A 57,671-nucleotide genomic window follows, 5' to 3' on the forward strand; every position below is an offset into this window, starting at 1 on the left:
GGAATGCTTGAGGAGAATTGCGATAGAACATGCCGAACAGGCGCAGTGCTTCCTGTCCGTCAGCATCATAGCCATAGGGGCGGTTCTGACTTCCGAAACGATAAGCAAGATTCACGGATACCTTGAAATCTTCAGTTAGGTTGATATCGATATTCGAACGAGTGGTGAGCCTACTGTACTTATATTCCGAATTATAACCTTCTTTGTATAAGCCTTTTGCTACATCGGGTGAGGCTGCTAAAAGAGCTTGTATTGTCTCATGTTCTTTAATTTTGTCTACGTCTGTCTCAAACATACCGGTTTGAGTGAAGTATCCAACGGAAACGAAGTAACGTACTGTTTTATTTCCGCCGGATAGGTTTACATTGTATTTCTGTTGGAGACCATTTTTCGTAAACATATCTACAAAGTCATTGTCCGGGTGTGTAAACGGGCTTTTCTGGGTACGATAGAGATAGTTGTCATATTCTGACAGGAAAAGACCGCGAGTATTACCTGTATCGGAAGGGTCAAAGCCATCATTGATAGCCCCCTCACGCATGAATCTTGAAACGGATTCTGCATTTAGGGTTTGAGATATACGATTGAAGGAAGTGACACCGAATTCAGATGAGAAGGATATTCGAGTCTCTCCTTCACGACCTCGGCGGGTAGTTACCAATATCACACCATTTGCTCCTCGTACACCGTATACGGCAGTTGCAGAAGCGTCTTTTAATACAGAAATGGTTTCAATATCATCAGGGTCGATTTGCGCCATAGGTCGTTCTACCCCGTCAATCAATACTAAAGGGCTAGAGTCGTTCAATGAAGCACGACCACGAACGAACATCGTAGCCTGATCACCGCCGGGACGTCCGCTCTCTTGTCGGGTTACTAGTCCCGGGATGCGGCCACCTAAAGCGTTTGTGACACTTGATACAGGCATGCTTTTCAAATCTTCGGTCCCGACATTAGAAATAGAACCGGTCAGAGATACTTTTTTCTGTGTTCCATATCCCACCACAACAACTTCATCTAATTGTGCAATGTCTTCTTCCAAAGTGATATTGATAAAAGGATGATTCTTTTTTATGGCAATAGATTGTTCTATAAAGCCGATCATTGAGATAAGAAGTGTTTGCTCTGCTTTGTTGGACAATGTAAGAGTAAATTTGCCATCCAAACCAGTCACTATTCCATTATTAGTCCCTTTCTGAAGGACAGTAGCGCCAATCATCTCCATTCCTTGGGCATCTTTAACAATTCCGCTAACTTTGGTTTGTGCACAGACATGCCAGATGGAGCTGGTTAAGCATATGAATAATATTATTATCTTTTTCATGTTTTCTATCTATTAAATAGTTTTGATGCCCGTTACCAACCTGGATTCTGTTGGATGGAAGGGCTTTCCTTGATTACTTTCAGAGGAATAGGATGATAATACATGTAATCTTTAAAATTGCGTGCTTCATCTACTGTAATGCGTGTATAATGAAGCCCGGAAGCATTTTCTTCTACTTTCATTCCGATAATAGGTTCTCTAAGTTGATTGCCATCCATCCAACGTCGTAAATCGAAGTAACGATGTTCTTCAAAACAGAGTTCGATACGGCGTTCTTGCTTCACTTTTTCCATAAAGTTGTTATCTGTCACCCCATTAAGAAATTTATCATTTGTTTCGAATCCGGCTCTGGTACGTATTTTTTGTACGGCTTCTATTGCTGTCAAACCATAGCCTTCTGGATCCACACTCATGCCGTAAGCGTGATGCATGGCTTCTGCGTAGGAAAGTAGGATGTCAGATAAGCGAATCATCGGGAATAAGTGGAAAACGGTACCCACATTGGCCTGTCCGAAGTTCAGTGTTTTGTCCAGGAATTTAGCTAAATAATATCCCGTATTGGTCGAACGGTTCTTCACTTGGTTGAGTCCGTCTATGGTTGTGTTATCACTAATTCGCGTATAAATGGTATTCTTTCCATAAACCGAACCGTCATATCCGATAATTGCTGCCAAACGCGGGTCTCTGTTAGTATACATGCTTGCACCGTCAGAAGAATGGGTATAATCGCTTCCATCTTTCATGGTAAATGCATCGATCAATTGCTGTGAAGGTACTGTACCTCCTCCCTGATCTTTTGAGATTGTAGGGGGATAATGTCTGTTTTCCAGAGCATTGTCCTTAGCAGCCGTATAGAATAGGATATATTCCGGATTAGGATTGGCATTGATAAAGATCTTGTCGTACGTTTTAGCAGCAGTAAGAGCTATCAGACTATATTTTTTACTTCCATTCGGAGATATTGTTCCGTCTGCATTTAGATTGATTACATCTGCACAAGCTTTGGCTGCAAGTTTCCAACGTTCCGTCACATCCGAGCCGTCAGTATAGCCTAGTAGTGGATCGTTATTATCTGTTCTGTTGTAGAGTGGGCTTGCGGCATAGAGTAATGTCTTGGCTTTAATAGCAAGTGCCATTCCTTTAGTCATACGGCCATAAGAACCATTCCCACCTTCCGGATCAACTTTTAATACAGCGGCAGCACTCTCACATAACTGTACGATGTGATTGACGCAGTCTTTGAAAGAGTCTCTTGCCTTTGTCTGCAGTTCAGGATCGTCGACTTCGTAAATACGATCGACAATAGGAAAGCCTCCGTAGTGTCTTAACAGGTTAAACTCAAATAAGGCTTGTAAACATTCAGTTTCCGCACAATAGGTATCTTTAAATGCCTGGATGTCTTCTTCTGTCTTATTTTGTAACACCAAGTCAGCCTCACGCAAATATTTGCGGGCAAAAATGGCCTGTTGAATTCCATTGTATGACTTATTCCAACATTCTTCAATCGGATTTGAAGAAGTGACATACCCACGAGACAACTTATGAATATCCGAGTCTATGATTGTACTTATTCCATCATTGGTGGCTGCATCTAAAAAGGCATTTCCTACGTGGTTGAAGCCTTCGGGAATATATGCATACACCTGATTAATCGGTTTCAGATAGTTCTGTTCATTCGTAAAAATATCATCAGGTTGTGCCCAGTCATAGGGCATGTCATCCAGATAATCACAACCGAAAAATGTTAGTGTTGCGCTTATTGCCAAATAAATTATCGATTTTTTCATGCTATCAGAATTTTAAGGAACAACCTATACTCATGTTTCTCGTCAAAGGAGCTGCCAGTGAAGGAGCTTCAGGATCAACCCATTTATATTTTGTCCAGGTAATCAGATTCGTTCCGCTAAGGAAAAGTCTCAATCCCTTAAGATGGATTTTCTGTATCATTTTTGTAGGAAAGTCATAGGCAACTTCCAGTGTTTTTAATCTTAAGAAATCAGCATCCTTTACATTTAATGTACTTATCTGCCTGTTATTAAGACTGGCATTGTCCAGTGTTGTTAAACGTGGGAATGTTGCATGCTGGTGTTCTGGTGTCCAGTAATCAAGTTGATGCTCAAATATGGTTCCGTTATCTGTGAAAGGATTCATCACAATGTCCGAATATTGACGAGAGACTTTTGCGGCTCCCTGAAATAATGCGGTGATCGAAAATCCTTTGTAGCCGACTCCTAAGTTAATACCATACATGATTCTGGGAATGTCTCCGTAACCGATAGGTACCATATCGTTTACATCAATCTGTCCGTCTTTGTTTATATCTTCATAACGTACATCACCTGGTTGGACATCAGAGAATGTTTGTACAGGAGAGGCTGCTATTTCTTCCCAAGAATTGAAAAAGCCTTTTGCAATGTATCCTCGATTTTCTCCTAAAGGCCGTCCCTGATTCTTCAACCATTCGTATGGCTGATCTACTTCACCGTTTGCAATCAGTTCATTCGTAGAATAAGAGAATGTACCACCTATGAAATAGCTCCAGTCTGCAATATTTGAATTCCACATGGCAGATAAGTCTACTCCATGGCTATTGATTTTGCCTATATTCTGCTTAAATTCCTTTACATTGCCGACAAGAGAACTGATTTTGTTATTTACTACATACATATCATGACGGTTGTCTTTAAAAAATTCTGCTGTAACAGATAACCGGTCTGAAAATAGTCGGGTATCTATTCCGATATTCAGAATTCTAGCTTTCTCCCAAGTCAATCCGGGATTTGGAAGTATATCCTGAATGTATCCTCCAAGCTTTGTTCCCATGTTTACCCCTGTAATATAGACTTCGTTTTGCGGCCACATACGTCCTCTGTAATAAAAGGCATCTACGCCGGATGAGTTGCTGACTTGTCCATAAGATGCTTTTAGCTTCAGGTAGGGCACTATTTTTTTTGCATCTTTCCAGAAAGATTCGTTAGAAACAGTCCATCCGGCAGATATTGTAGGGAAGAAACCGAATTTGTGTCCCGGACCAAATTTGTGAGATCCCTGATAAGCTCCGATAACATCGATGCCATATTTTTTATCATAATTATAGCCGAACCAACCATTTACGCTTTGGAATCGGGTTGGCAATACCATTTCATCATTGCTTTCATATTGTTCATAGAAAGCTAAAGCCGAAACTCCATGTTTTCCAAAGGTACGGTTATAATCTAATTGAGCCACGATACCGGTCCGGCGGAAAGAACTGGTATTATCTACCTTGTTTATCATTGAGTCATCTTCACGGGTCCGGCGGAGAACATTCTCATTCGTCGCATCCTTTTCGTAATATGCGAAAGTTATTGTACGTCTGATAGAAGAAATTGTACGTGAATCCATGGATAGAGCAACAGAAGCTTTTAATCCCTCTGTTATGAAGGAAAGATCCTGTGAGAGTTTTGTACGGAAAGAACCATACAATTGTTTGTCCTGGAAGTAGCCGGAGCGATTTAGCATTGCCCATGGATTTTCACGGAATGCATTTCCTGCTACAATTTTCCCATCTTCTGCATTGATAACATTGCCGTATTGATCTGTATATCCTTGGTCATTGTACCATTCTGGGAAGATTCCTTGCGGTAATGTGACTAGATTTTTATAGATATTTTCGGCTCCGCTGCCAGGGCCATTCTGACTTTGATACCAGCCATACAGATTTACATCCAGTTGGGTAGTGCGAGTTACGGCAAAATCGATATTGGAACGGATATTAAACCGTTCAGCAGAGTGATTGGTATTATAATCATGTGAATCATCTGTATTGAAGTAGCCATTGTTACGAGTATACATTGCATTCACGAAATATGTACTTTTTTCTGTTCCTCCTTGAATATTAAGATTATAGCGTTGACTCCATCGGATATCCTTTAAATATTTATCAGCCCAATCTACATTGGGATATAAAATGGAATTAGGATCATTCTTAGCATAATTCATTATATCATAGTTCGAATACAGGGGATCCATATTGTCATTATGACGGGCTATGTTGTGCTGTCTTGCATAATCGGCTGCGTTTAATGACTTTAACTCTTTAAGTGGTTGTTGAGCTATAATTTGAGCTGTCAATTCAACCTGCGGTTTTCCCTTTGCTCCCTTACGAGTTGTAACCAGAATAGCTCCACTGCCTGCACGCATTCCATATAAGGCTGTTGCTGCAGCATCTTTCAATACGGTAATTGATTCTACTTCGTGTGATGACAAAACAGCAAAATCCCGTTCCTGTCCATCAACCAGTACTAATACATCGGGCGAATTACTTCTTTGTCCTCTTATCCAGAATGAATTCTGTTCATTCACTAATCCACCACCTTGCACTTGTCGGGCAAAATAACCAGGTACCAGTCCGGCTAATACTGCCGAAAGATTTGTAACAGGTAGATTGCGTAACTGTTTACCCGAGATTGTGTAGGCTGAACCGTTATAATCTCCCATAGGGAGTACACGATATCCTAAATCCAAGGGTACATCTTCTTTGTTTTGGACATTTTGTGCCTGGCATATCAAATAGCCAGGAAGTAGCCCAACCAACAACATTTTCTTTAAGAACTTCATATGTACAATTTTTAAGTTAACGTCATAGTAATTTTATTGATTATTTTGAACTTTATCCATTAACACCTTCATCCAGTATCCTCCGATCACCGAACGTGCTCTAAAGCCTACCCATCGTCCACTGTCGGTGTGGTGCCAGTCACTGATAGGCACACGTGATACTGTTTCATTGATATATTTATAGACAGGATCAGAGAATTTCTGGAAGGTTTCCTTATCTGAAGACATAGCTGCCGTCCACATGATCCAGTCGGATTTTGTGTATTCTTTACGAGAGTCCAGAGGGAGCCCATAAGGATTCTGTTTTGTCAAATAATAGTTAATCTCTTTTCTGATAACATTATTAGGGAATAAATTCAGGTTCCACAACTTATCCCAAACCATGTTATATTTTTGACTCCAGGTATCTTTACGGTCAAAAGCCAGACGGTAATGATCTCCCTCATTCGCCATTTCTTCCCATTTCACCGCCATTTTCTTGGCTATAGCCGCATATTTGTCTGCTACATCATTCAATCCGAGCATCCGAGCCATCTCGCTGTATCCGGCCACTCCCATGATCGCTTTTACAGAAAGATTGGCATTGTGTGCCCAATGTCCGGCAAAATCATCCGTGCAAAGTTGGTTTTCCGGGTCCTGTCCAAACTAACAACATTACTGTATCTATTTGATAATCTGAATATTATAAATTAGCGTATTGTTACTGTGTTGTGCTTTACATCTTTTTCAAGTAAAATTAAAGTGATTTTTCTCTCAATAAAGTCACTTATTTTCATTATTTTATTATTCTATTTTCTTTCGGATGAACTCTAAAAATGGCGAAAACATCAATAATAAGTATTGCAAAATTGGTTGTTCTTAATTTATTTCATATTTTTGCAACGACGGTTGACTCAACAGCCGTTGAGAAAAACTTATTGATTATGAAGTTTTATAATAGAGAGAAAGAAATTGCAGAATTGAAGCGTGTACAAGAGCTTGCATTTGGTCAAAATTCCAGAATGATTGTGGTAACAGGCCGTAGGCGTATTGGAAAAACCAGTCTTATAAAACAAGCTCTGAAGGGAACACCTACTGTATATTTTTTCATTGGAAGAAAAGCAGAGAGTATATTAGTCGCAGATTTTATAAAAATAGTACGCGAGACATTATCTATTTTTATTCCGGATGGCATATCCAACTTTACTACTTTGATACAATATCTTTTCGAAATAGGAAAAACACGTTCTTTTAATATTGTTATTGATGAATTTCAGGAGTTTTATAATATCAGACCCGATGTTTTTAGTGATATGCAAAATCTTTGGGATGAATATCGGCAAGAAACTAAAATAAATCTTGTAATTAGCGGCTCTGTATATTCATTGATGCAAAAGATATTCACGGATCATGGAGAACCATTATTCGGACGTGCTGACAATATTTTATGTCTTCGGTCCTTCAATACAAAAGTGCTAAAACAAATTATGGAAGATTTTGCGCCCGGATATAGTAATGATGACCTATTAGCTTTGTATACACTGACTGGAGGAATCCCTAAATATGTAGAGTTATTCTGTGACAATCAAGCACTTTCTGTTGACCGGATATATGACTTCGTTTTTTCAGAAAATTCCTTGTTTATAGATGAAGGACGTAATTTGTTGATTACTGAATTTGGAAAAAATTATGGCATTTACTTTTCCATCTTATTAGAAATAGCAAATGGGCATTATACACAAGGGGAAATAGAGTCAGTACTAGGGGGGATATCTATCGGAGGTCATTTAAGTAAATTAGAAAATGTGTATAATTTGATAACTCGCGAACGGCCTATTTTTGCGAAACCAGGTACTAAGAAAAATGTACGATATATTATTGGAGATAATTTTCTAAATTTCTGGTTTAAATACATCGAACGGAATCGTTCATATATTGAACTACAGAATTTTGAAGACCTGCGTCAACTAGCAAAGGCTGATTATCAGACTTATTCAGGCAAAGTGTTAGAAAACTATTTTAAACAGAAATTAGCAGAAGAAGGTGGGTTTAAAGAAATTGGTTCCTGGTGGGAAACTAAAAGTTCTACAAACAAAGAACGATTAAACTCTTATGAAATTGATATTGTAGCTCTTAAATCAAGTGGAAAAAAAGCCCTTATAGCAGAAGTTAAACGGATGCCAGAGAATAATTATGTTCATTCAACGTTCATGGAAAAAGTGGAACATTTAAGGCACAAAGAGATGGCAAAATACGATATTGAAACACGAGTCTTAGGATTAGAAGACATGTAACTTTATGTAAATAAGATGACGCGATTATCCCTAAAAATCCCCAGTTACAGCAATTCAATTAGCTTGGATCCCAATACTCGTTCTATCGTCACTGTTTCTACTTTTTTGTTATTTGTAAATTTAATCTTAAAGAATGAATTAATAAGAGATACTCATTCTTCTTAACTTAAAGCCTTTTATTTATATCAAATTCTTTATTATCATATCCGCAGCATACTGTAAGCAATTTAAACAGCCTGTCATTGAACTCGATTTAGACAATGACAGGCTACTTAATTATTTATCTTATATTGAATATTAAATTATTGTCGTGGTTCAATCACGTAAGTCGTTTACTGAATCACGCCTAACTTATTCTCTTATTTTATGGTATTTATCTGCTAATCCATAAAATATAATTAGATTATCAGACTAGTTCTTAATTTTTCATTATTTACCATTCAATCTGCTGATCTTCGTCTGGAATCTGAGTATTGAGATTTCGTTCCAGTAGCATTGTTCCTTTAACTTTATAAAGAACTTCTTGATTTCGAGAAGTTACATCTTTAAAATCATATTCAATAGTAAATGAAACATAGCGATGTTTTAGATAAGGTCGTGTAGCATCCATAGTTTCCGTTACGCTGTAAGCAGGAGTACCGTATAGCTTAAATCCAATCTTTTCTTCGTCATCTGCCCACATACTCAATGATTTGTCTTCATTGAAGCGTATATATATTTTATAAAGTTCCCGTTCATCTCTTGATAAATCTTCGCTCATTAAACCGGCATAAAAGAAAATAGTATTATTATCTACCACATATGCTGTACGATTATTGGTTACCATCGGTTTATTATCAGTACTTCCATTTGCATTTCGAATATACACTTCCATTGTACTTGTACTATATGAACCGGAATAATCGTTAAAAGGAATTACACGCAATAATGCTTTTGCATAGTTTTTACGTGGATGACCTTGATAATTATAAGAAGCATCATCAACGATAGTTAGAGGCAACACCCATTTATCTGTCATATTGATTCCTCTCAAATCAAAATCAATATTTAGTTGTTCCACACATGTTCCTGCAGGAATATGAACTATTTCCGGGAATTCATATTTATCTTCCTCCAATAGCGTATACCATAAATCTGTACGCCCGCTGAAACGTTCTCTATTTAATATTTCCAAGGTATCCTCATATAGTGCTACATGGACATCTATATCTTGTTCGTTCGTAGTTGACCCACTAACTATAACCGGTAACTGATAGCGTACTTTTCCATCAGGGTTGTATCTCACATATATTGGAGTTACCCCATTATCTTTATCTTTTATAGGTGCTTTAAAAGAAATATATTGCCGATACTGCTCATCTTTCCACTCATCATTACAAGAAGTGATCAAGAGCAACATACATAATGCAAACCAACAATTATATATAATTTTCATACTTATATCATTTTAAAATTAATCATTGTATGTCCAACCCGGATTTTGTGTCAACAGCTTATTGCGTTTCAACTCCTCATGACTGATAGGCCAGAAATATAATTTGCGAGAAAAAGCAGTTGGAAGTTCATTGACTACAATTGGTGAATGAAACGCTGCTCTATTTTCTTCAGTCATAAGAGCATCACAACCATATATTTCCATTGACTCTTCAATCGGAGCGTCTTTCCATCTGCGGAGATCAAAATAACGATGTCCTTCTCCCATGAGCTCTATCTGTCGCTCATGCTTCAATTTCTTACGGAATACATTCCGGTCTTGATACTCTGGCAATGTATAATCGGGAACCCCTGCACGGCAACGAACAGGACGAATACCTTTTTTCATTTCATTTATGTCACGTTTGACAGAATAACTGGCAGAGCCATCCCAAGATGGAATGTCGTATGAAGAGCCATCTTCCAACTCATTCAAAGCTTCAGCGTAAATCAATAAGATTTCAGCAAAACGAATAGCAGGTTCCGTTTTTAGTTTGACATAGTCCTTATTACCTTTTGCCGCAGAGGTATCGTCCGGATGAACAAATTTCATGATTCCAATACCAGTGCGAAGCCAAAAATTGGAGTTAGTATATCCATTACCATTACCACGATAATAAAATACCTGTTGCTCTACGGGTTTAGGATCTTTAAGCGTTGAATTATTCAATAGAGGCCATACACAACCATTAAAAGCAACTGAAGCATAGAAGCGTGGTTCACGCCATGCATACTCTTTCCATACTCCTTTCTTTAAATAAGGATATGTTCCTGCCTTCCCTTCCTTTTCAGACACAAAACGGTTCTCAACTTGGCAAGTGTCCAAAAATGTCTGTCTGTTAAACTCAGAGCCATTATACATATAGTAAGCATCACACATCTTTTGTGTCATACCATGTGTATTCCAGCCATTGGCACTGGTAGGCAATTGATGTAATACCATATCTGCAAGATTGCGGTCACCCTGATTTTGTCCACGACTAAAAATAAGTTCAGGATTATCAAACATAGACAGGGCTCCATTAAAAACTTGTCGATAGGATTCAAAGGGGTCAATATCCCGATATCCATTTGGCCAATCAGCATTTTCAAAATCATTATCAGAATAAGGAGGAAGTGTCTTCGGATAACCTGCAGCGGCTTCATCTCTTTTCTTCACAGTGTGTAACACATAACGGTGTCCATAATTGCTTCCCGGGAGTTCCATAACGTCTCTTGCTGCTGCAGCGGCTTTGGCCCATTTGTATTCATTATATTCCTGTGCTAACAAACATCTTCCGTCATGATCTACCAAATCTGTAAATCTTTCGGTATCTTCAGGACGAGGGTTATTAATAGGACTTGCCGCGTATAATAGAACTTTTGCGCGTGCTGCTAATGCGGCCCCTCTAGTAGGACGAGAGGTATGATTCGCTCCCCTGTCCAAAGGTAAGTCCTTAGCCGCCAAGCGCATTTCTGATTCGATATATTCTACGCATTCATCATAGGAATTACGTTGACAAGCCAAATCATCATAGCTGGCTGTATAATCGAGTCCTTCCTCCGGCAATAAAGGAACAGGGCCATATTTACGGAGTAATAACCAATAATAGTAAGCGCGTACAAAACGGGCTTGTGCTTTCAGGTCAGCTCTTTCAGCTTCTGTAAACTCCATATTCATGTCGATATTTTGAATGAAAATGGATGCCTGACGAATGCCTTTATAACTGGCTCCCCATGATTGTCGGTCTCCTTCACTATAAGTCCCTGTTTTAAAGGTGTTATAAATATCACGGTCACCAAAATAAATATCATCGGCAAAACACCACAGTATATTATCTTTGGTTCCAACATCCATATTCTCTCCTTTAAGATAGGAATAAGCATGAGCTAACCATTCTTCCGAGTATTTTTCATTAGTAAATACATCTTCCAGCGTCATACGGTCTTTAAAATTTTTATCCGAATCCAGCTGGTCTACACACGAAACGGTGATTGTCCCTAACAGGGCACCTATACAAAACTTATATATCTTTTTCATTTCACACATATTGATTAGATATTAACAGTCAATCCTAAAGTCATTACCCTAGACAGTGGGTATTCCGCCCCTGTGGAACTTCCTAATTCCGGATCCCATTCTTTAAATTTAGCGAATGTCAATAAATTGGTACCAATAAAGAATACACGTATATTATTGAACTTAATCTTATTTACAATTGATTTAGGCAATGTATACCCTACTTCTAAAGTCTTCAAACGTAAATATGAACCATTTTTTAGCCAGAAAGTGGACTTTTGTTGATTATTATCATTTCCACCATAGCTAAGACGTGGATAAGAAGCATTCGGATCTTCATTAGCAGGAATTCCAAGTTTAGCTGCTGTGTCTGCATCAACCCAACGATTAGCTACTAAATTTCCCAAAACATTTCCCCACTGACTATCCTTGAAGGCAAATACCGTAGAACCATTAATGAAGAATGAAGACTTTCCTGCTCCTTGAAAATGGACATTGAAATCAAATCCTTTCCATTGTGCAGAGATACCAAATCCGTAAATCAGATTCGGTTTGGTAGTCGCACCGATAGCTACTTTGTCACCATCATTGATTACACCATCTCCATTAACATCTTTATATTTAATATCACCCGGTTGTACTTTTCCCCATGCTGTCTGTTGAGGACTGTTACGAATATCATCATAATCTTTAAAAAGACCTAATGCAATCAAACCTTTAGCTTGGTTTACACGGTAACCCGCTTCTGTCTGGTAAGGATAAACAGTATTTTCTTCATCCTTCTCCAATATCTCATTTTTACTATAAGTAAAATTACCACGAACCGTGAGGTTCACTCTGTTTATTTTCTGTTTATAGGCAAAATGGCCATCAAAACCTTGCGAACGTACACTACCCACATTTGCTTTAGGATTACTTCTCACAATTCCTACTATACCAGGTAGATATTTACGTTCCATATAAATACCATCGCGTTGTTCATGGAAATAGTCTACAGTGGCTGTAAACTTATCATTAAACAAAGAAAGGTCTACACCTATATCGTGCTTTGTTGCAATTTCCCAAGTAACGTTTTCAGAAGCTAATTGAGTATATGCCATACCATCATAAGAATTGCCATAACCATAATCACCCCAATTCCAACCAGGAAAGGTTACGTCCTTATCATTTTCTTTATATGACTTAGCAATTGTATATAGATAAGGAAAACGTTCACCCAATTTATCATTACCTACTTTACCATAAGAGTAACGCAGCTTGAACATATTCATCCATTCCAGATGTTTCTTAATGAATTTCTCTTCTGCAATGTTCCAAGCCAGAGAAAAAGCAGGGAAGAATCCGAATCGATGTCCATCGGCAAAGTTTTCTGATCCGTTATAACCGAAGTTAAAATCTATGAAGTAACGATAATTCCAGTTATAACTAGCACGTCCTGCCAAGCCCATATGACGTTTGGCAATGCCATTCTTTATATCTGTACCAATATCTACAGTAGTCCGATAAGCATCTTGGCTATATTTTAAAGTACCACCTACGTGATGCGCTTTGAATGCACGATTGTAGTGTAAAATTGCTTCTAAAAATTCAGTCCGGTTACCTGTTGAAATAGAGCTTTGAGTCATTTTTTCTTCGGTTCGCTGTTCTTTAAAAGTAATTTCCCCATCAGTATTTCGAAAACGTTCTGCGCGCCATGTTTGAGGCATTTTTTTACGGCTAATTTCGTTTGTGTTGTTAGTGTCGAAACCAAAACGACCTTCAAAACGCAATCCTTTAGTAATAAAATCCAGCTTCTGTTCTAAAGAAATATTAGTCTGAACCTTATTTTCCCAGATTTCAAAATATCCAGTTTGTGTTGCCAATACCCATGGATTGGAACGAGCATCTTCTTTTCCAAATGCTGGTACATAACCATTGGAATACATTACTGGAATACTAATCGGACTTTGATTTATTAACGATGCCCATACATTTCCACCTTGTCCAGGAGCATTACGTTTCTTTAAAGAACCGGAAACACCGACTTTCACAAGAGTTGTTTTTGTGATGTCAATATCGGTATTCAAACGATAATTCCATCGTTGACTACCGGGATTGGTATTATAATCTTTACGAACTGCTTCATCTGTCTTATACATACCTTCTTCACTAATATAGCTAAGCGAAACAAAATAACGTGCTGTACTACCACCACCGTTCATATTTACATTAGCACGATAAGTCATTGCTCCATCTTTCAATAATACATCTTTCCAGTCTACATTCGGATATAAATCCGGGTCAAGTCCTAAACGTAGAATTTCCAATTCGTCATTCTGATAGATCGGTTCTTGATTACGAGTAATACGTGCTTCATTCATCATTCTAGCATGAGTGTACCCATCTACAAATTCCGGTGTGATAGTCCGTGTGTTATAAGATGTTTCCACTTTAGCACTGATATTGATTTTACCAGCTTTACCATGTTTTGTTGTAATCAATACTACACCATTAGCACCACGAGGACCGTAAATTGCTGTAGTAGAAGCATCCTTTAAAACAGTAAACGATTCAACATCCTCAATATTAATTTCATCGAGACTACGCTCAAATCCATCTACTAACACTAAAGCCGAGTTATCAGCTCCGAAAGTAGAAATACCACGAATCCAGAATTCCGAAGTATTTTTTCCAGGCTGACCGGATGTCTGCATAGCTAGAACACCTGCCACATTACCAGCCAAAGCATTTGAAAGATTTGCTGTCGGATTTGCTTTCAGATCATTTACATTAACGGTAGTCACCGCTCCAGTCACAGTTAACTTCTTTTGTGCACCGGTTCCTGTAATAACGACTTCATCAAGCTCACTTGCTTCAGATTCCTTCATAATTACATTGACTACCTGCTGCCTTTTCACTAATACTTCCTGTTTATCAAAACCTATGTACGAGAATACTAGTCTTGAAAACTCTTCAATACTAATTTTATAACGTCCGTTAATATCCGTAATTGCTCCTAAGCCAGCCTGATCTTTTACTGTTACATTGACACCGACCAGTGGCTCTTTATTCGTATCCGTCACTACTCCCGTTACTTCAATTTTTTTCTGCGCAAAAGTGGCAACAGAAACCAGTAACAAACAAATGGTGATAAAATTCTTTATTTTCATGTGTTTTTTCTTTTATTCGGTTATTGTTCTCCCTCTTCCGGTTGACTCTCTTCCGGATGTTCTTCTGTCGCTTCAGGAATCTTTTCTAATGCTATCTTCCGGATACGATGATTGTTCACATCACCCACATAAAAAGTTTCTGTATCTTCATCATAAGCTAAAGCATAAGGATAATTAAAACGTGCTTCATCACGTAAATGGCCATCCACATATCCATTAGCATGTACATTCATTCCTGTGCTTCCTCTTCCAGCAAAAGTAGAGACTACTCCATCCGGAGTCAATTTACGTATACAGTGATTATTACGATCCGTAAAATAGAAGTCATAACAATCCTCTTTATTCGCATCCTCATACTCTTTGTTAAATACGAAGACTCCCTGTCCGGGTTTATTCAAGCGTGCTTTTGTTCCTGCCAAATCTTTATAATCTGCTTGTCCGGGTTGTCCACAAACGATATACGGAGTTGTAAGCCGCTTGTTAACTCTGTCATAATTTGAACGGAGAATATAGTGCTGATTCTGTACCATCATATAAACATAATCACCAGATGGATGAACGATAAAGTTAAATTCCCAGTTGGCATCCTGAATCGTAAACAGTTCTTCTGCATGAGCTTTATTATCATTTGCCCCCCATTGGTAAAAATCATATCTGAGCACAGCCCCTGAACCAAAGAAATTATAGTATAATTCACCATTTTCCGGGTGTATCATTGAGTTCTGACACCCTCTACTTGTGGTCAGACGTTTTACTACAGGATTCTGGAAATCTGTAACATCAACCATATCATTATCTTGGTTACGGATTAACATTATATTACTTGCGGCATTATCAGCTCCTTTTGAGCATGCTATAATCATAGTATCTTTACTTAAAGTCCATGACATGCTACGCAAGCGGTCGGCTCCTTCCGAACTACCGGTTATTCCAGTGTATATTCTTTCATTTTTCAAATCCAATATACGCATCGGCTTACCATTACCATTATTTTCTGCATCCTGAGTTAAATACAGGATATCGTGGTTTTTCGGGTCAAATTCGAACCATGCAGGAAAATCTATTTTACCACAGTCACTAAAAGGACCTTCCTTTATAATTTCTCCATTACCCTTCTCATCTACATATCCACATAAAGTTGATACGACCTTTTGTGGAACATATTTATATTTTGATGATACTATAACATCCTGTTCACCGACTTTTACTTCAATAGTTCCTTCGTAACATTGTTGCGGGGTAATACAGTACAAACTATTACCTTTCGCATTAATTACTTTTGCTTCTTTCCCGCCTATTTTTACAAAGACAATAGAGGAATCAGTACCGAAATTACTACCGTAAATAATCATTCGAGTGTTTGCTCCTCCTGCTTTGGGAGCAAAATCCGTCACAGTCACCGGTTGGCTGGGATCATAAGGTTCCGCAGACGCATCTTTATCATCTTTACAGCTACTGAAGCAAATCGTAAAGAGTAATAATAGAGCCATCCATTGAAATTCAATGATCTCATGTCTCATAGTTTTACATTTCATAATACACTAGATTTAAATTATTGATTATTCTGAACTTTATCCATTAATACCTTCATCCAGTATCCTCCGATTACTGAACGTGCTCTGAATCCTACCCATTTACCGCTGTCTGTATGATGCCAGTCACTGATAGGTACACGTGATACTGTTTCATTGATATATTTATAGACAGGATCAGAGAATTTCTGGAAGGTTTCCTTATCTGATGACATAGCTGCCGTCCACATGATCCAGTCGGATTTTGTGTATTCTTTACGAGAATCCAAAGGGAGTCCATAAGGATTCTGTTTTGTTAGATAATAATTGAGCTCTTTTCCAATTACATTATTAGGAAATAAATTCAGGTTCCACAATTTGTCCCAAACCATATTATACTTCTGGCTCCAGGTATTCTTACGGTCGAAAGCCAAGCGATAGTGGTCGCCCTCATTCGCCATTTCTTCCCATTTCACTGCCATTTTCTTGGCTATATCCGCATATTTGTCTGCTACATCATTCAATCCGAGCATACGAGCCATCTCGCTGTATCCGGCCACTCCCATGATAGCTTTTACAGAAAGATTGGCATTGTGTGCCCAATGTCCGGCGAAGTCATCTGTGCAAAGTTGGTTTTCCGGGTCCTGTCCAAACTCTACTAAATAATTGGTCCATGTCGTTAGAATGTCCCAATATTTCTTAGCATAATCTGCATTACCTTCAATTTTCGAAATAGCTGCAGTTAGAATCACCATATTACCACTTTCTTCAATCGGCATGTCACCACCATAAACTTGTCCATTAGCTATTGGATAAGTGCCAAGGTCATGTGCTGCGAAAGGTTTATCCCAGCGACCGCTAGCACTATATTCAAAGATACTAGTCATCATTGCCTTTTGTAAATCAGGATTATAGACCAAAAACAGGGGAGCAGACGGATAGGTCAGGTCGACTGTATTGATACAACCATTACTGTTATTCTCTTTAGAGAACCACATCAGATTGCCTTCTTTGTCTGTAAATAGTTTGTGAGCAGAAATAACTTGACGATAGGCTGCAGAACAGATTTCTGCATATTTTTTACCACCAGCTTTTTCTGCATCGCTATAAATAAGCTCATCAAGTGCACGACAACGCTCCATGATGGATTGATAGTTATCTCTTAGTTTTTCGAAAGCATCAAAAATCGTTACTTTACCATCATGCTTCCAATATCCCATACGTTTCTCATACATATATTCAATGGAATAAATGTCATCATAACCGATCATCAAGAAACCATCTTTACCATCTTTGGTAACAGTTCCAAAATTATGTACATAAGCCATTGCAGGAGTATTTTCTTCCCGACGAGTAATCCATTTGCTTTTACTTGAAGCTAAAGTTCCATTTTTAACAAAAGCTTCCTTCATTCCGCTATAGTCACCCAAACTTATAGATTTTCCTGCTCCATTTACACTACCAAGATATACATATCCCCAGTCAGCACAAATCAAATCACCTTTACGATCACATATCGGCTGGTTGATGGTGCCAGCTTCTACATAACTAATACCATTTTTCGATAATGTACGTGCAATAGTAGGTTGAGTAGTCTCATTCACTGCTAATACCGGAGTCGTTTCTATATAGAATTGTACATCATGCTCTTTTTTATCAAGAGGACGCACACGATAGGAGATGTAGTTAATCGGAGTTGACAACAAATCCAAGTCATCTATCAATTGAGGTGCTGTAAATACGACATCTAATTCGACTGGTCCGCAAGTGAATGTATAGTAACTGGAAGTGGCTAGTACATCTACCGATTTCTGTACAGCCTCATTTTCAAATGTTACTGCATTTTTCTTTTCACGATATAAACCAAAATCCACATAAGATCCTCCTGTCGTGTTATGACAATGTGCTGCAATCACATTTTTACCATTACGAAGCTTCTTCTTGGCTTCGTCTGAAAGTTTTAGATTTACATTATTCTTCCATACGAGATCTGTAGCAACCAGTTTTTCTCCATTTAAATATAATTCGAATACATCGTCATGAGAATAAATAAGAAAAATATTCTCTGTTAAATCCAAATCATTTATTTCAAATGTACGTCGGATATAAATATCTGTATTATCTCCTTTCCATTCTGTGCGAACACGTGGCATATCACGGCTACCGAAAGCTGCTTTACCTTTTTTCCAACTACTATCATCAAACTGGAATTCTTGCCATCCATTTGCTGGTTGACTATTAGTATATGCAGCCTCCCAACGTTCCACATTTGTCATGGGAGCAATAGGTATTATAGCTACTTGATCTTTACCCAGGAAACGATACACTTTACCATCTACGCGTAAAGCCCCTACTAATGGCTTCTTAGCTGTAGTCCAGTGTTCTGTACTTCCTTCCATTAATTTATCATAAGGAGACCAGATAGAGAAGTGAGGATCTGAAACAACGATAGGTACCGATGGAGTACGTAGCGCTACCTCTTTTACTGGTTTAAATAAGTTGCCGGTTTGAGCATTTGCGAATAAACCGACCGAAAAGGCCATTACTGTTAGTAGTTTCTTCATAAATATTTTCTAATTAATCTACAATTTTAAGGTTACCCATCTACAATCTTGTTTACCTATAAAGAAAAACAAACCCTACGTTTTCTTTTATTTCTCTTTTTACCTTCTTACTATTACCTTTTAAATGCAATCTTACCTTTCTTATCGCTATACCTAAATAATATATTAAAATCAGTACTGTCGAATATTTATAAATGCTAGAGGAAAAGTTTATATAGAATTGTGTGTTTCAGGTAGGACCCAGGATTCATACAAATCCATTTGTTTTTCTATAGCATTTTATTTGTAACGCTACAAAATAATGGAATTAATGCTAAATATTAGGAAAATCTGTGTTCAAGAAAGGACAAAATCTATTCTTTTTTCATATTTTGAGTGTTTTTAAAGTGCAAAATAAGTCTCTTACAGTGTGCTTTGAGTAGTTTTTTTCCTTTTTGAGCAATATTTATCCACTTTTATTAAGATAGTACAATGTTTTTGGAGGTTCTAGCTTTTAACGATGAGATATTGCTCATATCGAATAGCTTTTGTAATTTTGCAATACGAAAGCAATACAGATTTACTATCGCAAAATATACTCCATATATTAAACCAAAGTACGTCACTCGAGAGGGGACTACTGTCCTCTATGTTCGATATAACTACAATCGAACTAAGCGTACGCTCATCTCTACTGGATACAGTATTAAACCGGAACACTGGGATTCTAAAAAGAGATGGATTAAGCGCGCTTGTCCAAACTATGATGAAATTGATGCCTGCCTGATTAGAATAACGTCCAAGCTTGGAGAAATTCTTACATATGCTAAGATAAACGGAATAAGTCCAACCGTAGATTTTGTTTTACTTGAATTAAAAAAAAATAGAGAATATGAATTACGTCCTAATCGGGTAGATATATTTGACGCATTAGAAAGATATATTACAGAAAAAGCTCTTGTTGTTTCTGCAGACCAAATAAAAGACTACCGAACACTTCGTAAACATCTGATCGCTTTCAAAGAACATTCATCGCAGCCAATTACTTTTCATAACCTGAATCTTATATTTTACAATGAATTCATGGACTATTTATTTTATAAGGTTATAAAGCCCGATGGGAGTGTTGGCTTGCTCACTAATTCTGCAAAAATTATACGTTTGTTAAAGGGATTTGTTAATTATCAAATAGATAAAGGAGTTATTCCTCCAATTGACTTGAAGCATTTTAAGGTCGTAGAAGAAGAAACTGATGCTATTTATTTAAGTGAAAAGGAACTTTCAACAATACACGAGTTAGACTTGTCAGATGATAAGCAATTGGAAGAGATTAGAGATGTTTTTATTACTGGGTGTTTTACAGGACTACGATATAGTGATCTCTCAACATTAAGTCCCGAACATATTGACTTAGATAATGAGATTATAAATCTCAAACAGAGAAAAGTGCATAAAGCTGTCATAATCCCTATGATCGATTATGTACCGGAAATACTCAAGAAGTACAACTATGATTTACCTAAAATTCCTAGATATATATTCAACGAAAGGGTTAAAGAATTAGGGCGAAGAGCAAAACTAAAACAGAAGATCGAAGTCGTTCGCAAGAAAGGGAAAGAACGGGAAAAGAGAGTCTATGAAAAATGGGAGATGATCTCTTCTCATACTTGCCGACGATCGTTTTGCACAAATATGTATTTATCCGGCTTTCCTGCCGGAGAACTTATGCGCATATCCGGGCATAAGAGTCCATCTGCATTCATGAGATATATAAAGGTTGATAATCTACAGGCTGCAAAAAGACTAAAAGAACTTCGAGCTAAACTTGCCAGGTAAAGATTGAAATATTTCATCTTAGTTATTTCAAATCATGTTCTATTTTTCATATATGCAGAAGAATTAAGATTCTATTGAATTGCTAAATAGAAAAAAGAAAGTCACATTTACATTATATATATTCCTTTTATTGAATATATATAGCATAATTCTTTATAAACATGTATTTTTTCCTACTATCGAAAACAAGTTTTGATATAATGAAACAAGTCGTTGGTTTAAAAGGAACATTTCCTACCTTTAAAAGAAACTACTTATTGGTTTAAAATAAACCACACTATGGACTCCTGAATGGGGTTCTAACATCTACTTTCCTTATTACCTTAAGCTATCACACAATAACATTTCTCTGCAAAATAGCATAAAAAGATAGATAAATCATTCCAGAAAGTTTTATTTACGTCGAATTCATTCAACAAGAGTAATTATTCAATCTATTTGATTTTTAATATCTTAAAATGTTGCTAGTTTTTATGTCATAAAAGAAATTACATGGATAAATGAAAAGAGAGAGAGGAAAAATATTCATTTTTTCAGATTAGTCCATTTCTCATCTTAGACTACCACTACATTTATCCATTAACTTTTTATTTATTAAAAGTCTGCTCATAAGTTAGAATTTTGTACTTTATTTAATAGCCATAACAACACAAAGACAATACAGAGCAAAGATAATCATCTGTATTTCAAACAATTGATAAATGGCAGTTTAGTCTGGACAGGACCCAGAGAACCAACTTTGTACAGATGATTTTGCAGGCCATTGGGCCCATAATGCCAATCTTTCTGTAAAAGCTATCATGGGAGTAGCTGGGTACAGCGAGATGGCTCGTATGCTTGGAATGAGTGATGTAGCCGAAAAATATGCAGCAATAGCTAAGAAAATGGCGGTGAAATGGAAGGAAATGGCAAATGAGGGCGACCACTATCGCTTGGCTTTCGACCGTAAGAATACCTGGAGCCAGAAGTATAATATGGTTTGGGACAAATTGTGGAACCTGAATTTATTTCCTAATAATGTAATTGGAAAAGAGCTCAATTATTATCTAACAAAACAGAATCCTTATGGACTCCCTTTGGATTCTCGTAAAGAATACACAAAATCCGACTGGATCATGTGGACGGCAGCTATGTCATCAGATAAGGAAACCTTCCAGAAATTCTCTGATCCTGTCTATAAATATATCAATGAAACAGTATCTCGTGTACCTATCAGTGACTGGCACCACACAGACAGTGGAAAATGGGTGGGCTTCAGAGCCCGTTCGGTGATCGGAGGATACTGGATGAAGGTATTAATGGATAAAGTTCAAAACAATCAATAATTTAAATCTAGTGTATTATGAAATGTAAAACTATGAAACATGGGAACATAGGGCTACAATGCATGATGTTGGTATTCATTTTGGCAGTCTGTTTTAGTAGCTGCAAAGATAGCAAAGACGATACATCAGCGCCTTATGATCCGAATCTGCCAGTAGAAGTGACGGATTTCACACCTAAATCGGGAGGTGGAAAGAAGAAAATGATAATCTATGGTAGCAACTTTGGAATAGATTGTTCTATTATTTCTGTTAAGGTAGGTGGTAAAGAAGCCATTGTCATTAGTTCTAAAGGTACCAGTATCTACTGCTCCACGCCGGAGAGCTGTTTCGAAGGAACTGTAGAAATAAAGATAGGTGAACAAACTGTGATAGCATCTGAAAAATATCAGTACGAACCACAAATGGTAGTAACAGACTTATGTGGTGATGTAGATGAACTGGGAGAGGGAAATATTGTAGACACTGGTCCGTTTGACGATTGTGGAAAGATAGACTATCCTTTTTGGTTTTCTTTTGATCCCCAACATTCTAATATTCTTTATTTGTCTCAAAATAAAGGAAATCTGAGAGTGTTAGATTTGGAAAAGGAAATGATCTATACTAAGGAACTAAATAATATCAACCGTGCAACTACTATTACATGGACTAATGATGGTGATATGATATTGGCTGCTCCCCAGAATGGTGGTGCTAAGAATAGAAACAATATTATTTTAAAGCGTGGAAGCAGTACAGACGGACAAGATTTCAAAGAGTCTAGTTGGGTCGCTTTGGCGCGTGGTAATGCTTGTAACGGGTCTATGGTGCTTCCACAAACGGGAGAACTTTACTTCAATCATCGTGCAACAGGCAATGTGTACAGATATAATTTTGAAGAAAACGGCTATAATAACAATCCGGAAGTTCCTGGTGGAGCAGGGTTGAATGACTTTTTGGCATTTAGTGTACCTAATCAGACGGTTGACTTTAGTATGGTTCCTCATCCAACAGGTAAATATGTTTATATCATCATGCATGAATCGCATTATATACTTCGTTCCAATTATGATGAGGAGACTAAAAAACTGGTAACTCCATATATTGTGTGCGGACAATCCGGTCAGGCTGATTATAAGGATCTTGTAGGTATCAATGCACGCATCAATAAACCAGGTCAAGGTGTTTTCGTATTTAACGAGGAGTATAAGGCTGCTAATAAGGATGATTGGTATGACTTCTATTTCGCAGATAAAGAGAATCATTGTATTCGAATATTGACTCCGGATGGGGTGGTTTCTACGTTTGCCGGACGCGGTTCTGCCTCTGCAAGTAGCTATAAATGGGGTAAGCAAAATGGAGAAGTACGTGAGAGAGCTCGCTTTAATCAACCGGTAGCTTTGGCTTACGATGAGGTAACAAAGACTTTCTATGTGGGTGATTCGGGAAATTATAAGATCCGGAAGATTGCTAAAGAACAGGCATCTGACGATTTAGTTGGAGAAGAATCTAATGACAATCAGGACCAAGAAAATCAATAAAAAGAAGAACACATGAGAATAAAAGAATTTATTACGATTTGTCTGTTATTAGTCTCTGTTTCCCTTTTTGCTCAAGAGAAGACTATTGAGGTAACGGGAGTTGTGACAGATATGAATAAAGAACCATTGGTTGGTGTCAATGTAACAGTGAAAGACAAACCTGGTTTAGGAGCGATAACAGATATCAACGGACGTTACAAGATAAACATAGAGGAATTTTCTCGTTTGGTATTTTCGTATATTGGTTTTGATACACAAGAAATATTGGTGAAGCACCAAAATCTGGTCAATGTGTCAATGAAAGAATCGGAGGCTAGAGAAATTGATGAAGTAGTAATTACGGGAACGGGTGCGCAGAAGAAATTGACTGTGACTGGTGCAGTGACGAATGTAGATGTAGAGGTGCTGAAATCAAATCCTACGGCGAATCTTTCTAATGCATTGGCCGGAAATGTATCAGGTGTCCTTGCCATGCAAACTTCCGGACAACCGGGTGTGAATACTTCTGAATTCTGGATTCGAGGTATATCCACTTTTGGTGCTAATAGCTCCGCATTAGTATTAGTTGATGGTTTTGAACGCGATTTAGATGAAATCAATATTGAGGATATTGAGTCTTTTACTGTATTGAAGGATGCTTCTACAACCGCGATTTATGGTTCTCGTGGCGCAAATGGTGTAGTGTTGATTACTACCAAGCATGGTAAAGAAGGTAAGATTAAGATTAATGCTAAAGTGGAGACTTCTTATAATGCGCGTACCATCACACCAGAATTTGCAGATGGTTACAGTTATGCCATGCTGATGAATGAAGCATGTATAACTCGTAATCAAGAGAGAATTTATCAGAATGACGAAATGGAAATTCTGCGATTGGGACTTGACCCGGATTTATATCCGAATGTAGACTGGATGGATGTCCTGTTGAAAGATGGAGCTATGACTTATCGTGCTAATCTGAATATGAGTGGCGGAGGTAGCACGGCGCGTTATTTTGTATCGCTTAGTTATGTGAATGAAGAAGGTATGTACAAAACGGATGATGCCATGCGTAAGGATTATAATACTAATCCTAGTAGTCAACGTTGGAATTACCGTTTGAATACGGATATTGATGTAACGAAGACTACTCTTGTAAAAGTAGGCGTATCCGGTTCATTAAAGAAGCGTAATGCACCGGGGCAGGGCTCTAACGTATGGACTTCATTGATGGGGCAGAGTCCAATCAGTATTCCTGTGATGTATTCTAATGGTTACATTCCTGCACACGGGAAAGAAGATAATCGCAATAATCCTTGGGTACTTGCTACACAGAGTGGTTATAAAGAAATCTGGAATAATAAAATTCAGACCAATATTTCTTTGGAACAAAAGTTGGATTTTATCACTAAAGGCCTGCGTTTTGAAGGACGTTTCGGGTTCGACACGAATAATCAGAGTGAAATAAACCGGATAAGAATGCCGGAAACATGGCGTGCCCAAAGAGATCGCAATGATGAGGGAAAGGTGATCTTCAACCAACAAAGTGCCGAAAAACCGATGGAGCAAACCAGTGCCTCTACTGGTGAACGCCGTGAATTCCTGGAAGCATTTTTACAATATAACCGTGCATTTCACGCGCATCATTTGAGTGGAACATTGAAATATAGTCAGGATGCTTATCGGACAACAGTTGATATTGGAACGGATGTAAAGAATGGGATTGCCAAACGTCACATGGGATTGGCCGGTCGGGTAAGTTACAACTGGAACTATCGCTATTTTGCTGACTTTAACTTTGGCTATAATGGTTCGGAAAATTTTGCTGATGGACATCGTTTCGGCTTTTTCCCTGCGTTTTCTCTCGCTTGGAATATAGCAGAAGAAACGTTTATAAAGAAACATCTGAAATGGATGAATATGTTCAAGTTACGTTATTCCTATGGCAAAGTGGGTAGCGATAAGCTTAAAATAGGTGATACAACATATCGTTTTCCCTATTTGTACACAATCAAGGATGATGGAAATGGCTGGACTTGGAGTGATTACGGTTCTCCGGACAATGTGTATACAGGAATGCAGTATACGCAGCTGGCCTCCAACAATGTCACTTGGGAAATTGCGACCAAGCACGATGCAGGTGTGGATTTATCCTTATTCAATGACAAGTTTACGGCTACTGTAGATTATTTCCATGAACAGCGTGATGGTATCTATATGGAACGTAATTATCTACCTGGCATTGTGGGTGTAAATACTTATCCAAAAGCGAATGTGGGAAGTGTGCGGTCGAAAGGTTTTGACGGTAATTTTGCTTACAAGCAGAAAATAGGTAAAGTCAATCTGACTGTACGTGGTAACTTTACTTACAGTAAGAATGAGATTCTGGAGAAAGACGAAGAAAATGCAGTTTATCCCTATCAAAAGGAGGCTGGTTACAGGGTTAATCAGGCGAAGGGATTAATTGCTTTGGGATTGTTTAAAGATTATGATGATATACGCAATAGCCCGCAGCAAACTAACTGGGGGAAGGTGCAACCGGGTGACATTAAATATAAAGATGTCAATGGAGACGGAATTATTAATGGCAGTGATGAGGTAGCTATTGGTGCAACAACGAAGCCTAACTTGATTTATGGTTTTGGTATTTCTGCACAGTGGAAAGGCTTCGACTTCAATGCACACTTCCAAGGAGCAGGCAAGTCTTCGTTCTTCATTAATGGCCCTACCGTATATGCCTTTAATGGTAGTCAGTGGGGAAATGTCCTGACGAATTTGGTGAAAGACCGCTATGTCGATGCGGAGACAGCTGCCACATTGGGTATTCCGGCTAATGAAAATCCTAATGCTTCGTATCCCCGGCTTAGTTATGGAGGGAACGATAATAACTATAGAGCTTCTACTTACTGGCTCAGGGATGGTTCTTATTTACGCTTGAAAACATTGGAAGTGGGTTATACATTACCGAAATCGATTGTGAACAAGATACGGTTTAACAAGATACGTGTCTTTTTCATTGGTACCAACATCTTGACGTTTGCTAAATTTAAAGAATGGGACCCGGAAATGGGAAGTTCTAACGGAGAAAAATATCCGCTTGCTAAGACATTTACTTTGGGATTAACTGTGAATATCTAATTAAATGCATGAAAAATGAGAAAGATATATAAACTGTATATTGGTATTATATTGAGTGTAATTGCCGTTGCTTGTTCGGATAACCTCGACTCAGATAAATATTTTAAAGACCGCCGGTCTTTGGAGGATGTTTTTACCGACAAGGAATCTACGGAAGAATGGTTAGCACATGCCTATTCCTTTTTAGGCGGATACAATTTGGAAGTGTCTAACATGCTTAATACAATCACTAACTTTGCCGATGACATTTACTTCGGTGGTAATAGTCTCGATGCGTATAAGACGTTCAAGACCGGTACTTATGATGAGAGTTACCGTCATTCGTGGGGCGATAGTTATAAAGGTATTCGTCAAGCATCTATCTTCATCCAAAATATTGATATGAATACGAAGTATACGGAAGAAGAGAGAGCTGATATGAAAGCGCAGGCACGTTTTGTTCGTGCTTACTATTATTGGTTGTTACTTCGCAAATATGGTCCTGTACCTTTATTACCAGATGAGGGGCTTGACTATACTTCCGATTATGATGATTTGGCAATTCAACGTAGTTCGTATGATGAATGTGTGGAATATATTGAATCGGAGATGCGTCTGGCAGCCAAGGATTTGCCTCTGACCCGAGCCATTAATCAGGTGGCGCGTCCCACACGGGGAGCAGCATTGGCGGCTCGTGCCAGAGCATTGATATATTCAGCGAGTCCTATCAATAATCCCCGTCCGGGAGATCCGGATAAGTTCTCGGATTTGGTAGACTATGAAGGAAATTGTCTGATGTCCCAGGAATACAATGAATATAAGTGGGCAAGAGCAGCAGCTGCGGCAAGAGATGTGATGGAACTTCCCGGTGAGAACAACGGTCATCGTTATGAACTCTACCACAAAAAGGCAACTAACATTGCTGAACCCGGATATCCTGCTACCATTACCCCTTATCAGGATGGTGACTTCTCGACAAAGACATGGAACGAAGGTGGCTATAGCGATATAGATCCTTACGAATCCTACCGGGCAGTTTTCAATGGTTCGTTAGCGATGTATCAGAACCCAGAGTTGATTTTCAGTCGCGGGCGTAATCAGGGGGCTAATAGTATTGCTGAAATGGTGAAACTTCAAATGCCGAAAACTTTGGGTGGAGGAAATAATGCTTATGGTATGACACAAAAGATGTGTGACGCTTATTATATGGCAAACGGAGACGAATTCAGTAGAGAACATTTTAAAGAAGAGTATCCTTCCGGTACACGTTTTGTTACCAAAAAGGAGGCTGAGGCAGGCACATATCCTCAAATAAAGGAAGGCGTATATAAGGAATATGCGGATAGAGAACCGCGTTTCTATGCATCCGTTTCGTTCAATGGTTGCGTATGGGCTTTGCTGAAAAATGCAGAGACAACAGATTATAAGAATGACGTTGAGAAACAAGTCAACTATTATTACGGTATCAATACTGACGGTTTCTCTGGTACCGGTGTCTATTTACGATCCGGGATCGGTATCATGAAATATGTGCATCCGGACGATACAAATCGTAAGGAAATCAAAGCGAAAGCAGAACCTGCCATCCGCTTTGCCGAGATTCTGTTGATTTATGCCGAAGCGTTGAATGAACTGGAAGATGGATCTTCGTACGACATTCCATCGTGGGATGGATCTACCAGTTATTCCGTCAAACGTGATGTTGATGAAATGAAAAAAGGCATCAGACAAGTACGTCGCCGTGCGGGTGTACCCGATTATACAATGCCAGAGTACCAGGATCGGGATGTATTCCGCAAGAAACTGAAACGTGAACGTCAGATTGAACTCATGGCCGAAGGGCAGCGTTATTTTGATTTGCGTAGATGGAAAGATGCAGAAGTGGAAGAATCCAAGAAAAATTACGGGTGTAATTTCTATATGTCGGATGTAGAAGAGCAGAGAGAACAATTCTATACTCCGATTGAAATTGCAGACTTACCTACTGCCTTCTCACGTAAACTCTATTTCTGGCCTATCAGCCACGATGAGTTGAAACGTAATAAACGGTTGACGCAGAACCCGGGATGGACATACAATGATTAATCTCCTAATAAGAATATGATATGAAGAATATATATATTTATTTAAGTTTATTGGCTGTCATCGTCTTGGGAACCGCTTGTAATAATGAGTGGGAAGATGAGCAGTATGAACAATACGTATCTTTCAAAGCGCCTATCGCCTCAGGAGGTGATGGTGTTACTACCATCTACGTCAGATATAAGGATAATGGAAAAGTGACTTATCAGTTGCCTGTCATTGTCAGTGGCTCTACAGTGAATGGACAAGACAGAGATATACATATAGCAGTGGATAAGGATACACTGAAAACGTTGAATATCGAGCGCTTTAGCCTTTATCGTCCGGAATTGTGGTATACGGAAATGGAGGAAGATAAATATGAATTCCCTGAAACAGTGCATATTCCTGCCGGTTCATGTGTAGAGCAATTGAATATAGATTTTAATTTGCAGGGCATTGATATGTTAGAAAAATGGGTTTTACCATTGACCATTGTTGATGATGGATCCTATAATTATCAAAGTCATCCGCGCAAGAACTATGCAAAAGCTCTGTTGAAAGTGATTCCTTTTAATGATTATTCCGGCTCGTACACGGCTTCTTCCATGAAAGTGTACACTTATATAAATGGTAAGCCTGATACTAATGCAAGAACAACGAACAAGCGTACAGGATATGTGATAGATAACAATTCCGTATTCTTTTATGCCGGTCTGATTAATGAGGATATGGATAAAGACATACGTAAGAAGTACAAAATCAATGTACACTTTAAAGAAGATGGAACATTGGATATGGAACCGGACGATCCAAGTAACGAAATGGAATTCAAACTGATAGGAACACCTATCTATAGTAGTACATCGATTATGGATGCTACACGTCCTTATCTGGAACGTCGTTATGTTCAAATCATGTTTGAATATGATTTCCAGGATTTTACCTATGGTGGAAGTGCTACGGAAGTCATTCCTATCAAATATAGAGTGGAAGGAAGCATGACGCTTCAGCGGAATATCAATACCCAGATTCCGGATGAAGATCAGCAGATTGAATGGTAATCCTATAAATAGCAATAGGGAAGATATAGGAAATTATATCTTCCCTATTTGCTTATAATAGATTATGATTAGCTGCTCCCACCTTTGTTTACCTGTTTTTTTCCTTTATTGATTTGTATTTTTCCCTCTCTCTTAAAAAACTTCTCTACTTTTGCTCTGTAGGTCAGTCACACAAAAACCGACAAAAAATACAGTTAATTAAATCAGAATAATTATGAACATCAAGAAACATTTGCCTTGGCTCGGAGCTTTGCTACCTGTGGCCAGTATGCAGGCAGAAACAAAACCCAATGTTGTCATCATCTATATAGATGATATGGGAATCGGAGATATTGGTTGTTATGGAGGTAAGTTTGTCCCCACTCCGAATATCGACAAAATAGCGCAGGACGGATTATTATTCAACCAATATTATTCTTCGGCACCGGTCAGCTCACCTTCCCGTTGCGGACTGACAACAGGAACATTTCCTATAACACAAGGAATCAACACCTTTTTGAATGGGAAAGCAGCTAATAAGAAATGTGAGCAACGAAACTTTCTAAACGATAAGGCTCCTTCCATGGCACGTGCTTTTCAGAGTGCAGGTTATGCTACCGGACATATTGGAAAATGGCACATGGGAGGCGGACGCGATGTGCGCAATGCCCCTTCTATTAAAAATTATGGTTTCGACGAATATATATCAACGTATGAAAGCCCGGACCCGGACCCGGCAATCACTGCTACCAACTGGATCTGGTCGGCTAAAGACAGCGTGAAACGCTGGAGACGTACCGAATATTTCGTAAATAAGAGCATTGACTTTGTCAAACGTCATAAAGACCAACCCTTCTTCCTGAATCTGTGGCCGGATGATATGCATACCCCTTGGGTACCGGAATTTAAGCAAAAAGAAAACAAAAGCTGGAATACGGAAGAAGCCTTCATTCCTGTTCTTGCTGAAATGGACAAACAGATCGGACGTTTTATCAAAGCACTGGAAGAGCTGGGATTATCAGAAAATACAATCGTTATTTTCACCAGTGACAACGGCCCGGCTCCCAGCTTCCAATCCGCTCGTGCTGCATATATGAGAGGAACAAAGAACAGTCTTTACGAGGGTGGTATCCGTATGCCGTTCCTGATTAAATATCCCAAGAAGATAAAGGCAGGACAAGTGAATAACGAAAGCGTGCTGTGTGCAGTCGATTTATATCCGTCTTTATGTGCGATAGCCGGAATTGGAACAGAGAAAGGTTATCAGGGAGACGGACAAAATTATGATAAAGTTCTTTTAGGTAAGTCGAAAGCTAAACGTAAAACGGATTTGATGTGGGATTTTGGCAGAAATGAATTCTTTAAAAAACCGGGAAACCCACATGACAGAAGTCCTCATCTAGCTATCCGCAGTGGCAACTGGAAACTGCTGATAAATAGCGATGGAAGCGATGCGCAGCTATACGATATAGAGAAAGACAAATTCGAAAAGAATGATATAGCGAAGTCACACCCGGAAGTAGTCGCTAAGTTGGGTGAAAAAGTTTGTAAGTGGTTCGATGCGAACAAAGACAAAGGAAAAGAGTGATACAATGAAAAACAAATTAAAAATAGACATTAAACTTATGAATTCAAAATTATTTCTATTACCAACAGCCCTGATGGTTGCCGGTCATTCTGCGGCAGAAGCAAAGGGCAAGAAATCTGATAAGAAGCCTAATATCCTGGTGATTCTGGCAGACGACCTTGGTTATTCCGATTTGGGATGCTATGGTAGTGAAATCCACACCCCTAATCTGGACAGACTGGCAAAAGAGGGAGTACGTTTCAACCATTTCTATAATGCCAGTCGTAGTTGTCCTACACGTGCCTCTTTATTGACAGGTCTTTATCAACACCAGGCAGGTATCGGCCGTATGACCTTTGACGGGCATTTGCCGGGATATCGCGGTACACTTTCACGTAATGCCGTTACTATTGCCGAAGTATTGAAAGAATCGGGATATACCACCAGTATGGTTGGAAAATGGCACATTGCCGAAACACCGTTGCGTGACGATCAGCGTGAATGGCTGGCCCATCACGTCGTTCATGAGACATTCTCTGATTTATGTCATTATCCCGTAAACCGTGGCTTTGACTCTCATTACGGAACAATTTATGGAGTGGTGGACTATTTCGACCCGTTCAGTCTAGTAGAGGGTGAAGTGCCTGTGAAAGAAGTACCGGAAGGGTATTATATCACACAGGCTCTTTCAGACCGTGCTGTAAAAGAAGTGAAAGAGTATGCGAAAGATGACAAACCATTCTTCATGTATCTTGCCTACACCTCACCTCACTGGCCACTTCACGCACTTCCGGAAGATATTGAAAAATATAAGGATACCTATAAAGTAGGTTGGGAAGCCATCCGTAATGCCCGTTACGAACGTCAGAAGCAGTTAGGTATTTTCCCGGGAATGGATGATTTCCTGTCCGAGCGTCAGTTTAACGACAAATGGGAAGATAATCCGAATGCCGAATGGGATGCCCGTGCTATGGCTGTTCATGCTGCTATGATTGATCGTATGGACCAGGGAATCGGTCAGGTTATCGATGCGCTTGAAAAGACCGGCCAGTTGGACAATACATTGATCCTTTTCCTGTCTGACAATGGTTGCAGTAATGAAGAATGTCAGAATATGAGTGGAGGAGAAAATGACCGTCCGGATATGACTCGTAAGGGAGAGAAGATTATATACCCACGTAATAAAAAGGTATTGCCTGGCCCGGAGACGACTTATGCTTCATTGGGAGCTCGCTGGTCAAATGTAGCCAATACTCCGTTCCGTTTCTGGAAAGCGAAAGCCTATGAAGGAGGTATCTGTACTCCGATGATTGCGCACTGGCCGAAAGGAATCAAAAAGAATGTGGGAGGAATGACTCCTGAAATCGGACATGTGATGGATATTATGGCAACCTGTATCGATATGGCGGGAGCTACTTATCCTACTAAATACAAAGGAAATGATATCATCCCGATGGAAGGAAAGAGCCTGCTTCCTATCTTCAAAAACGGACATCGTGAAGGACATGATTATCTTGGTTTCGAACACTTCAACGAACGCGCTTTCCTTTCTAACGATGGCTGGAAACTGGTTCGTCCGAAAGATCGTGAACAATGGGAATTATATAACCTGAATAAGGATCGCAGCGAGAAGCATAACTTGGCTGCCCAGTATCCTGAAAAAGTAGCGGAAATGGCTAAGGCATACGAAGCATGGGCGAAACGCTGCATGGTAGAACCTTACCCGGGACAGAAAAAACAGAAAAAGAACTAATAGCTATTGTTTGAGTACAAGCATTTATAATCATTAAATGAATAATGGGGATGAAGGATTCCGAATCGGGAATAACTTCATCCCCATTCATTTTATAGGGGAATTAAATAACTAATTCAGTAAGAAACAGATGGACTATTGCTCTATTTTCCCAATGGTAGAATACCTCATACTTCCTATCTGTCCATCTTTACCCAGCGTTTCCGCTTGAATAATCAACGGAGTGGAATATTGGTTATTATAACATTCAATCACCGCTTTCCCATTTTCATCAGCTTGTACGGATGGATTCCAGTATAACGTCCGTCTTTTATCTACTTTATCCATGTACAGCTCCTTGGTAGGGTAGGCAGGAGAATAATATTCCAATGGACGGGTATATCCCTGAATAACAGTTTGCCGGGTACCTAATACAGCACTTTGGCTCTTATTCAACACATCGCGTCTGGGCAGGGGAATCAGGTAGAAAACACTATATCTGTCCAGTTTGCTTATGTCGACTCCCGTACTATCGGTCACCTCGGACATCTTTGTATTTTGGATAATGTCGTCATCGATACCTCCGGTGCCTTTGCTAATGATGATAGAAGCCAATCCGTCCACCTCGGTCAGCATCATTTGAGTTTCTGTTTCAGACAAAATGTGATTATCCATAATATAGCAGATTGGTTTCTGACGATACGTATGCTTGTCATTGGTGCGATCCCAATAAAATTGCGGACTCAACTTTTCCATTAATTCGGGAATGGTGGTGACAATCTTTCCATTATCGCGTAATACATCCACCGAACGGCGTACATCGTAATAAGCATCAATACTCTTCTCGCTGATCTTGGTAGCCATGTTGCTTCCTTGCCGGCGTTTACTTTTTATTTCCACCTCATCCAATACATAAAGTCCTTCTACCTTCCGGATAGAATCCATGTATAGAGAATCAAAACTCTCGGCTTTCTGTTGCCAGTAGGCCAGGTCTTTCCATTCTGGATGAAGCTCCTTATAGCCGTAAGCCCGCGGAGCGGGGGAGAAATTACGGTCGATCAGGATAGAAGCATCCTTATTACGTTCTTTACCGACTTTCCGGGTTTGGATCACCGCTTCTGTTGTTCCTTCAAAATCTTCCACCGGAATGGTGAAACGGCCGTTTTCATCGGTCACGGTTCCTCCGGTTATGAATTGATCGTCCTTCTTCACTATCACGCTAAGTGCAATATCTTTCAACTTATTCTTGAGAATGGTTGATTTCACTTGCCCGTTCAGTACCAATTGCGCTTCCGGCAATTGAAGCGGAGTGAAAGGAGCGGTAGAGATGGCCTGGCTCATGTCGTATTTACGCCATCCGTGCACCATCAATAAAACATCCAGTTCGGTTTGCTTTCGCGGAGACGGGGATGCGAAGTAATAACCGGGTTGATGGATATATCCTTTCAAATCGGAGGTTAACAGCAGATCCGTGAAAATATTGTTGTCATACTCCAGATAATCCGACCGGACACCGTCTCGAATACTGACCGACAATTCTCCGGATACAGGTTCTCCCTTAGCATTCTTTACTTGCAATTCGCAACGAATGGGAGCGTAGGGGGCGTACACCTCTTTCAGTCCTTCCGTTGATATTTGCAGGGGAGCACGCGGATTGGCAAAGACAAAACGTTCGCACAATGTATTACCTGCCCGGTTGATGAGGCTGACCTGCAGTACACCTGCCGGTAGTTTACGGGTGGGCAGAATAAACTCCTGCGGAGCATCCGCCCGGCAACTAATCAGCTGGTAGATAGATGGACGCCCTTGATGACTGATAAATACAGCCAATGTGTCTTGAGGAGTGGCGGCATTGCAGGATACTCTCACCAAAAGAGCACCGGCATTACTGACAGTACTCAAAACATACCCGTTAGGCAATGCCTGTGGAAGTGTGAATTCATATTTCTTTCCTTGAAAACTGACTTTAGCAATCGCAGGTTGAGCGGAAGGGGTATATTCAAAATGTCCCATTCCATCGTGCAAAGTCTCGAAAGAGGTGATCTCTGTTCCTTCTTTGGTATAGATCGTCCCCGATAATTCAATATTCCCTCCATTCTTACTCTCCGCCTTGAAAGCGACCTGCGAAGTCACCCCCTCCACTAATTGTCCTCCTTCGGGGAAAAAACGCACATTTAACTTCTCCTCCGTTTCAGACGGGCGGTTCTCCATCGACGAACTTAATTCGTAAGTCGTGATACTACGTTCCAGTTTATCACTATTGGAAAGCTGATAAATAGGAAAAGTGCGCGAAAAATATTGTGGTTCATTAAAAGCAAGCATCCAGCGCGTATAAGCGCGTACCTCATAGTAACCGGATAGCATTGAATGAGGAAGAATGAATTGTCCGTTCCCTTCTCCCTGTGTCAGCTTGATAATTTGTTTATCTGCTATATGCCCTGTCTGGTCTACTAACTCCACATACAGAGGGCGGCTGATTAGACTGAAAGTCTGTTTTTCGGCAAGGGTGACATAAGCTTTGAACCAAATTGTGTCACCGACATAATAGCTCGTATTATCAAAATGTAAATACGCTTTCTCCCGTGGAAAGTTGTTGGCGAATGTTTGTGCCTGGTTCATGTATTGTTGGAATACAACCTTGGCGGGAGGTACTTCTCCTGACACATACGCGGTCAGGAGATTACATATAATGAATATCAGTACGAATAGTTTGTTCTTCATGGTAGTTCATTATTTTATTTCTTTCGGTCTACTTGGAATCTTTTCGAAGATAGCTTTGATACGTTGCATATCTAGTTTGGGACGTCGGTCATAATAATAAATTCCATTTTTCTCTAAATCAATGTCGGTCAATTGCGTGTAGCAAAATCCTGTAACGTCCGGTGAGGAAGCTATCGTCTGGATCAACCCTTCCAGCCGTTCGTAGAATCCCTCTTCGTTGGTAAGCATTCCTCCATACCCCCATGAGCTATCCCGTTTGGTCGATTCTGTCCAAAGTATACCTCCGAATTCTCCGATGAAAAAAGGCTGATTGTTGTAGAACGCCATTCTGTTGTTAGGCTTTAAGTGTTGTGCAAAACGTATGGCGTCAGATTCGTAGTTCCGGATGCTCCAGATGTCACTCATGAAATGTACGTCCCCCGCAATACCGTTCACAGGACGTGAAGGGTCTATGGCTTTGGTCAGTTGATAGGTGCCGATGCACAGACGCATCATAGTACCCGACAGGAGGGTTAATGCATCTTCAAGTGGCTGATTGAAAGGAACCCAGGTTATGATTGACGGGTGATTGCGATCTCGTGTGATAACTTCTGTCCATTCGCTAAGGAAGTTGCGTGATGCTACTTCGTTCTTGATATTCATGCCCCAGTTGGGAGATTCTCCCCAGGTTATAAATCCCAATTTGTCAGCCCAGTAGTGGAACCTTTCTTCAAATACCTTTTGATGAAGGCGTGCTCCGTTGAATCCGGCTGCTTTACTTAGTAGGATATCATTTTTTAGAGCTTCGTCACTTGGAGCTGTCCAGAGTCCATCCGGATAATATCCCTGATTTAAGACGAGGCGTTGAAAGTAAGGCTCATTGTTTAAGTAGACCATTCCGTCTGACGTATGCACCTTGCGCATGCCTACGTAAGATTTTATCTCATCTACGGTTTCTCCGGTCGAATTTTTGACACTATAGACAATATCATAAAGGTGCGGATCTTCGGGACTCCAGAGTTTCATGTTCTTGATGGGAAGAATAACAGGAATCCCATTATTACATTTTACTGTTTTTTGAACCACCTTTTTCTGGTTGTCGTACAAGGTGATTTGAAGTGTTCTGTCATTGGAGGCCTGATAAAATTCAGGTGTGATGATTAGCTGCCCTTCATCAATATCCGGGATGGTTACGGCTGATTTCAAACCATAATGAGAAACAGCTTCCATCCATACTGTTTGCCAGATCCCTGTGACACGGGAGTAGAAACAGCCATAAGGAGATATTCGGGTGGATTGTTTACCGATAGTTTGAAGTCCGGAACGGGCATCGTCTGTAACATAAACAACCAGATTGTGTTTCTGCCCCGCTTTTACGGCAGTAGTTACATCCATTGAGAAAGAAGAACTTCCTCCATAATGACTACCTACATAATGTCCGTCGATGAAAACTTCTGTGTAATAGTCGACCGCTCCAAAGTGTAGTATGATTTTCTTTCCCTCCCAGTCGGAAGGCATGGATATGGAACGCTGGTACCACATCTGATTGATAAAATCGGTATAATTCACTCCTGACAGCTTGCTTTCAGGACAGAAAGGGACGGTAATCGTATTACTGAATTGCTTGGCCGTTGTCAACCGCCGGCTTTTCCCCGAATTGGAGAAGTCGAACTCGTATGTCCATTCACCATTGAGATTGATCCATTCGGGTCTTTCAAACTGGGGTCTCGGATATTCCGGGCGAGGAATATCATTGGTCGCATTTAATGTAAAGGATAACAATAAACCGACCAGAATCAGATGTGTCTTTTTCATTCTACTATTTTTTATTCTGCGTTTGGTGCGCAATTTTTAGTGTATTAGTTTTATACAAAGATAGGGCATTCGAAGTACAAAAGAGGAAACATTTTGTTCAATAAAAGAAAAAAGCTGTTCATTCTGGAAGAACATTTGCGGTAACATTGATTTAAGTATCGAAAATGGAAGGGAACTATTGTCTTTTAAATAGGGAATTTTCTTTTCGGGTATCACATATACCTGATTTTGTTCTTTATTGATTAGCATTTTTCCTTCCTTTTGCATAAACTTCTCTACTTTTGTTTTCCAGATAATTGATAATACTATGGTAAAGAAGAATTTCTTAATGACTGCCCCCTTACTGATGGCATCGTTTTGTTCGGCACAGGAAAAGCCGAACGTCGTACTGATTATGGTAGATGATATGGGTTATTCCGATATCGGTTGCTACGGTGGAGAAATACTGACCCCTAATATTGATGCGTTGGCATCCAAAGGAGTACGCTTCACTCAATTCTACAACACTTCACGTTCTTGCCCCGCCCGGGCCAGTTTAATGACAGGACTGTATCAGCATCAGGCAGGTATCGGGCAAATGTCCGAAGATCCGTTTAAACAAGAGAATCAAAAGAGCCCGAACGACTGGGGAGTGCCGGGATATAAAGGATTCCTCAACCGGAACTGTGTCACAATAGCCGAGGTATTGAAAGAAGGAGGCTACCATACTTATATGGCAGGTAAATGGCATCTGGGAATGCATGGAGAAGAAAAATGGCCCTTGCAACGGGGATTTGAACGTTTCTACGGCATTCTGGCAGGAGCTTGCAGCTACCTTCGTCCATCAGGAGGACGCGGGTTGACGCTGGATAACACCAAACTTCCGGAACCGGAAGCACCTTATTATACAACGGACGCATTTACCGATTATGCAATCCGCTTCGTTGACGAACAAAAAGACGACAAACCTTTCTTCCTTTACCTGGCATTTAACGCTCCTCACTGGCCCTTGCAGGCAAAAGAGGAAGACATTCAGAAATTCACCAAAATCTATCGTGAGAAAGGATGGAATGAGATTCGCGAAGCAAGACGGAAACGAATGGCTAAGTTGGGAATTATCGACTCGAACACAGAATTCGCCGAATGGGAAAACCGGAATTGGGACGAACTGACGGAGAAAGAAAAAGATGAAGTAGCCTACCGGATGGCAGTTTATGCAGCACAGGTGCATTGTGTAGATTATAATGTAGGAAAATTGCTGGATTACCTGAAGAAGAATCATAAACTGGACAATACGCTTGTCATGTTCCTGTCCGACAATGGTGCTTGTGCCGAACCTTATGCAGAATTGGGAGGCGGCAAGGTGTCGGAGATCAACGATCCGTCTCACAGTGGGATGCCTTCTTACGGAAGAGCATGGGCGCAGGTTTCCAATACTCCGTTCCGCAAATACAAATGCCGTTCTTATGAAGGAGGCATTTCTACCCCTCTTATCGTGTCGTGGAAAAACAATCTGAATAATAAAAAAGGGGAATGGTGCCGTGTTCCCGGTTATCTGCCGGACATTATGCCGACTATTCTGGAAGCAACAGGAGCTGCTTACCCGGAAACTTATCACGGTGGAAACAAAATACATCCATTGGTAGGCAGCAGCCTTCTCCCCGCTATTCATAAGAAAACAGACTCTTTACACGAATATATGTACTGGGAACATCAAAACAACAGAGCAATCCGTTGGGGCAACTGGAAAGCGATCCGCGACGAAAAAGGAAAAGAATGGGAACTGTATGATGTGGTTAAAGACCGCACCGAACGTAACAATCTGGCAGAACAACACCCCGAAGTACTGACGAAACTGGTTACCGAATGGGAGAAATGGGCGAATGCTAACTTTGTATTGCCTAAACATCCGAAGAAATAAATAAGGGAGGAACATGAAATGAATAAATTACTATTGAGTGCATCCGTTGCATTGGGTGCTACCAGCCTGTCTTTTGCGCAGCAAACGGAAAAACCGAATTTTCTGTTGTTCATAGCCGACGACTGTTCTCATTATGACCTGGGCTGTTATGGAAGCGTTGATTCGAAAACTCCGAATATCGACCGTTTCGCTACACAGGGAGTACGTTTCACGCAAGCCTATCAGGCTGTTCCGATGTCGTCACCTACCCGCCATAATTTATATACCGGTCTGTGGCCTGTACGTAGCGGCGCTTACCCCAATCATACTTGTGCCGATAAAGGAACATTGAGTGTCGTGCATCATCTGCAACCACTGGGCTATAAAGTTGCATTGATTGGAAAATCGCATATCGCTCCGAAATCAGTATTTCCTTTCGACCTTTATGTACCTCCTTTGAAAGGAGGGGAATTGAACTTTGAAGCAATTCAGAAATTTATCTCCGACTGCAAAGCAAACGGAGAACCCTTCTGTCTGTTTGTCGCTTCCAATCAGCCTCATACCCCCTGGAATAAGGGAGACGCTTCGCAATTTAATGCAGATAAGCTAACCTTGCCCCCTATGTATGTGGACATTCCCCAGACACGCGAATTGTTGACTCATTATCTGGCAGAAATCAATTTCATGGATCAGGAGTTTGGCAACGTCCTTTCTATCCTGGATAAAGAAAAAATGACAGATAAATCTGTTGTCGTATATTTGAGCGAGCAAGGCAACAGCCTGCCTTTTGCCAAATGGACTTGTTATGATGCAGGAGTACATTCTGCCTGTATCGTTCGCTGGCCGGGAGTGATTAAGCCGGGAAGTGTGAGTGATGCATTGGTGGAATACGTCGATATTGTTCCTACTTTTGTCGACATAGCAGGAGGAAAGCCACAGGCGAAAGTGGATGGAGAAAGCTTCAAACCGGTGTTGACAGGTAAAAAGAAAGAGCACAAAAAATATTCTTTCTCCCTTCAGACCACGAGAGGTATCAATGCCGGATCGCCTTATTACGGAATCCGTTCGGTATACGATGGCCGATACAGATATATTGTCAATCTCACTCCGGAAGCTACTTTCAAGAATGTTGAAACCAATTCTCCTTTGTTTAAAGAGTGGGAGAGCCTGGCGGAGACAGATGCTCATGCAAAAGCAATGACTACTAAATACCAGCATCGTCCTGCTATCGAACTGTATGATGTGAAGAATGACCCGTATTGCATGAAAAACCTGGCGGAAGATGCGACACAAACCGCTACCATCAGCCGGCTGGATAAAGAATTGAAACGTTGGATGAAGGATTGTGGAGACGAAGGGCAAGCTACCGAGATGCGTGCCTTCGAACACATGCCGGGAAAGAAAAAATAAGCCGTCACACATCAAACGAATAAAACACAGAATGTTATTTATAAATCGTATATCATGAAAAAAGAATTTTTTGGTTTGCTTTGTGGATGTACTCTGCTTCCGGCATTTCTTCATGCACAGACAGAGCGTCCTAATATTGTGATTGTATTGGCCGACGATTTGGGTTGGGGAGATGTAGGATTTCATGGAAGTGAAATCAAAACTCCCTGTCTGGATGCTCTGGTTGGAGAAGGAGTGGAGCTCGAACGTTTTTATACTTCTCCTATCAGTACACCTACCCGTGCAGGACTGATGACGGGACGTTACCCGAACCGTTTTGGTGTCCGTTCGGCTGTTATTCCGCCTTGGCGTGAAGACGGTCTGGACGAGAATGAAGAAACGATGGCCGATATGCTGGCACGCAACGGATATAAGAACAGAGCCATTATCGGTAAATGGCATCTGGGACATACGAAGAAAGTGCATTATCCGATGAATAGGGGCTTTTCACATTTCTACGGGCACCTGAACGGTGCAATAGATTATTTCGACCTCACGCGTGAGGGTGAATTAGACTGGCACAATGATTGGGAAACTTGCCATGACAAGGGATATTCTACCGAACTGATTACCAAAGAAGCCATCCGCTGTATCGATGCTTACGAGAAAGAAGGTCCGTTTATGCTGTATGTAGCTTATAATGCACCTCACACTCCGCTGCAAGCACAGGAAAAAGATATTAAACTTTATTGTGATAACTTCGACAGCCTGACGCCGAAAGAACAGAAAAAAGTGACTTACAGTGCAATGGTTTCCTGTATGGACAGAGGAATCGGAGCTATTGTAGATGCCTTGAAGAAGAAAGGAATAATGGACAACACTTTCTTTATCTTCTTTAGCGATAACGGTTCTGCCGGTGTTCCGGGATCCTCATCGGGACCATTGCGCGGACATAAATTCGACGAGTGGGACGGAGGCGTACACGCACCGGCTGTTCTCTGTTGGAAGAAAGCGGAGAAACAATATAAGAACTTGAGCTCACAAGTGACAGGTTTTGTTGACCTTGTTCCTACATTGAAAGAACTGGTAGGAGATCACAGTCGTCCGAAACGTGAATATGACGGTATCAGCATACTCCCTGTATTGAATGGTAAGAAGAGCTGCATCGACCGCGATTTTTATCTGGGACACGGAGCCGTAGTCAATAAAGACTATAAACTGATAAGAAAAGGCATGAAACCGGGACTTGATTTGAAACAGGATTTCCTGGTTGAGTATAAAACAGATCCTTATGAAAAGAAAAATGCCAGTATAGGAAACGAGAATATTGTGAAAGCATTGTATCAGGTTGCTGTGAAATACGACACCATTACTCCTTGTCTGCCGGAAGTACCCTACGGTAAAGGCCGTGACGGATTCAAAGCTCCCAAAGAATGGAAAGTAGTACGTTAATGATGTTGACCCAATAAATTGAAAATAATACAAGATGGAAAAATCAATGATTAGTATGTGCCTCCTAGGCGGATTGGCGATAGGAAACGGGTTTGCCCAAACTCCTTCGAAGCCTAATATTCTATTAATCATAGCCGACGACTGCTCCTATTATGATATAGGTTGTTTCGGGGCTGTAAACAACAAGACTCCTCATATAGACGCACTGGCGGAGCAGGGGATAAAATTCAACAATGCGTATAACTCCGTTTCGATGAGTACGCCTACCCGTCATTGTGTTTATACGGGGATGTATCCGATGCATCATGGTGGTTATGCAAACCATAGTTCGGTCAATGCCGATGTAAAATCTCTCCCCACTTACCTGGGAAATCTGGGCTACCGGGTTGGATTGGCCGGAAAATGGCATATCAAACCTTTGGCTAACTTCCCGTTCGAAGATGTACCGGGATTCCCCAAAGGATGTACAAGCACAAATACAGATTATCATACCAAAGGTATTGAGAAGTTTATGGAACGCGATTCTTCCCAACCTTTCTGCCTGGTATTGGCTTCTATCAACTCGCATGCTCCCTGGACTGGTGGTGATGCTTCCGTCTTCGACCGGAAGAAACTTCAGTTGCCGCCTCAATTTGTCGATACGGAAGTAACGCGTGAATACTATGCCAGATATTTGGCAGAAGTCGGTCTGCTCGACCAGCAGGTGGGCGACGCCATGCAGATTCTGAAAGATAAGAATTTGTTGCAGAACACGCTCGTTATTTTCATCTCCGAACAAGGTACGCAATTTGCCGGAGCTAAATGGACAAATTGGAGTGCAGGTGTCAAGTCGGCGATGGTTGCTTCCTGGCCGGGTGTCATTAAACCGGGTGTGGAAACTTCTGCCATCGTGCAATATGAAGATCTTCTTCCTACGTTCATTGACGTTGCAGGCGGAGAAATTCCTGACGTGATAGACGGAAAGAGTCTGCTGGGCGTATTCCAGGGAAAAACAAAGACACATCATAAGTATGCTTATCATGTTCACAACAATGTTCCCGAAGGTCCGACCTATCCGATTCGCTCCATTTCAGACGGACACTATCGTTTGATCTGGAACCTGACTCCGGAAGAAACATACGTGGAAAAACATATTGAAAAGGCAGAATGGTATCTCTCCTGGAAAGCACAAGATTCGGATCGGGCACATAAAATATTGAACCGTTACAAGAATCGTCCCGAATTCGAACTATATGATATCAAGAAAGATCCGTTCGAGATGAATAATCTGGCGGATGTGAAAAAATATAGTAAGAAGAAAGCCGAACTGACGATGGAACTGCAAAAATGGATGAAGCAGCAAAATGACACCGGAGCTGATAAAGACCAGCCACGCACCCCTAAGAACAAGCAGAAGAAAGCAGCTAATGCATAGCATTCCACAATGCTATCGTTATTTGCTCTCTGAAAGAGATTTTATTTTTTTATTTCTCATTTCTCATAAAATCTCGATAATTGGCTTGTAATCAAATGTATATAGTATGAGAGATGTCTTTTTAACAGGCATCTCTCATACTTTTTATAGATATTTTAACGGAAAAAGGGCTTTCTCTCATGCATTTTTCAATGATTTCTCATACACTTCTCATAGTTCTATCGTGCATTTCTCATGCACTTCTCATCGAAATTGCACGTATGATGGGGACTGTAAACGCTTACATTGAAAACAGATGAAGAGCATTTTCCGTTCAAACAACCTGATATCCTCCTGTTTTCCATTCGTTCTTGCCTTGTTATTGATAAAGCATCTATATCGTTCCACTGGAGTGGCACGATCTGTTCACTAGAGTGCACAGGCCTGTTCACTGGAGTGAAAGGAACCGTTCACTGGAGTGGAACGAAAGAGATGGCAGTAGGATAATACGGGCATGCCGCTTGGAAAACATGAAGGCATAGGCGATATCACCTATTAACTACGGTTTTAATACATTAAATATATGAATAAACTAATCACAATCTCTTCTGCACTTCTTGCAGTAACTGTTGCAAAAGCGCAAACACCCAATGTCGTGTTTATATTGGCTGACGACTTAGGCTACGGAGACATCTCCGCCTTTAATCCCGATTCTAAAATTCATACTCCTAACATCGACAAGCTGGCCGAGCACGGAATTGCCTTTACGGATGCCCATGCTTCCTCCGCTTTATCCACTCCTTCCAGATATTCTCTCCTGACCGGAAGATATCCGTGGCGTACCAAACTGAAACGAGGCGGTCTTGATGGTGATTCGCCTGCTATGATCGACCCTGAACGTCGCACAATCGCACAAATGTTTTCAGCCAACGGATACAACACTGCTTGTATCGGCAAATGGCATTTAGGCTGGGACTGGGGATATACGGACAATGGCAGAAGCATGAAAGATATTGATTTCTCGCTTCCAATCAAGAACGGACCTACCGACAGAGGATTTGATTACTACTTCGGCATCCCTGCATCACTGGATATTTCTCCCTATGTTTATGTGGAAAACAATAAAGCAACCTCTATCCCCGATCATGTGATAGAACCTCAGAAAAAGAACCTGGCTTTACTGATGCACGGAGGAATGGCAGGAGCCGACTTCAAACCGGAAGAATGTTTTCCCAACATCATCCGTCACAGCCTGAACTATATCAATGAGCAGAAAGGCAGTAAGAAACCGTTCTTTTTATATTTACCTATTACTGCTCCTCACACACCTATATTGCCTTCGAAAGAATTTCAGGGTAAAACCAGCATCGGCCCCTATGGTGATTTTGTAGTCATGATAGACGACATGGTGCGCCAAATTGTAGAAACATTGAAGAAGAATAAACAACTGGATAACACCATCATCGTATTTGCTTCGGACAATGGCTGTGCTGCTTATATAGGCGTAAAAGATATGGAAAAACAGGGACATTTCCCCAGTTATATCTACAAAGGTTATAAGAGCGATATTTATGAAGGCGGTCACAGAATCCCGCTCATTGTCTCCTGGAAAGGAAAATACGGGAAAGAGACAAACAATTCTTTGGTTTCATTGATTGACTTTTATGCTACTTTTGCCCAAATGCTTAATCACAATTTGGAGACGGAAGAAGCCGTTGACAGTTATAGTATGTGGCCGATATTGAGTAAGAAAGGCACTTCCGCCCGTAAAGACCTGGTACATGAAGCAGGAGAGGGGTATTTGTCTTTACGCACTCCCCAACTGAAATTGGTATTTTACGGAGGCTCCGGTGGTTGGACATATCCCGTTAAACCTGTTGATGTGGCTAAATTCCCCCCGATGCAATTGTTTGATATCGTGAAAGATCCTTCGGAAAAAGAAAACATCATCGGTGACAAACGTTATGAGAATGAGGTGAAAGAGATGAAACGGACTATGAAGAAATATCTGGAAGAAGGACGCTCTACACCCGGTGAGAAAGTTTCGAATGATACGGAGAATAGCTGGAATCAGGTAAAGATCTTCATGCAGGAAGAAGAGGGAATATAGTATATTGTATGCTTTCTTAGTTGTATTCCTTCTAATTTTTCAGGCACGGATTACACGGAATTATGCGGATTAAAAACGAATAAGTTTATTCTTTTTCCGTAAGATCTGTGTAATCCGTGCCTGAAAAAATAATATCAGTTGGTAAGCTGAATGTTGTTTGGGTGCATCCTTGTAATGCTGTGTCTTTTCAGCACTCTAATCAAAACAAAGGTGCTGGAAATGTACGGATTGCTCCGCTCAAACGTGGATAAGTTTCCCAGATATCATCTTGAGCAGGATTATCCAAGTAGCGTGTGTCTTTGGTCTTTTTAAGTAATTTGTCCATTTCTTTGCGGAGATTAGTAAGCTTTTCTGTGCATTTACCATTGCCAACTAGATTATGAAGACAACCGGGATCGGAAGATATATCGTATAATTCTTCATAAGGTCGTTTCCCTGCCGCTTTCAGGAAATAAGGATATATTTCTCTGTCATCTCTGTTGCTGACAATGAAATCCCATGACGGACATGCGTCTATGTCATGATAAGCACTGTGCATTGCTTCGAGTTCTCCCTTATTGTTGATAGCGCAAGGGTCACCGGCAGGCCATCTCTCCGGACGAAAGTTTTTGATATAAAGAAAATCTTTTGTTCTTAATGCACGGCTCGGATATCCCCAATTATTGTACCGTGCAGATGCGTGCCGTTCTCTTCCGGCAAAAACCATCGTTCTTCCTGTGTCCTTTTTCTGTTTTTGAAGATAGGGGAGCAGGCTGATTCCTATCATTTCTCCTTTATTATGTATGCCAACTGCATCAAGGATTGTTGGAGCCAGATCAACACCGCTTACAAATTCATCGCTGATACCTCCTTCTTTAATCTTGCCTGTCCAACATATGGCCATCGGAATATGAATACCGTATTCAAAACAAGTTGCTTTGGCTGCGGGGAAAGGCATACCATTGTCTGCCATGACAATAATCAGCGTATTCTCTAGTTCGCCCTCTTCTTTCAATGTGTCGAGGATACGAGATAATTGGCTGTCGTACCATTCTATTTCTGTTCCATAGTCTAATAAATCTCCTTTTATAGCCTCCTTGTCGGGAAGAAAAGAAGGGACTTTTGCATCGGCGAGTTCTCTTTTTACTTTTTTCCAGCTATCCTTTTCATAAGGACGATGCGGTTCACGCGAGCCAACCCAGAAATAAAAAGGTTGTTTTTCCTTTCTGGCGTGGAGGAATTCTTTAAAGTTTTGATAATAATCGGTATTGGATACTCCTTTAAAGGGAGGCTGAATGTGTCTTTTATTATATTCCGGGCCTGCCGGGTTGTGTTTCCGCCCTGATGTTTTCCAGTCGCCGGGTCCCCATCCTTTACCTGTGTAGCCGATGTGATAACCTGCTTCGGCTAGAATATCAGGGAAACATTTGTACTTAGCTGGAAAGGATGAGGCGTGAGTACCGGCTTCTGCTATTTGCCAGGGATAAAGTCCGGTTAAGATGGAAGCTCGGGAAGGGCTACTCCCCGGAGAAGTGACAAAAGCGTTGTTGAATAACCAGCCGTTACGGGCTACAAAATCAAATGCCGGTGTTTTAGCTATGGGTGATCCGTAAGCCGATGCGTGCGGGTAGGACTGGTCATCCGAAATGACAAATAATATATTGGGCCTGTCTGATGTAGCAGAACTAATGTGTGGAATTAGTAAGAAACCCGCTAAAGTGGGCAGTATATGTATGTTTTTCATGGGTTCTCCTTTAAATACAGAGGCAGCATCCTGAGTTTGCTTCAAGGATGCTGCTTCTTAGAATTCAACAAGGAAAAGAGTATTATTCTATTTATTATTTATTCAGAGAATTACAGATTTTCTGGTTGATTTCTCTGATTTTAGCTTCATTCATCTTGATTACTTTACGGTCATAAGTGAGCAGACCGTTGATTTCACCTTCTACGTCTGTTGTCTGAGTATATACGGCAGCAGAGAATCCTTTCTGGATCAATTCCAACAGATGTCTGCCATATTTAATGTATTCGTTTGTTACTTCGTCCGATGTATTGAACTTCACATAACCCCAGTTTTTCTTGTCATTCACCCAAGTGTTTCCTTCTACTACAAGGCCGATACCTCCGTATTCACCCAATACGGTAGCACGTCTCGGATCGTAAAGGAACATGTTTGGTCCCGGATAGTGGTGAAGGTCGAGAATATCGCCACAAGTGTAGTGATTACCACCACTGGCAGGATTCACCAGTCGGCTAGGGTCGTATTCTTTGGTCCAAGCTACGATTTCCGGAGTTTTGAATTGTCCCCATGCTTCGTTGAAAGGTACCCATACAGCGATACTTGGATAAGAGTACAGACAGTCGATGATTTCTTTCCACTCTTTGCGGTAGTTAGCTTCGGAAGCAGCAGAACGGATTACTTCTGTACCGTTGAAATAGTTGCGTGCCTGCCACTGTGGGCTAGGACCACCGTTCGGCATATCTTGCCATACGATCAATCCTAACTGGTCGCAATGAGTGTACCAGCGTGCAGGTTCTACCTTAACGTGCTTACGTACCATGTTGTAGCCGAAGTCTTTTGTCTTTTTCAAGTCGTAAACCAATGCTTCGTCTGTCGGTGCAGTATATAAACCATCAGGCCACCATCCCTGGTCGAGCGGGCCGAACTGGAAGTAGTCTTTGTTGTTCAATTGCAGGCGAGTGATGCCATTCGGGCTCTTGCGAACAGAATATTTACGCATAGCAGTATAGCTCTTTACCTGGTCTATTGCTTTTCCGTCTTTATACAGGGTCACTTCCATGTTGTAAAGGAAAGGAGAGTCCGGCGACCATAGTTTAGCATTAGCAGGCATTGTCAGTTCAACGGGTACTCCGTTCAACGCTGCACCTTTGGCTACAAGGTTCTTGCCATCGAATACTTTTACTTCCACTTTGTCTGCAGAAGTTGTGTTGGCAGCTACTTCTACCTTAACAGAGTTATTATCAATATTAGGGGTAGTTTTCAGATTAGCAATGTATTGTGTTGCCACCGGTTCCAACCACACTGTTTGCCAGATACCTGTAACCGGAGTGTACCAAATGCCATGAGGGTTTGCTATTTGTTTTCCTCTGGGTTGTTCGCCACGGTCTGAAGGGTCCCATACTTTTACTACCAGGTCATTATTTCCTTTATTAAGTACGGAAGTGATATCGAAATAGAAAGGAGTAAATCCACCTGTGTGTTCACCTACTTTCACGTCATTCACCCAAACTTCTGCTTTCCAGTCTACTGCTCCGAAGTGCAACAGGACTTGTTTGCCACGCCAGTTGGAAGGAACGTCGAAAGTGCGTTGGTACCACAATTCTTCTTTCTCGTTTATCATTTTGCCTACGCCTGATAAAGACGATTCTACGGCAAAAGGAACAAGAATATCACCCTGGTAAGCAGCAGGAGTAGGATCACCCTTTTTGGTGATTGCATATTTCCAAAGCCCGTTCAGGTTTTTCCAGTCACTGCGTTCCATGATAGGACGCGGATATTCCGGCAATACGTTTTTAGGATCAAGTTGTTCTCCCCACGATGTCTTGATTTTGTCACCGGCAGGTTTCCATTGAGCAAAAGTCGAACTGCATAGAGCCAATGCTAGTAGCATTGTTAGAAAATTCTTTTTCATGTTCATGGTATACATTATAATTAGTTATTGAATTGATATCCCATAAGAAGGAACATTGCAAAGAAAGTGGAATTAAAAGAAAATAAAGGAAATTTGCCGTTCAAAAAACAGCAAAATCTCTTCTTTTTCTATATAAAATCCCGTATAAAGTTACTTTTGATGATAAATACCGGAAAGAGTGGTCAGTTTTTATTCTTTGTTGAATAATTGTCTTTATTATTTGTCAGCAGTTTTTGTTCCTGATGGTTTGGGAAGTTTCGTTCCGGCTTTGTCCGGAACACCCAGTACAGGCATTCCGTCTTTGTCCCATTCTATTTTTTGTAGGCGGGGAGAACGTGAGTCCATTGCACCCGGAGCATCATTCGGTATCTGACGGGCATGATACACCATATAACATTCTTTTCCATCCGGTGAGGGAACGAAAGAACTTCCACCGGGGCCAAAAACTTCATTCTTCGGTTCCTGTTGGAATACGGGTGTCGGATGTTTCTTCCAGGAAGCGGGGTCCAGCAGGTTGGCATTTGCATCTGCTGTTAGTAATCCTACACAATAGTAAGGCGTCCAGCTACCACTGGCGGAATAAAAAATGCATACTTTGTCTTTATTCTTCGGTTGGAAAAAGTGAGGTGCCTCGTTCACATGAATCGGATAGGCCGTTTTACTGCCATCGGGATTGACCCATTGACATTCCCACTCATATTCAGGTTTGGAAATCAGGACTCTGTCGGAGGAAAGTGTCCATGGATTTTCCATGGAAGCAATGTAAATACATTGTGTTTCGCTGTCAATCCTGCGTTTTTGCCATCCGCACCAAATCATGTAACGTTGTCCGTTGTGCTCGAAGGTACTTGCATGAATCGCCCAGTTGTTATTTTTGTCGGTCGGTATACGACCCTTCATGACAAACTTACCCTCTGTGGGAATAGCAGCCTCGTTCTCAATCACATATATCTGGTGATTGTCCATATTGCCATCGTCTGCGGCGAAGTAAATATACCATTTGTTGTTGATACGATGTATTTCGGGAGCCCATAGGTGATGCGAATTACTAGGGTCGTTCGGTATCCATACCGGCTTTTTAAGACTGTCATTCAAGTTGGTTATATCACTCGTTTCCCAAAGTACGATTCTGCTTTCGGAACCTTGTGTGTAGTAATATTTTCCTTCGTGAAAAACACCCCATGGTTCTGCTCCTTTTTCGCGCAACGGATTCGTATAGGTATCTCCTGTTATTGTTTCCTTTTCCGGCTCTGTTTTCTTCTTGGGTTGGCAAGATGCACAAATAATGATTAAAAGTACAGTTAGTAATGAGATTCCGCTTTTCATGGTATTTTTCATTTTATAATGACACTGCAAAGAAAGCACAAAATCTTGATAAATCATCTTTTTTTTGCAGATTGGTTAGTATTTATCCTTAATTGGCTCATAATTATTGAATTTTCTATTTGTTTTTTCTCATCTTTGTAGCACGAACTTTAAAATTGATATTATATGAAACTAAAACATCTTATTCTTTTCAGTATTATTTGTTGTTCCCAGTCTGTATTTGGACAAAAAGCCGGTCAGCAACCAAAGACAAGTGGCAATCCTGTATTTCCGGGCTGGTATGCCGATCCGGAAGGAATTGTGTTTGGAGATGAATACTGGATTTACCCTACATATTCGGCGCCTTATGACGAACAAACCTTCATGGATGCCTTCTCGTCTAAAGACCTGGTGAACTGGACAAAACACCCGAAAGTGTTATCGAAAGAGAATATAAGTTGGTTTAAACGTGCTTTATGGGCACCTGCTGTGATTCATGCGAATGACAAATATTATATATTTTTCGGTGCGAATGATATTCAAAGTAATAACGAGCTGGGAGGTATTGGTGTGGCTGTGGCCGACAATCCTGCCGGACCATTTAAGGATGCACTGGGCAAACCTCTGATTGATAAATTTGTAAATGGTGCACAGCCGATCGATCAGTTTGTTTACAAAGATGATGACGGACAGTATTATATGTATTATGGTGGCTGGGGACATTGCAATATGGTGAAGCTGGCTCCGGACTTGTTGAGTATCGTACCGTTTGAGGATGGTACCATCTATAAGGAAGTAACTCCCGAAAAATATGTAGAGGGACCTTTCATGTTGAAACGTAACGGTAAATACTATTTTATGTGGTCGGAAGGCGGTTGGACCGGACCGGATTATTGCGTAGCCTATGCGATTGCCGACTCACCATTCGGACCTTTTAAAAGAGAAGCAAAAATATTGGAACGCGATCCTAATATTGGAACGGGTGCCGGTCATCATTCTGTTGTGAAAGGTCCGGGAGCAGATGAATGGTATATCATTTATCATCGCCATCCATTGGGTGAAACGGATGGAAACGCTCGTGTGACCTGCATTGATCGCATGATTTTTGATAAGGACGGAAAAATAAAACCTATAAAGATGACTTTCGAGGGAGTAGAGGCTAGCCCATTGAAGTAAAATCTGAAAAGTTCAGCCCATCGGTAATTAATATTTTAATAAAGATGGGCTTTTTTGATTTATTTTTGTCCTTATAAGTTTAATGTTTATTTCTGTTGGATAACAAATGATTGTTTACCAGAATGGGCTTTTGATGAACAGATTAAATATTCCCCTTATCTCTGTCGTAAGGCAGAATGAGGGGAAATTATTCTCCAATAACCCTTTATTAATCCTATATTTTTATTGCAGAAAAGCGTTTTGGTCTGTATTTGTTCTTTATTGAATAAATATTATTGTTTTTTTTCAGCTATTTCTGCAATCTTTGTAACAGGAAAAATACTATAAACTTATAAACTATCATGAAAAGCAAAATTCTTTTGGCTCTGACACTACTATTGGGAGCATCAACTACTATATGGGCAGTCGGCAATTTAGGAAAAGCAAACCAGAAGAAGCACGCATATACTAACGAAGATGTATGGGCAGCTTACGAAGGATTTAACAATACCCTACTAGACTCTAGTAAATATATTTATAAAACAAGTTCCTCTTATCCAAGCGCTGTTGACCGCGGTAATGGAGCGGCGGCTATCTGGTGTCAGCCTATTTATTGGGACATGGCGATGAATGCTTATAAACTGGCAAAGGCACAGAAAGACAAAAAGAAGACTCGTGAGTATAAAGCACTTTGCGAGAAAATCTTTGCAGGAAACAAAGCACAATATTGCCAGTTTGATTTTGATGATAATAACGAAAACACCGGCTGGTTCATCTATGATGATATCATGTGGTGGACTATCAGTCTGGCGCGTGCATACGAGCTTTTTGGAGTGGATGAATATCTGAAACTCTCGGAAGCCAGTTTCAAACGTGTGTGGTATGGTTCGGAAAAGGTGGGTGATACCGGTTCGTATGACAAAGAAAACGGAGGTATGTTCTGGCAATGGCAACCTATTCGGAATCCGAAACCGAATAAATTCGGTGATGGAAAGATGGCATGTATTAACTTTCCGACAGTGGTAGCAGCATTGACCCTCTACAATAATGTGCCTGAAAATAGAAAAGAATCGACCAGCAAACGGCCGGATTATCAGACGAAGGCTCAATATCTTGCCAAAGGCAAAGAAATCTACGAATGGGGAGTGGAAAATCTGCTGGATAAAGAAACTGGAAAGATCGCTGATAGCCGTCATGGAAATGGCAATCCCGCGTGGAAGGCACATGTCTACAACCAGGCAACCTTTATCGGTGCATCCATATTGCTTTATAAGGCGACTGGAGAGAAACGTTATCTGGACAATGCTATTCTGGCAGCAGACTATACAGTGAAAGATATGTCAGCAGAACATAAAGTGCTACCTTTCGAAAGTGGTATTGAACAAGGAATCTATACTGCCATCTTTGCTGAATACATGGCATGGTTAGTATATGATTGCGGACAAACCCAATATCTTCCGTTCCTGAAACATACCATCAAAACAGGTTGGGCAAACAGAGATGAGACGCGAAATGTGTGTGGAGGTGAATATCATAAGAAATTGCCGGCAGGTGCGGAAATCAACAGTTATTCTGCTTCTGGTATACCGGCATTGATGCTTTTATTCCCGGCTAAGAAGTAAATAGAAAACGACACAGAACCACGTGAAAATGAATAATAAACAACTACTGATTATATTCAGCCTTTTATTAACCGGTAATAATGTTTCCTTTGCTCAAACTCAAGCGGTTAACGGCAAGGAAGCGAAAACAACTTTTCAAACAGCCGAACCTTGGAAACCGGAAACAGATGTGCGTGCCGATGCTACGATGGTATATGGCACACTCGATAAAAGGGGAGTTTCTTTTGAACAGCGTGTTCAGTCGTGGAGAGACAAGGGATATCAGACACAATTTATGACCGGAGTGGCATGGGGAGATTATCAAGACTATTTCCTCGGCAAATGGGATGGAATAGACGGTCATCTGAAAGAAGGTCAACGGGATCGTAACGGAAACGAGATAGCTCATGGACACTTGATACCCTACATTGTACCTACTGAAAGTTTTATTCGTTATATGCAGGAAACGCAGATAAAGCGGGTGATTGATGCCGGAATTACTTCTATTTATTTAGAGGAACCGGAATTCTGGATGCGTGGCGGATATAGCGAAGCCTTCAAGTCTGAATGGCAGAAATATTATAATTTCCCCTGGAGACCTCAACATGAATCTCCCGAGAATACCTACCTTTCCAATAAGTTAAAATATCACCTCTACTATCATGCACTGGATAAGATATTTACTTATGCCAAAGAATACGGTAAGTCGAAAGGGCTGGATGTGAAATGTTATGTGCCCACTCACTCTTTGATTAACTACACTTCCTGGCAAATTGTAAGCCCGGAAGCCAGTCTGGCTTCATTGAACTGTGTAGACGGCTATATAGCACAGGTGTGGACGGGTACTGCCCGTGAACCGAACTTCTATAACGGTGTAAAGAAAGAACGTGTATTTGAGAATGCCTTTCTCGAATATGGCTGCATGAAATCCATGACCGCTCCTTTGAACCGCAAAATGTATTTTCTGACTGATCCGATTGAAGACCGTGCCAAAGACTGGTTGGATTATAAGATCAATTATCAGGCCACTTTTGCCGCACAGTTAATGTACCCGATGGTAGATACTTATGAAGTGATGCCATGGCCGGACCGTATTTATCAGGGATTATACCGGATAGCAGGAACGGATCAGAAAGAACGTATTCCCCGTTCGTATTCTACGCAAATGCAGGTGATGATTAACACATTGAATGACATTCGCACTTCTGACAAACAAATCAGTGGTACGCACGGCATTGGTGTATTGATGGCAAATTCGCTGATGTTCCAGCGTTTCCCGGATCATAACGGATATGACGATCCGCAATTCTCCAGTTTCTATGGACAAACCTTGCCTTTATTAAAAAGGGGAATTCCGGTGGAACTGGTACACATGGAGAATACTCCGTTTAAAGATACTTTCAACGGACTTCAGGTACTTGTAATGTCCTACTCGAACATGAAACCGATGAAATCGGAATACCATAACTATATGGCAGACTGGGTTAAAAAAGGAGGTACGTTGGTGTACTGTGGAGAAGATGTCGATCCTTATCAAACAGTTTTAGAATGGTGGAATACGGCAGGAAACGCATACAAAGCTCCTTCGGAACATCTGTTTGAGGCGATGGGTTTGTCCCGTAATCCCGGTGACGGAACCTATCGGTTTGGGAAAGGCACCGTGATTGTCATGCGCGAAGATCCGAAACATTTTGTATTAAAAGGCGGAAACGACCGGAAATACTTTGAAACGATTGTATCCGCTTATGAGAGCAAAACTGGTAAGAAGATAGAAATCAAAAACAATTTTATGGTGGAACGTGGTCCTTATACGATTGCGGCAGTAATGGATGAGAGTTCTTCTAAAGAGCCTTTGAAACTGTCGGGATTGTATATCGATTTGTTCGACAAAGGCTTGCCGATATTGACAGTCAAGCAGATTAATCCCGGTGAACAGGGGTATTTGTATGACTTGAATAAAGTATCGGGTAAAGTGAAAGCAAAGGTACTTTGTGGAGCCTCCCGCATTTATGATGAAAAAGTAGGGAAGCAGAGCTACTCGTTTGTAGCTAAAAGCCCGTTACATACGACGAATGTATCAAGAGTCCTTTTGCCGCGTAAACCTGAAAAGGTCTTGGTAAACGGAAAGGCGGAACAGCCGGAGTGGGATGAATCTTCCAAAACTCTTTTATTGAGTTTCGAGAATGATCCCGCCGGAGTGAATGTATCGATAGAATGGTAAAATAGATTAAATAAACAGGTGAATTAAATTATGAAACAACAACTGATGATGCTGTTGCTGGGAACAGCTTCTGTACTTTGTAGCTGTGAGACCCAGATAGAACAGCACGAGAAGAATGAATTACGTGCTCCGGCATACCCGCTGGTGACGATCGATCCTTATACCAGTGCATGGTCCACTACGGACAATCTGTATGACAGTCCTGTGAAACATTGGACAGGCAAGGACTTTCCTTTGCTTGGCGTTGCTAAAGTAGACGGACAAACCTACCGTTTCATGGGAACGGAAGAACTGGAACTACGTCCTTTGGTAAAGACATCCGAACAAGGTAGCTGGACAGGAAAGTATACCACTCAACAGCCTGCTGACGGATGGCAGAATGCCGGATTTAATGATAAAGCATGGAAAGAAGGCGAAGCTGCTTTCGGAACCATGGAGAATGAACATACAGCCAAGACCCAGTGGGGTGAAGAATTTATCTGGGTACGCCGGGTAGCTGATATTCAGGAAGACTTGACAGGAAAGAATGTATATCTGGAATTCTCTCATGACGATGATGCTATCATCTATATCAACGGCATCAAAGTGGTAGATACAGGTAATGCTTGTAAAAAGAACGAGAGAGTGAAACTGCCCGAAGAAGTGGTAGCTTCTTTGAAACCGGGTGAGAATCTGATTGCCGGCTATTGCCGTAACCGTGTAGGAAACGGATTACTGGATTTCGGATTGTTGGTAGAACTGGAAGGTTACCGTTCTTTCCATCAAACAGCACAACAAACATCTGTAGACGTACAGCCTATGCAGACTTATTATACCTTTACTTGCGGTCCGGTAGATTTGAAACTGACATTTACCGCTCCTATGTTTATGGATAATCTGGATTTGCTGTCACGTCCGGTCAACTATATTTCTTATGAAGTAGCTTCCAATGACGGCAAGAAACATCAGGTTGAATTGTATTTCGAAGCATCTCCGCAATGGGCAATCGACCAACCTCACCAGGAATCTGTGGCCGACAGCTTTACTGACGGCGACTTGTTATTCCTTCGTACCGGAAGCCGCAATCAGGATATTCTGAAGAAAAAGGGTGATGATGTTCGTATCGACTGGGGACATTTCTATCTGGCTGCTGAAAAAGAAAATAGCACATTTGCAATCGGCGATGGCAGAGAACTGCGTAAGAGCTTTGTAGCTAATAAGTTGGAAGCTCCTACCACGAATGGTTATGATAAACTGGCTTTAGTACGCTCATTAGGCGAAACACAAAAAGCGGATGGTCATTTATTGATCGGATACGATGATATTTATTCTATCCAATACTTTGGCGATAACCTGCGTCCTTACTGGAACCGTCAGGGTAATGAAACGATTGTATCCCAATTCCAGAAAGCTGAAAAAGAATACAAAACACAAATGAAGAACTGTGCCGCTTTCGACAAGAAAATGATGGAAGAAGCGATTGCTGCCGGTGGACGTAAATATGCCGAACTTTGTGCATTGGCCTATCGTCAGGCATTGGCTGCTCATAAATTGGTAGAAGCTCCGAACGGTGACCTTGTATTCCTTTCTAAAGAAAACTTCAGTAATGGTTCTATCGGAACAGTCGACCTGACTTATCCGGGAGCTCCGTTACTTTTATACTACAATCCGGAATTGGTGAAAGCTACCATGAACCATATCTTCTATTATAGCGAAAGCGGAAAATGGGCGAAACCATTTGCTGCACATGATGTCGGTACTTATCCATTGGCTAACGGCCAGACTTATGGCGGTGATATGCCGGTAGAAGAATCGGGTAATATGGTAGTATTGGCTGCTGCCATTGCAAAGGTAGAAGGTAATGCAGATTACGCACAAAAACATTGGGAAACTCTGACTACATGGACAGACTATCTGGTAGAGAACGGACTTGATCCGGCCAACCAACTTTGTACCGATGACTTTGCAGGTCACTTTGCACACAATGCCAAC

At 40.7% G+C, this 57,671-nt stretch carries 30 protein-coding genes and 2 pseudogenes (2 of these 32 only partly in view); 18 read left to right on the forward strand and 14 right to left on the reverse strand.

Going from position 1 to position 57,671, the window contains the following annotated elements; genetic code table 11:
• The 4 genes and pseudogenes from H8796_RS07775 to H8796_RS07790 form a co-directional block, all read right to left on the reverse strand.
• On the reverse strand, nt 1-1,324 hold the 5' end (the start) of the coding sequence (locus tag H8796_RS07775) for a TonB-dependent receptor (protein WP_004324404.1). The gene continues 1,793 nt to the left of window position 1, outside the view; the window shows 1,324 of its 3,117 coding nt (coding positions 1-1,324); it begins with the start codon at nt 1,322-1,324; its stop codon lies off the left edge, out of view.
• 32 nt (nt 1,325-1,356) lie between these two features.
• Nucleotides 1,357-3,111 carry a RagB/SusD family nutrient uptake outer membrane protein gene (locus tag H8796_RS07780; protein ID WP_117932335.1) on the reverse strand — a complete coding sequence of 585 codons (1,755 nt, stop codon included), beginning with the start codon at nt 3,109-3,111 and terminating at the stop codon, nt 1,357-1,359.
• A 4-nt stretch (nt 3,112-3,115) separates the two neighbouring features.
• Nucleotides 3,116-5,923, reverse strand: a complete 2,808-nt coding sequence (locus tag H8796_RS07785) for a TonB-dependent receptor (RefSeq protein ID WP_117932333.1) — start codon at nt 5,921-5,923, stop codon at nt 3,116-3,118.
• Nucleotides 5,924-5,956: 33 nt separating this feature from the next.
• Nucleotides 5,957-6,568, reverse strand: a pseudogene (locus tag H8796_RS07790) (DUF1793 domain-containing protein); the annotation flags it as partial.
• Nucleotides 6,569-6,846: 278 nt separating this feature from the next.
• On the opposite strand from H8796_RS07790, the gene H8796_RS07795 reads away from it, so the two are divergent.
• Nucleotides 6,847-8,196, forward strand: coding sequence for an ATP-binding protein (locus H8796_RS07795; RefSeq protein ID WP_032852256.1), 1,350 nt, complete (start codon nt 6,847-6,849; stop codon nt 8,194-8,196).
• A 433-nt stretch (nt 8,197-8,629) separates the two neighbouring features.
• Here the strand turns inward: H8796_RS07795 and H8796_RS07800 are convergent, their stop codons facing one another.
• The 5 genes from H8796_RS07800 to H8796_RS07820 are packed head-to-tail and all read right to left on the reverse strand — an operon-like array spanning nt 8,630 to nt 18,892.
• Nucleotides 8,630-9,631, reverse strand: a complete 1,002-nt coding sequence (locus H8796_RS07800; protein ID WP_004307644.1) for a DUF4973 domain-containing protein — start codon at nt 9,629-9,631, stop codon at nt 8,630-8,632.
• An 18-nt stretch (nt 9,632-9,649) separates the two neighbouring features.
• Nucleotides 9,650-11,689 (reverse strand): RagB/SusD family nutrient uptake outer membrane protein, encoded by a 2,040-nt coding sequence (locus tag H8796_RS07805; protein WP_004324411.1) that lies wholly within the window; start codon nt 11,687-11,689, stop codon nt 9,650-9,652.
• Nucleotides 11,690-11,703: 14 nt separating this feature from the next.
• On the reverse strand, nt 11,704-14,817 hold the full coding sequence (locus H8796_RS07810; protein ID WP_117932331.1) for a TonB-dependent receptor: 3,114 nt from the start codon (nt 14,815-14,817) through the stop codon (nt 11,704-11,706).
• Nucleotides 14,818-14,837: 20 nt separating this feature from the next.
• Nucleotides 14,838-16,352, reverse strand: a complete 1,515-nt coding sequence (locus tag H8796_RS07815) for an IPT/TIG domain-containing protein (RefSeq protein ID WP_004322436.1) — start codon at nt 16,350-16,352, stop codon at nt 14,838-14,840.
• Between the two features lie 17 nt (nt 16,353-16,369).
• Nucleotides 16,370-18,892 (reverse strand): glutaminase family protein, encoded by a 2,523-nt coding sequence (locus H8796_RS07820; RefSeq protein WP_117932329.1) that lies wholly within the window; start codon nt 18,890-18,892, stop codon nt 16,370-16,372.
• Between the two features lie 471 nt (nt 18,893-19,363).
• On the opposite strand from H8796_RS07820, the gene H8796_RS07825 reads away from it, so the two are divergent.
• From H8796_RS07825 to H8796_RS07860, 8 genes and pseudogenes are all read left to right on the forward strand, one after another.
• Nucleotides 19,364-20,707: a site-specific integrase gene (locus H8796_RS07825; protein ID WP_117932327.1), complete on the forward strand. Its 1,344-nt coding sequence runs from the start codon at nt 19,364-19,366 to the stop codon at nt 20,705-20,707.
• Nucleotides 20,708-21,423: 716 nt separating this feature from the next.
• Nucleotides 21,424-22,032 (forward strand): annotated as a pseudogene (locus H8796_RS07830) (DUF1793 domain-containing protein); the annotation flags it as partial.
• A gap of 17 nt (nt 22,033-22,049) precedes the next feature.
• A complete protein-coding gene (locus H8796_RS07835) occupies nt 22,050-23,549 on the forward strand; it encodes an IPT/TIG domain-containing protein (RefSeq protein WP_004324418.1) in 1,500 nt (499 codons plus the stop codon).
• 12 nt (nt 23,550-23,561) lie between these two features.
• Nucleotides 23,562-26,666 (forward strand): TonB-dependent receptor, encoded by a 3,105-nt coding sequence (locus tag H8796_RS07840; protein WP_004324419.1) that lies wholly within the window; start codon nt 23,562-23,564, stop codon nt 26,664-26,666.
• 15 nt (nt 26,667-26,681) lie between these two features.
• Nucleotides 26,682-28,730 carry a RagB/SusD family nutrient uptake outer membrane protein gene (locus H8796_RS07845; protein WP_117932325.1) on the forward strand — a complete coding sequence of 683 codons (2,049 nt, stop codon included), beginning with the start codon at nt 26,682-26,684 and terminating at the stop codon, nt 28,728-28,730.
• A 20-nt stretch (nt 28,731-28,750) separates the two neighbouring features.
• Nucleotides 28,751-29,770 carry a DUF4973 domain-containing protein gene (locus H8796_RS07850; protein ID WP_117932324.1) on the forward strand — a complete coding sequence of 340 codons (1,020 nt, stop codon included), beginning with the start codon at nt 28,751-28,753 and terminating at the stop codon, nt 29,768-29,770.
• 214 nt (nt 29,771-29,984) lie between these two features.
• Nucleotides 29,985-31,337 (forward strand): sulfatase, encoded by a 1,353-nt coding sequence (locus H8796_RS07855; RefSeq protein ID WP_117932322.1) that lies wholly within the window; start codon nt 29,985-29,987, stop codon nt 31,335-31,337.
• A gap of 37 nt (nt 31,338-31,374) precedes the next feature.
• Nucleotides 31,375-33,069 carry a sulfatase-like hydrolase/transferase gene (locus H8796_RS07860; protein ID WP_099146451.1) on the forward strand — a complete coding sequence of 565 codons (1,695 nt, stop codon included), beginning with the start codon at nt 31,375-31,377 and terminating at the stop codon, nt 33,067-33,069.
• 135 nt (nt 33,070-33,204) lie between these two features.
• Here H8796_RS07860 and H8796_RS07865 read toward each other — a convergent pair whose 3' ends face one another.
• Both H8796_RS07865 and H8796_RS07870 read right to left on the reverse strand, forming a co-directional pair.
• Nucleotides 33,205-35,769, reverse strand: coding sequence for a hypothetical protein (locus tag H8796_RS07865; RefSeq protein ID WP_117932320.1), 2,565 nt, complete (start codon nt 35,767-35,769; stop codon nt 33,205-33,207).
• A gap of 9 nt (nt 35,770-35,778) precedes the next feature.
• A complete protein-coding gene (locus H8796_RS07870) occupies nt 35,779-37,563 on the reverse strand; it encodes a glycoside hydrolase family 2 protein (protein ID WP_117932318.1) in 1,785 nt (594 codons plus the stop codon).
• 307 nt (nt 37,564-37,870) lie between these two features.
• Between H8796_RS07870 and H8796_RS07875 the strand changes: the two genes are divergently transcribed.
• The 5 genes from H8796_RS07875 (at nt 37,871) to H8796_RS07895 (ending at nt 45,786) form a co-directional block, all read left to right on the forward strand.
• The gene (locus H8796_RS07875) at nt 37,871-39,463 is read left to right on the forward strand and encodes an arylsulfatase (RefSeq protein ID WP_176553125.1); all 1,593 of its coding nucleotides are present in this window, start codon (nt 37,871-37,873) and stop codon (nt 39,461-39,463) included.
• An 18-nt stretch (nt 39,464-39,481) separates the two neighbouring features.
• Nucleotides 39,482-40,852: a sulfatase gene (locus H8796_RS07880; protein ID WP_008998092.1), complete on the forward strand. Its 1,371-nt coding sequence runs from the start codon at nt 39,482-39,484 to the stop codon at nt 40,850-40,852.
• 54 nt (nt 40,853-40,906) lie between these two features.
• Nucleotides 40,907-42,283: an arylsulfatase gene (locus H8796_RS07885; protein ID WP_117932314.1), complete on the forward strand. Its 1,377-nt coding sequence runs from the start codon at nt 40,907-40,909 to the stop codon at nt 42,281-42,283.
• A gap of 34 nt (nt 42,284-42,317) precedes the next feature.
• Complete coding sequence (locus H8796_RS07890; protein ID WP_117932312.1) at nt 42,318-43,697, forward strand: sulfatase; 1,380 nt, start codon at nt 42,318-42,320, stop codon at nt 43,695-43,697.
• Nucleotides 43,698-44,259: 562 nt separating this feature from the next.
• Complete coding sequence (locus H8796_RS07895; protein WP_117932310.1) at nt 44,260-45,786, forward strand: arylsulfatase; 1,527 nt, start codon at nt 44,260-44,262, stop codon at nt 45,784-45,786.
• Between the two features lie 199 nt (nt 45,787-45,985).
• On the opposite strand, the gene H8796_RS07900 is transcribed toward H8796_RS07895, so the two are convergent.
• From H8796_RS07900 to H8796_RS07910, 3 genes are all read right to left on the reverse strand, one after another.
• Complete coding sequence (locus H8796_RS07900; protein WP_117932528.1) at nt 45,986-47,509, reverse strand: sulfatase; 1,524 nt, start codon at nt 47,507-47,509, stop codon at nt 45,986-45,988.
• Between the two features lie 94 nt (nt 47,510-47,603).
• Nucleotides 47,604-49,418: a glycoside hydrolase family 2 protein gene (locus H8796_RS07905; RefSeq protein WP_117932526.1), complete on the reverse strand. Its 1,815-nt coding sequence runs from the start codon at nt 49,416-49,418 to the stop codon at nt 47,604-47,606.
• 216 nt (nt 49,419-49,634) lie between these two features.
• A complete protein-coding gene (locus H8796_RS07910; RefSeq protein WP_176553115.1) occupies nt 49,635-50,744 on the reverse strand; it encodes a family 43 glycosylhydrolase in 1,110 nt (369 codons plus the stop codon).
• A 165-nt stretch (nt 50,745-50,909) separates the two neighbouring features.
• Here H8796_RS07910 and H8796_RS07915 point away from each other — a divergent pair, with 165 nt between their 5' ends.
• The 4 genes from H8796_RS07915 to H8796_RS07930 all read left to right on the forward strand — a co-directional run.
• Nucleotides 50,910-51,899 carry a glycoside hydrolase family 43 protein gene (locus H8796_RS07915; protein WP_099146301.1) on the forward strand — a complete coding sequence of 330 codons (990 nt, stop codon included), beginning with the start codon at nt 50,910-50,912 and terminating at the stop codon, nt 51,897-51,899.
• A 341-nt stretch (nt 51,900-52,240) separates the two neighbouring features.
• Nucleotides 52,241-53,500 carry a glycoside hydrolase family 76 protein gene (locus H8796_RS07920; protein WP_008998078.1) on the forward strand — a complete coding sequence of 420 codons (1,260 nt, stop codon included), beginning with the start codon at nt 52,241-52,243 and terminating at the stop codon, nt 53,498-53,500.
• 28 nt (nt 53,501-53,528) lie between these two features.
• Entirely contained in the window at nt 53,529-55,700 is a 2,172-nt protein-coding gene (locus tag H8796_RS07925; protein WP_117932308.1) for a hypothetical protein, read from the forward strand.
• 30 nt (nt 55,701-55,730) lie between these two features.
• A protein-coding gene (locus H8796_RS07930) for a glutaminase domain-containing protein (RefSeq protein ID WP_117932306.1) crosses the window boundary here: on the forward strand, nt 55,731-57,671 show its 5' portion. It continues 537 nt past the right edge of the window; the window shows 1,941 of its 2,478 coding nt (coding positions 1-1,941); its start codon is at nt 55,731-55,733; the stop codon falls past the right edge of the window.

Origin of the sequence: Bacteroides sp. M10 (assembly GCF_014334015.1) — a bacterium.
GTDB lineage: Bacteria > Bacteroidota > Bacteroidia > Bacteroidales > Bacteroidaceae > Bacteroides > Bacteroides intestinigallinarum.

Coding starts and splice junctions, on each gene's coding strand:
- H8796_RS07885 (WP_117932314.1), top strand. CDS start 40,907: ATGAAAAAAGAATTTTTTGGTTTGCTTTGTGGATGTACTCTGCTTCCG.
- H8796_RS07865 (WP_117932320.1), bottom strand. CDS start 35,769: ATGAAGAACAAACTATTCGTACTGATATTCATTATATGTAATCTCCTG.
- H8796_RS07895 (WP_117932310.1), top strand. CDS start 44,260: ATGAATAAACTAATCACAATCTCTTCTGCACTTCTTGCAGTAACTGTT.
- H8796_RS07855 (WP_117932322.1), top strand. CDS start 29,985: ATGAACATCAAGAAACATTTGCCTTGGCTCGGAGCTTTGCTACCTGTG.
- H8796_RS07910 (WP_176553115.1), bottom strand. CDS start 50,744: ATGAAAAGCGGAATCTCATTACTAACTGTACTTTTAATCATTATTTGT.
- H8796_RS07920 (WP_008998078.1), top strand. CDS start 52,241: ATGAAAAGCAAAATTCTTTTGGCTCTGACACTACTATTGGGAGCATCA.
- H8796_RS07870 (WP_117932318.1), bottom strand. CDS start 37,563: ATGAAAAAGACACATCTGATTCTGGTCGGTTTATTGTTATCCTTTACA.
- H8796_RS07800 (WP_004307644.1), bottom strand. CDS start 9,631: ATGAAAATTATATATAATTGTTGGTTTGCATTATGTATGTTGCTCTTG.
- H8796_RS07890 (WP_117932312.1), top strand. CDS start 42,318: ATGGAAAAATCAATGATTAGTATGTGCCTCCTAGGCGGATTGGCGATA.
- H8796_RS07850 (WP_117932324.1), top strand. CDS start 28,751: ATGAAGAATATATATATTTATTTAAGTTTATTGGCTGTCATCGTCTTG.
- H8796_RS07795 (WP_032852256.1), top strand. CDS start 6,847: ATGAAGTTTTATAATAGAGAGAAAGAAATTGCAGAATTGAAGCGTGTA.
- H8796_RS07905 (WP_117932526.1), bottom strand. CDS start 49,418: ATGAAAAAGAATTTTCTAACAATGCTACTAGCATTGGCTCTATGCAGT.
- H8796_RS07925 (WP_117932308.1), top strand. CDS start 53,529: ATGAATAATAAACAACTACTGATTATATTCAGCCTTTTATTAACCGGT.
- H8796_RS07875 (WP_176553125.1), top strand. CDS start 37,871: ATGGTAAAGAAGAATTTCTTAATGACTGCCCCCTTACTGATGGCATCG.
- H8796_RS07840 (WP_004324419.1), top strand. CDS start 23,562: ATGAGAATAAAAGAATTTATTACGATTTGTCTGTTATTAGTCTCTGTT.
- H8796_RS07805 (WP_004324411.1), bottom strand. CDS start 11,689: ATGAAAAAGATATATAAGTTTTGTATAGGTGCCCTGTTAGGGACAATC.
- H8796_RS07780 (WP_117932335.1), bottom strand. CDS start 3,111: ATGAAAAAATCGATAATTTATTTGGCAATAAGCGCAACACTAACATTT.
- H8796_RS07915 (WP_099146301.1), top strand. CDS start 50,910: ATGAAACTAAAACATCTTATTCTTTTCAGTATTATTTGTTGTTCCCAG.
- H8796_RS07900 (WP_117932528.1), bottom strand. CDS start 47,509: ATGAAAAACATACATATACTGCCCACTTTAGCGGGTTTCTTACTAATT.
- H8796_RS07810 (WP_117932331.1), bottom strand. CDS start 14,817: ATGAAAATAAAGAATTTTATCACCATTTGTTTGTTACTGGTTTCTGTT.
- H8796_RS07825 (WP_117932327.1), top strand. CDS start 19,364: ATGTTTTTGGAGGTTCTAGCTTTTAACGATGAGATATTGCTCATATCG.
- H8796_RS07815 (WP_004322436.1), bottom strand. CDS start 16,352: ATGAAATGTAAAACTATGAGACATGAGATCATTGAATTTCAATGGATG.
- H8796_RS07820 (WP_117932329.1), bottom strand. CDS start 18,892: ATGAAGAAACTACTAACAGTAATGGCCTTTTCGGTCGGTTTATTCGCA.
- H8796_RS07860 (WP_099146451.1), top strand. CDS start 31,375: ATGAATTCAAAATTATTTCTATTACCAACAGCCCTGATGGTTGCCGGT.
- H8796_RS07785 (WP_117932333.1), bottom strand. CDS start 5,923: ATGAAGTTCTTAAAGAAAATGTTGTTGGTTGGGCTACTTCCTGGCTAT.
- H8796_RS07880 (WP_008998092.1), top strand. CDS start 39,482: ATGAATAAATTACTATTGAGTGCATCCGTTGCATTGGGTGCTACCAGC.
- H8796_RS07845 (WP_117932325.1), top strand. CDS start 26,682: ATGAGAAAGATATATAAACTGTATATTGGTATTATATTGAGTGTAATT.
- H8796_RS07835 (WP_004324418.1), top strand. CDS start 22,050: ATGAAATGTAAAACTATGAAACATGGGAACATAGGGCTACAATGCATG.